This window comes from Parvimonas oralis, assembly GCF_047608425.1.
In the GTDB taxonomy this organism is placed as follows: Bacteria; Bacillota; Clostridia; order Tissierellales; family Peptoniphilaceae; genus Parvimonas.
This window is the reverse complement of the sequence record NZ_JBLKRS010000005.1, coordinates 57,672-115,342: the sequence shown is the minus strand read 5'-3', so window position 1 is coordinate 115,342 and position 57,671 is coordinate 57,672. Positions and strand designations below refer to the sequence as shown.

52 protein-coding genes and 14 tRNA genes (2 of these 66 cut by a window edge) are annotated in these 57,671 nt (G+C 29.0%); 61 read left to right on the top strand and 5 right to left on the bottom strand.

Features of this window, described 5'->3' with window-relative positions; genetic code table 11:
* From tyrS to ACMX2D_RS06350, 8 genes are all read left to right on the top strand, one after another.
* Window positions 1–1,042, top strand: the 3' portion of a protein-coding gene (gene tyrS / locus ACMX2D_RS06385) for a tyrosine--tRNA ligase (protein ID WP_414973190.1). It extends 185 nt beyond the left edge of the window; 1,042 of the gene's 1,227 nt are visible here — the last part of the coding sequence; its start codon lies beyond the left edge, outside the window; its stop codon occupies window positions 1,040–1,042.
* Window positions 1,043–1,051: 9 nt separating this feature from the next.
* Window positions 1,052–1,690, top strand: a complete 639-nt coding sequence (udk, locus tag ACMX2D_RS06380) for a uridine kinase (RefSeq protein ID WP_009449027.1) — start codon at window positions 1,052–1,054, stop codon at window positions 1,688–1,690.
* Window positions 1,674–2,135 (top strand): aminoacyl-tRNA deacylase, encoded by a 462-nt coding sequence (locus tag ACMX2D_RS06375; protein ID WP_414971130.1) that lies wholly within the window; start codon window positions 1,674–1,676, stop codon window positions 2,133–2,135. The genes udk and ACMX2D_RS06375 overlap by 17 nt, the downstream gene beginning before the upstream one ends.
* Window positions 2,135–2,734, top strand: a complete 600-nt coding sequence (locus tag ACMX2D_RS06370) for a molybdenum cofactor guanylyltransferase (protein ID WP_414971131.1) — start codon at window positions 2,135–2,137, stop codon at window positions 2,732–2,734. Before ACMX2D_RS06375 ends, ACMX2D_RS06370 begins: the two co-directional genes overlap by 1 nt.
* Window positions 2,735–2,934: 200 nt before the next feature.
* Window positions 2,935–4,470: a ribonuclease Y gene (gene rny, locus ACMX2D_RS06365; protein WP_414973189.1), complete on the top strand. Its 1,536-nt coding sequence runs from the start codon at window positions 2,935–2,937 to the stop codon at window positions 4,468–4,470.
* Window positions 4,471–4,993: 523 nt separating this feature from the next.
* On the top strand, window positions 4,994–5,488 hold the full coding sequence (locus tag ACMX2D_RS06360; protein ID WP_414973188.1) for a GNAT family N-acetyltransferase: 495 nt from the start codon (window positions 4,994–4,996) through the stop codon (window positions 5,486–5,488).
* Between the two features lie 10 nt (window positions 5,489–5,498).
* A complete protein-coding gene (locus tag ACMX2D_RS06355; protein WP_004831831.1) occupies window positions 5,499–5,987 on the top strand; it encodes a methyltransferase family protein in 489 nt (162 codons plus the stop codon).
* Between the two features lie 30 nt (window positions 5,988–6,017).
* On the top strand, window positions 6,018–6,623 hold the full coding sequence (locus tag ACMX2D_RS06350) for a class I SAM-dependent DNA methyltransferase (RefSeq protein WP_414973187.1): 606 nt from the start codon (window positions 6,018–6,020) through the stop codon (window positions 6,621–6,623).
* A gap of 78 nt (window positions 6,624–6,701) precedes the next feature.
* Here ACMX2D_RS06350 and mscL read toward each other — a convergent pair whose 3' ends face one another.
* Complete coding sequence (mscL, locus tag ACMX2D_RS06345; RefSeq protein ID WP_009449054.1) at window positions 6,702–7,115, bottom strand: large-conductance mechanosensitive channel protein MscL; 414 nt, start codon at window positions 7,113–7,115, stop codon at window positions 6,702–6,704.
* A gap of 116 nt (window positions 7,116–7,231) precedes the next feature.
* Here mscL and ACMX2D_RS06340 point away from each other — a divergent pair, with 116 nt between their 5' ends.
* The 3 genes from ACMX2D_RS06340 to thrS all read left to right on the top strand — a co-directional run bounded on the left by ACMX2D_RS06340 (window position 7,232) and on the right by thrS (window position 11,368).
* Window positions 7,232–7,924 carry a DUF6873 family GME fold protein gene (locus tag ACMX2D_RS06340; RefSeq protein WP_414973186.1) on the top strand — a complete coding sequence of 231 codons (693 nt, stop codon included), beginning with the start codon at window positions 7,232–7,234 and terminating at the stop codon, window positions 7,922–7,924.
* A gap of 2 nt (window positions 7,925–7,926) precedes the next feature.
* On the top strand, window positions 7,927–9,228 hold the full coding sequence (gene hisS, locus ACMX2D_RS06335; RefSeq protein ID WP_414973185.1) for a histidine--tRNA ligase: 1,302 nt from the start codon (window positions 7,927–7,929) through the stop codon (window positions 9,226–9,228).
* Between the two features lie 193 nt (window positions 9,229–9,421).
* On the top strand, window positions 9,422–11,368 hold the full coding sequence (thrS, locus tag ACMX2D_RS06330) for a threonine--tRNA ligase (RefSeq protein ID WP_414973184.1): 1,947 nt from the start codon (window positions 9,422–9,424) through the stop codon (window positions 11,366–11,368).
* A 59-nt stretch (window positions 11,369–11,427) separates the two neighbouring features.
* Here thrS and ACMX2D_RS06325 read toward each other — a convergent pair whose 3' ends face one another.
* On the bottom strand, window positions 11,428–12,231 hold the full coding sequence (locus ACMX2D_RS06325) for a CPBP family intramembrane glutamic endopeptidase (RefSeq protein ID WP_414973183.1): 804 nt from the start codon (window positions 12,229–12,231) through the stop codon (window positions 11,428–11,430).
* 10 nt (window positions 12,232–12,241) lie between these two features.
* On the bottom strand, window positions 12,242–12,937 hold the full coding sequence (locus ACMX2D_RS06320) for a Crp/Fnr family transcriptional regulator (protein WP_414971146.1): 696 nt from the start codon (window positions 12,935–12,937) through the stop codon (window positions 12,242–12,244).
* A gap of 433 nt (window positions 12,938–13,370) precedes the next feature.
* Between ACMX2D_RS06320 and ACMX2D_RS06315 the strand changes: the two genes are divergently transcribed.
* The 26 genes from ACMX2D_RS06315 (at window position 13,371) to ACMX2D_RS06190 (ending at window position 27,562) form a co-directional block, all read left to right on the top strand.
* Window positions 13,371–14,648: a dicarboxylate/amino acid:cation symporter gene (locus ACMX2D_RS06315; protein WP_414973182.1), complete on the top strand. Its 1,278-nt coding sequence runs from the start codon at window positions 13,371–13,373 to the stop codon at window positions 14,646–14,648.
* A 151-nt stretch (window positions 14,649–14,799) separates the two neighbouring features.
* Complete coding sequence (locus ACMX2D_RS06310) at window positions 14,800–15,453, top strand: cupin domain-containing protein (RefSeq protein ID WP_414973181.1); 654 nt, start codon at window positions 14,800–14,802, stop codon at window positions 15,451–15,453.
* A 462-nt stretch (window positions 15,454–15,915) separates the two neighbouring features.
* A complete protein-coding gene (locus ACMX2D_RS06305) occupies window positions 15,916–16,302 on the top strand; it encodes a YbgA family protein (protein ID WP_414973179.1) in 387 nt (128 codons plus the stop codon).
* A 1-nt stretch (window position 16,303) separates the two neighbouring features.
* Window positions 16,304–16,672, top strand: a complete 369-nt coding sequence (locus ACMX2D_RS06300) for a TIGR02328 family protein (protein ID WP_414973178.1) — start codon at window positions 16,304–16,306, stop codon at window positions 16,670–16,672.
* 235 nt (window positions 16,673–16,907) lie between these two features.
* A complete protein-coding gene (locus tag ACMX2D_RS06295) occupies window positions 16,908–18,443 on the top strand; it encodes a YjjI family glycine radical enzyme (protein WP_414973177.1) in 1,536 nt (511 codons plus the stop codon).
* Window positions 18,433–19,278 (top strand): YjjW family glycine radical enzyme activase, encoded by an 846-nt coding sequence (locus tag ACMX2D_RS06290; protein WP_414973176.1) that lies wholly within the window; start codon window positions 18,433–18,435, stop codon window positions 19,276–19,278. The genes ACMX2D_RS06295 and ACMX2D_RS06290 overlap by 11 nt, the downstream gene beginning before the upstream one ends.
* 164 nt (window positions 19,279–19,442) lie before the next feature.
* Window positions 19,443–22,664, top strand: coding sequence for a leucine-rich repeat domain-containing protein (locus tag ACMX2D_RS06285; protein WP_414973175.1), 3,222 nt, complete (start codon window positions 19,443–19,445; stop codon window positions 22,662–22,664).
* Window positions 22,665–22,954: 290 nt separating this feature from the next.
* On the top strand, window positions 22,955–23,407 hold the full coding sequence (gene tsaE / locus ACMX2D_RS06280) for a tRNA (adenosine(37)-N6)-threonylcarbamoyltransferase complex ATPase subunit type 1 TsaE (protein ID WP_414971161.1): 453 nt from the start codon (window positions 22,955–22,957) through the stop codon (window positions 23,405–23,407).
* The gene (gene tsaB, locus ACMX2D_RS06275; RefSeq protein WP_414973174.1) at window positions 23,404–24,087 is read left to right on the top strand and encodes a tRNA (adenosine(37)-N6)-threonylcarbamoyltransferase complex dimerization subunit type 1 TsaB; all 684 of its coding nucleotides are present in this window, start codon (window positions 23,404–23,406) and stop codon (window positions 24,085–24,087) included. The genes tsaE and tsaB overlap by 4 nt, the downstream gene beginning before the upstream one ends.
* Complete coding sequence (gene rimI / locus ACMX2D_RS06270; protein ID WP_414973173.1) at window positions 24,088–24,522, top strand: ribosomal protein S18-alanine N-acetyltransferase; 435 nt, start codon at window positions 24,088–24,090, stop codon at window positions 24,520–24,522.
* The gene (gene tsaD, locus ACMX2D_RS06265) at window positions 24,522–25,532 is read left to right on the top strand and encodes a tRNA (adenosine(37)-N6)-threonylcarbamoyltransferase complex transferase subunit TsaD (protein ID WP_414973172.1); all 1,011 of its coding nucleotides are present in this window, start codon (window positions 24,522–24,524) and stop codon (window positions 25,530–25,532) included. The genes rimI and tsaD overlap by 1 nt, the downstream gene beginning before the upstream one ends.
* 192 nt (window positions 25,533–25,724) lie before the next feature.
* A tRNA-Glu gene (locus ACMX2D_RS06260) sits at window positions 25,725–25,799 on the top strand.
* Window positions 25,800–25,828: 29 nt separating this feature from the next.
* Window positions 25,829–25,904 (top strand) — tRNA-Val (locus tag ACMX2D_RS06255).
* 5 nt (window positions 25,905–25,909) lie between these two features.
* A tRNA-Asp gene (locus ACMX2D_RS06250) sits at window positions 25,910–25,986 on the top strand.
* An 8-nt stretch (window positions 25,987–25,994) separates the two neighbouring features.
* Window positions 25,995–26,070 (top strand) — tRNA-Thr (locus ACMX2D_RS06245).
* 22 nt (window positions 26,071–26,092) lie between these two features.
* A tRNA-Tyr gene (locus ACMX2D_RS06240) sits at window positions 26,093–26,177 on the top strand.
* A gap of 40 nt (window positions 26,178–26,217) precedes the next feature.
* A tRNA-Gly gene (locus tag ACMX2D_RS06235) sits at window positions 26,218–26,291 on the top strand.
* A gap of 4 nt (window positions 26,292–26,295) precedes the next feature.
* Window positions 26,296–26,372, top strand: a tRNA-Arg gene (locus ACMX2D_RS06230).
* Between the two features lie 5 nt (window positions 26,373–26,377).
* Window positions 26,378–26,454 (top strand) — tRNA-Gln (locus ACMX2D_RS06225).
* A 7-nt stretch (window positions 26,455–26,461) separates the two neighbouring features.
* Window positions 26,462–26,537, top strand: a tRNA-Lys gene (locus ACMX2D_RS06220).
* 5 nt (window positions 26,538–26,542) lie between these two features.
* Window positions 26,543–26,631, top strand: a tRNA-Ser gene (locus tag ACMX2D_RS06215).
* A gap of 4 nt (window positions 26,632–26,635) precedes the next feature.
* Window positions 26,636–26,726: transfer RNA gene (locus ACMX2D_RS06210), tRNA-Ser, on the top strand.
* 7 nt (window positions 26,727–26,733) lie between these two features.
* A tRNA-Ile gene (locus tag ACMX2D_RS06205) sits at window positions 26,734–26,810 on the top strand.
* Between the two features lie 70 nt (window positions 26,811–26,880).
* A tRNA-Trp gene (locus ACMX2D_RS06200) sits at window positions 26,881–26,954 on the top strand.
* 208 nt (window positions 26,955–27,162) lie between these two features.
* A tRNA-Phe gene (locus tag ACMX2D_RS06195) sits at window positions 27,163–27,238 on the top strand.
* A gap of 147 nt (window positions 27,239–27,385) precedes the next feature.
* The gene (locus ACMX2D_RS06190) at window positions 27,386–27,562 is read left to right on the top strand and encodes an HTH domain-containing protein (RefSeq protein ID WP_414973171.1); all 177 of its coding nucleotides are present in this window, start codon (window positions 27,386–27,388) and stop codon (window positions 27,560–27,562) included.
* Between the two features lie 41 nt (window positions 27,563–27,603).
* Here ACMX2D_RS06190 and ACMX2D_RS06185 read toward each other — a convergent pair whose 3' ends face one another.
* The gene (locus tag ACMX2D_RS06185; RefSeq protein WP_414971165.1) at window positions 27,604–28,860 is read right to left on the bottom strand and encodes a helix-turn-helix domain-containing protein; all 1,257 of its coding nucleotides are present in this window, start codon (window positions 28,858–28,860) and stop codon (window positions 27,604–27,606) included.
* A gap of 449 nt (window positions 28,861–29,309) precedes the next feature.
* Here ACMX2D_RS06185 and argF point away from each other — a divergent pair, with 449 nt between their 5' ends.
* The 10 genes from argF to brnQ all read left to right on the top strand — a co-directional run bounded on the left by argF (window position 29,310) and on the right by brnQ (window position 40,178).
* Complete coding sequence (gene argF, locus ACMX2D_RS06180; RefSeq protein WP_009448841.1) at window positions 29,310–30,302, top strand: ornithine carbamoyltransferase; 993 nt, start codon at window positions 29,310–29,312, stop codon at window positions 30,300–30,302.
* Between the two features lie 9 nt (window positions 30,303–30,311).
* The gene (gene arcC, locus ACMX2D_RS06175) at window positions 30,312–31,247 is read left to right on the top strand and encodes a carbamate kinase (protein ID WP_414971166.1); all 936 of its coding nucleotides are present in this window, start codon (window positions 30,312–30,314) and stop codon (window positions 31,245–31,247) included.
* A 9-nt stretch (window positions 31,248–31,256) separates the two neighbouring features.
* Entirely contained in the window at window positions 31,257–32,192 is a 936-nt protein-coding gene (locus ACMX2D_RS06170; RefSeq protein WP_009448731.1) for a DMT family transporter, read from the top strand.
* A 145-nt stretch (window positions 32,193–32,337) separates the two neighbouring features.
* A complete protein-coding gene (locus ACMX2D_RS06165) occupies window positions 32,338–33,006 on the top strand; it encodes a nitroreductase family protein (protein WP_414973170.1) in 669 nt (222 codons plus the stop codon).
* A gap of 11 nt (window positions 33,007–33,017) precedes the next feature.
* Window positions 33,018–34,157, top strand: coding sequence for an Mbeg1-like protein (locus ACMX2D_RS06160; RefSeq protein WP_414973169.1), 1,140 nt, complete (start codon window positions 33,018–33,020; stop codon window positions 34,155–34,157).
* Between the two features lie 122 nt (window positions 34,158–34,279).
* The gene (gene rpsL, locus ACMX2D_RS06155) at window positions 34,280–34,690 is read left to right on the top strand and encodes a 30S ribosomal protein S12 (RefSeq protein ID WP_414973168.1); all 411 of its coding nucleotides are present in this window, start codon (window positions 34,280–34,282) and stop codon (window positions 34,688–34,690) included.
* A 132-nt stretch (window positions 34,691–34,822) separates the two neighbouring features.
* On the top strand, window positions 34,823–35,293 hold the full coding sequence (gene rpsG, locus ACMX2D_RS06150; protein ID WP_269752467.1) for a 30S ribosomal protein S7: 471 nt from the start codon (window positions 34,823–34,825) through the stop codon (window positions 35,291–35,293).
* Window positions 35,294–35,332: 39 nt separating this feature from the next.
* Window positions 35,333–37,408: an elongation factor G gene (gene fusA / locus ACMX2D_RS06145; protein ID WP_414973167.1), complete on the top strand. Its 2,076-nt coding sequence runs from the start codon at window positions 35,333–35,335 to the stop codon at window positions 37,406–37,408.
* A 20-nt stretch (window positions 37,409–37,428) separates the two neighbouring features.
* On the top strand, window positions 37,429–38,622 hold the full coding sequence (gene tuf / locus ACMX2D_RS06140; RefSeq protein WP_414971170.1) for an elongation factor Tu: 1,194 nt from the start codon (window positions 37,429–37,431) through the stop codon (window positions 38,620–38,622).
* Window positions 38,623–38,894: 272 nt separating this feature from the next.
* A complete protein-coding gene (gene brnQ, locus ACMX2D_RS06135; protein WP_414973166.1) occupies window positions 38,895–40,178 on the top strand; it encodes a branched-chain amino acid transport system II carrier protein in 1,284 nt (427 codons plus the stop codon).
* A 143-nt stretch (window positions 40,179–40,321) separates the two neighbouring features.
* Here brnQ and gpmA read toward each other — a convergent pair whose 3' ends face one another.
* Window positions 40,322–41,065, bottom strand: coding sequence for a 2,3-diphosphoglycerate-dependent phosphoglycerate mutase (gene gpmA, locus ACMX2D_RS06130; protein WP_414971172.1), 744 nt, complete (start codon window positions 41,063–41,065; stop codon window positions 40,322–40,324).
* 131 nt (window positions 41,066–41,196) lie between these two features.
* Between gpmA and ACMX2D_RS06125 the strand changes: the two genes are divergently transcribed.
* The 14 genes from ACMX2D_RS06125 to ACMX2D_RS06060 all read left to right on the top strand — a co-directional run.
* Window positions 41,197–42,054: an ABC transporter permease gene (locus ACMX2D_RS06125; protein ID WP_414973165.1), complete on the top strand. Its 858-nt coding sequence runs from the start codon at window positions 41,197–41,199 to the stop codon at window positions 42,052–42,054.
* The gene (locus tag ACMX2D_RS06120) at window positions 42,048–42,836 is read left to right on the top strand and encodes an ABC transporter permease (RefSeq protein ID WP_414973164.1); all 789 of its coding nucleotides are present in this window, start codon (window positions 42,048–42,050) and stop codon (window positions 42,834–42,836) included. Before ACMX2D_RS06125 ends, ACMX2D_RS06120 begins: the two co-directional genes overlap by 7 nt.
* Window positions 42,823–43,911 carry an ABC transporter substrate-binding protein gene (locus ACMX2D_RS06115; protein ID WP_414973163.1) on the top strand — a complete coding sequence of 363 codons (1,089 nt, stop codon included), beginning with the start codon at window positions 42,823–42,825 and terminating at the stop codon, window positions 43,909–43,911. The genes ACMX2D_RS06120 and ACMX2D_RS06115 overlap by 14 nt, the downstream gene beginning before the upstream one ends.
* Window positions 43,912–44,126: 215 nt before the next feature.
* Window positions 44,127–45,563 (top strand): APC family permease, encoded by a 1,437-nt coding sequence (locus ACMX2D_RS06110; protein ID WP_009448768.1) that lies wholly within the window; start codon window positions 44,127–44,129, stop codon window positions 45,561–45,563.
* A 107-nt stretch (window positions 45,564–45,670) separates the two neighbouring features.
* Entirely contained in the window at window positions 45,671–46,990 is a 1,320-nt protein-coding gene (locus tag ACMX2D_RS06105) for a M18 family aminopeptidase (protein WP_414973162.1), read from the top strand.
* Entirely contained in the window at window positions 46,990–47,370 is a 381-nt protein-coding gene (locus ACMX2D_RS06100) for a hypothetical protein (RefSeq protein WP_414973161.1), read from the top strand. The genes ACMX2D_RS06105 and ACMX2D_RS06100 overlap by 1 nt, the downstream gene beginning before the upstream one ends.
* A 164-nt stretch (window positions 47,371–47,534) precedes the next feature.
* Window positions 47,535–48,710, top strand: a complete 1,176-nt coding sequence (locus ACMX2D_RS06095) for an iron-containing alcohol dehydrogenase (RefSeq protein ID WP_414971177.1) — start codon at window positions 47,535–47,537, stop codon at window positions 48,708–48,710.
* A gap of 469 nt (window positions 48,711–49,179) precedes the next feature.
* Complete coding sequence (locus ACMX2D_RS06090) at window positions 49,180–50,433, top strand: ABC transporter permease (RefSeq protein WP_414973160.1); 1,254 nt, start codon at window positions 49,180–49,182, stop codon at window positions 50,431–50,433.
* A 137-nt stretch (window positions 50,434–50,570) separates the two neighbouring features.
* A complete protein-coding gene (locus tag ACMX2D_RS06085; RefSeq protein WP_414971180.1) occupies window positions 50,571–51,833 on the top strand; it encodes an ABC transporter permease in 1,263 nt (420 codons plus the stop codon).
* Complete coding sequence (locus tag ACMX2D_RS06080; RefSeq protein ID WP_414971181.1) at window positions 51,826–52,695, top strand: ABC transporter ATP-binding protein; 870 nt, start codon at window positions 51,826–51,828, stop codon at window positions 52,693–52,695. The genes ACMX2D_RS06085 and ACMX2D_RS06080 overlap by 8 nt, the downstream gene beginning before the upstream one ends.
* 9 nt (window positions 52,696–52,704) lie before the next feature.
* On the top strand, window positions 52,705–53,580 hold the full coding sequence (locus ACMX2D_RS06075) for a hypothetical protein (protein WP_414973159.1): 876 nt from the start codon (window positions 52,705–52,707) through the stop codon (window positions 53,578–53,580).
* Between the two features lie 219 nt (window positions 53,581–53,799).
* Complete coding sequence (locus ACMX2D_RS06070) at window positions 53,800–54,813, top strand: LacI family DNA-binding transcriptional regulator (RefSeq protein WP_414973158.1); 1,014 nt, start codon at window positions 53,800–53,802, stop codon at window positions 54,811–54,813.
* 67 nt (window positions 54,814–54,880) lie between these two features.
* The gene (locus ACMX2D_RS06065) at window positions 54,881–56,623 is read left to right on the top strand and encodes an ABC transporter ATP-binding protein (protein WP_414973157.1); all 1,743 of its coding nucleotides are present in this window, start codon (window positions 54,881–54,883) and stop codon (window positions 56,621–56,623) included.
* Window positions 56,613–57,671, top strand: the 5' portion of a protein-coding gene (locus ACMX2D_RS06060; protein ID WP_414973156.1) for an ABC transporter ATP-binding protein. 696 nt of this gene lie beyond the right edge of the window; the window shows 1,059 of its 1,755 coding nt (coding positions 1–1,059); its start codon is at window positions 56,613–56,615; its stop codon lies beyond the right edge, outside the window. The genes ACMX2D_RS06065 and ACMX2D_RS06060 overlap by 11 nt, the downstream gene beginning before the upstream one ends.

Below are 57,671 nucleotides of genomic sequence, written 5' to 3'. Positions count from 1 at the left end.
AAATTATGGTCATATTCCAATTGCACTTTTAGGTGGAGGAACTACAATGATTGGAGATCCTTCAGGAAGAAGTGATATGAGAATGGTAATGACTGAAGAACAAATCAATCATAATGCACAAAGATTTTTTGAACAACTTTCAAGATTTATTGATTTTTCAGATGGAAATGCAATTATAGAAAATAATAAAGATTGGCTTTTAGACTTAAATTTTATAAAATTTATGAAAGAAGTAGGAGTGCATTTTAGTGTAAATAAGATGCTTACTTGTGATGCATATAAGAACAGAATGGAAAAAGGTCTTACATTCTTTGAATTTTCATATATGTTAATGCAAAGTTATGATTTCTTATACCTATATAGAAAACATGGTTGTAAATTGCAATTAGGCGGTTCTGACCAATGGAGCAATATCCTTGGGGGATATGATTTAGTAAGAAAGCTTGAACAAGATAAAGTTTATGCTATGACTTTTAAACTTTTAACAACTGCTGACGGAGTAAAAATGGGTAAATCTCAAAAAGGTGCAGTTTGGTTGGATGAAGAAAAAACATCTCCTTATGAGCTTTTCCAATATATGAGAAATGTAGATGATAGAGATGTTGAAAAATTCTTACTGATGCTAACTTTCCTACCTACAGAAAAATGTAGAGAATTGGGACAATATAAAGATGAAAGAATTAATGAAGCAAAGGAAATTTTAGCTTTTGAAGTAACAAAGATTATTCACGGTGAAGAAAAGGCACAAAAGGCTTTAGAAACTGCCAGAGCATTATTCAGTGGAGAACTTTTAGATGAAAATATGCCTTCAACTGAAATTAAAAAATCAGATTTTGAAAATGAAGAAATAGGAATTTTGGATTTAATTAGAACTTGTGGACTTTCAAAGTCTAATGGAGAAGCCAGAAGACTTATAGAACAAGGCGGAATTTCTTTAAATGGAGAAAAAATTACCGATACAAATTTAAAAGTTTCTTTAAATTTAGAAGAAATTGTTATAAAAAAAGGTAAAAAAATCTACCACAGAGTAATTGCTTTATAGGAGTTTTTGATGAAAAAAGAAGATATTTATGTTGTAGGGATTGCCGGAGGCTCTGCTTCCGGCAAGACCACTATTGTTGAAAAATTAAAAGAACAATTTAAAGATGAAATAGTTATGATTAGTCATGATTTTTATTATTGGTCAAATGATGACAAGACTTTAGAAGAAAGGGCAAAGTTAAACTATGACCATCCAAAGTCTTTTGAAACTTCTAAACTTATTGAGGATATAAAGATTTTAAAATCAGGTAAAGCAGTAGATTTACCGATTTATGACTATACATTGCATACTAGAAGCAAAGAAACTATGAGAGTTTATCCAAAACCTGTAATAATAATTGAAGGGATTTTAATTTTGGAAGACCCAAAACTTAGAGAGCTTATGGATTTAAAGGTTTATGTAGATGCAGATGCAGATGAAAGACTGATTAGAAGAATTTTAAGAGATACAAAAAAGAGAGGAAGAAGTCTTGAAAGCGTTTTAACTCAATATCAAACTACAGTTAAACCAATGCATGAGGAATTTATTGAGCCAAGTAAAAAACACGCGGATATAATAATTCCTCGAGGAGGAGAAAATGCTCCTGCGATAAAGATGCTGGTTCAACATTTAAAGACTTTTTTGGATAAAGATGAAAAAGATAAGTAAGACAAATGTATGTAGAATTTTAGACAGTAAAAAAATAAAATATGAATTTGTAGTTAGAGAAGAAGACAAAGAATTTGAAGATATTGGAATAGACAGAAATATTTGTTTTAAAACACTTGTACTAGAAGGAAGTGATAAAAATCATTATGTCTGTGTTATTCCTATAGATTCTCATTTGGACTTAAAAAAAGCTAGTAAACATTTTAAATTAAAAAGTATTAGAATGATTTTACAAAAAGACTTAGAACCTTTAACAGGTTATGTTCATGGTGGTTGCAGTCCTGTTGGAATGAAGACAAAATTTAAGACGGTTTTTGATGAGACTGCAAAAAATATGGATAAATTTCTTGTAAGTGCCGGTAAGGTTAGAAATTCAATTATAGTAAATCCTATTGAATTTGCAGACTTTTGCGATGCAGATTTTGCTGATTTGGTGGTAGAATAATGATAAATTGTATTATACTTGCAGGTGGAAACTCCAGAAGAATGACTTTTCCGAAAGAATATATAGAGCTTGAAGAAAAGTATTTAGTACACAATTCAATAGAAGTTTTAAAAAATATCTTTGAGGATATAGTTGTCGTTTCAAATAATAAGGAGCATTATAGAGATTTAAAAGTTAGAGTTGTAAGGGATATCTTTTACAAAAAAGGACCTATGGCAGGACTTCATAGTGGGCTTTGCTATTCTAATAGTTATTTTTCTTTTCTGACTGCATGTGATATGCCGAATATGGATGAAAAATTTATTAGATTTTTGATTTCAAAACTTGATGTAAATTTTGACGGTATTGTTTGTCTTTCTGAAGATGGAAAAATTTTACCTATGAATGCAATTTATAAAAATTCTTTGAAAGAAGATTTAAGAAAAGAGTTAATCAAAGATAATCGAAAATTTGTTAGATTTATTGAAGATAACAATTTTAAATTTTTGGAATATAAAGATTGGAAATTTTTTGACGAAAGAAATATGTTTGAAAACCTAAATACTATAAAGGAATTGGAAGAATTTAGAACAAAATTATTAAATAAAAAGAAAGATTAATGGCGGATTATACCGCCATTTTTTGATAGGTATATTATTGTTTTATATATAATTATTACATTTTTTATATAATTTTTTAAATTGACAAAACACTAAAAAAGTTGTAAAATAGTAGATGTGAGAAGTCACATTTAATTTTAAGGAATAATGATTTGATAATTGTAACTTGAAAATTTAATACAAGGAGGTGTGTAAGACTAATGCCAAGGGAATTTATATTATTTCCTGTTTTTTTAATTGTTGGAACTATTATTGGTTATGCTTTTAGAAGATTTTCTTCAGAAAAACTAATAAATGGCGCCGAAAACCACGCTAAAAAAATTGTTGAAGATGCTATTAAAGAAGCTGAAACTAAGAAAAAAGAAAAATTAGTTGAAGCTAAAGAAGAAGCACATAGAATTAAACAAGAAAGCGATAAGGAAAACAGAGAGAGAAGAAACGAAATTCAAAAATTGGAACGTCGTTTAATTACTAAAGAAGAAAATTTAGACAAGAAAAACGAAAATTTAGATAAGAAAAATGAACGTCTAAATAAAGAATTAAAGGCTTTAGAAGTTAAAGAATCTGAAATTGAAAAATTAGTTGAAAAACAAAAAGAAGAACTTGAAAGAGTTGCCAATATATCATCTGAAGAAGCTAAAGAAATTATACTTGAAGAAGTTAGACAAGAAAGTATAAAAGATGCTGCAAATATCATTAGAGAAATTGAACAAAATGCTAGAGATAATGCAGAAAAAAATGCCAGATATATTATTGGAACGGCTATTCAAAGATATGCGGCAGATCATGTTGCAGAATCTACAGTTAGTGTTGTAACTTTACCTAATGATGAAATGAAGGGTAGAATTATAGGTAGGGAAGGAAGAAATATTAGAACATTTGAAAGTTTAACAGGAGTAGATTTAATTATAGACGATACTCCGGAAGCAGTTGTTTTATCTTCTTTTGATCCGGTTAGAAGAGAGATAGCAAGACTTGCTCTTGAAAAATTGATTAATGATGGAAGAATCCACCCTACAAGAATTGAAGAAATGATTGAAAAATCAAGACAGGAAGTTGAAAACAGTATTAGAATTGCAGGAGAAGATGCCTGTGATCAAACTAATATTCACGGATTACATCCTGAACTTGTAAAACTTTTAGGAAGACTAAAGTACAGAACTTCTTATGGACAAAATGTTTTGAAACATTCTATAGAAGTTGCACATATGGCAGGAATGTTAGCTGCTGATATTGGAGCTGATGTTAAAATTGCCAAAAGAGGTGGTCTATTACACGATATAGGCAAGGCTATAGATCACGAAATGGAAGGAAATCACGTTGAATTAGGTGTTCAAATGGCTAAAAAATATAAAGAAAAACGTGAAGTTATCCATTGTATTGAAGCACATCATAATGATGTTGAACCTTCAACTGTTGAAGCACTTTTGGTGCAAGCAGGAGATGCTATTTCAGCCGCAAAACCCGGCGCAAGACGTGAGTCTGTTGAAAATTATATTAAGCGTTTGGAAAATCTTGAAGCAATTGCAAATTCATTTGACGGAATTGAAAAATCTTTTGCAATTCAAGCAGGACGTGAAATAAGAGTATTGGTTAAACCGGAAGTTATTGACGAAGATAAGATGTTATTAACTTCAAAAGAAATTATTAAGAAAATACAAGAAGAACTTGAGTATCCCGGAACAATTAAAGTTAATTTAATTAGGGAAACAAGAGTTGTTGACTACGCTAAATAGTTTTTAAATTTGAAAACAAGAATGTTTATAGAAATATAGACATTCTTTTTTTATGAAAAATTGAAAGTTTTTAGATTTATGTATCTTCGATACATTCACTTTTGTTTTCAACAAAAGTGTGAGATCTCTCCACTCCACTTCGTTTCGGTCGAGATGACGTATAAGGGAGTGTACTCATTTTAGAGCTAGACGTGAATGGTAAATAAACTTCAAAAGATAATAAAAAATTATTTAAAATAAAATATTTCTCGTCATAGTAAAACTATGCCGACACGTCATTTCGAGCGAAATGAATCTAGCCCTAACTTTTGTTGTTTATTCTTAAACAACAAAAAGTAGGTCTGACGGGAACAATTGTATCTTCTGATACAATTGTCCTGGAGATCTCATATATTTGCTTGTTTACAAGCAAATATAAAATGTATCTATGATACATTTAGTTATAAAATTATTGATATTGCTTTGCAATTGTGATATATTTATAGTAATTAATAGTTTTGTCAGCAAATAACCGGAGTAAATTATGATAAAAGAAAATATAAATATTGAGTATGTAAGTGAAAAAAATTCACGGTTTTTAAAAAATATTTTAAGAGATGATATTAGTGAAGATTTTGTAGATTCGTTGGATGTAGTTCTAGAAATAACAAATTATGGAATAGAACATAATTGTAAAGGGCATACTTATGCAATTAAATATGATGAAAAATACATAGGCTTTATACTGTTATGGGAAGCTATTGAATGTAGTGCAGACCCTGAAATAATGAAAAAAGAACCTTTTTATAGGCTTATGGCATTTATTATTGATAAAAGATATAGAGGTTGTGGGATAGGATCTTATGTTTTAGAAAAAGTTATTTCTAAATGTTATGAAGAATATGGAATAAGACCTATTGCATTAGGTGTTCATAAATATAATTACAGAGCTGAAAAGTTTTATGTTAATAGAGGTTTTGTAAAAACTGATTTTATGGAGGGAAATGATTACTATTTTTTTAGATTTCCTAAATTTTAAGGAGTAAATTATGAAAAGAGAAAAATTATCAGTTTTAGGAATTGGACCGATATATGTGGGTATTATATTAGTCATAACAGCGATATTAATATTTTTACAAAATAAGGGTTATTTTAAAAATGGAGAAATACCTTTTTTAAAAATTCCTTTTATGATTATAGGTATAATATGTATATTTATAGGTATTGGACTGTGGATTTCTGCAGTTGTTAATTCAAGAATTTCTAAGAATATAAAGGAACTAAAATTGGTAACTACGGGAGTTTTTTCAATTGTAAGAAATCCGATTTATTCTGCTTTTATGTTTCTTTGTTGGGGAATTTGTTTTATTTTTAATAATTTATATTTTTTAGTTACAATTCCAATTTATTGGATTCTTTTGACTATTTTAGTGAAAAGTACGGAAGAAATATGGCTTAAAGATATTTTTGGAGAGGAATATCTGGAATATTGTAAGAGGACAAATAGATGTATCCCATGGTTTTCTAGGAAATCTTGATTAACTTATTATTTAAATTTAGGGGGTAGTATGAATAATTATTTTGATGAAGTTGCTAAAGTTTGGAACACAGAGGAGAGAAAAAATAGAACTTTTACCATATACGAAAAAATGTTTAAGTATTTAGGAGAAGGTTTGAAAGAGAAAAAGGCTCTTGAAATCGGATCGGGAGATGGACTTCTTGCAACTTTATTATCTAAAGATTTAAAACATATTGATTGTATGGATACCTCTTTAAAGATGAGAGAGGAGTCTTTAAAGAGAATAAATGAGATGAAAATAAAAAATATCAGTATAAATGATGAAAATTTTTTAGAAAATTCAAATGAAAAATATGATGTAATTTACAGTTTAACTGCTTTTCATCATATTGTAGATGTAGATGCGGAGCTTAAGTTGTTAAGAGAACATATAAAAGAAAATGGGAAAATAATTATAATGGATTTGGATACTGTTTCTCCTGATTTTCATAAGGATTTTCCAAATTTTGATGGACATGATGGTTTTTCAAGAGAAGAAATGGAAAATTATTTTAAAAGAGCATCATTTATTCCGAAAAGCTATGAGATTTTATGGAATGGAAGAAGCAAGGAAATTGATTTTAGAATTTTCTTAATGGAAGGAATTTGCAAATAATAAAATTAGCATTATAAAAGCCGAGTTGAATTTACAACTCGGCTTTTGGTTTTAAAAACATAAAATCCTATTTTTGTATTAATGTTTTTCTTTAATATCATTTAAGATATTCTTAATATCAGTTAAAATTTCTTCTTGAGTTGGAGCTGTAGGAGTTTCTTCAACTACTTCTTCTTTCTTTCTTGTTAGCTTATTCATAGCTTTTACCATCATAAAGATACAAAATGCTATAATTAGAAAATCAATTACATTTTGAATAAATGCACCATATTTAAAAGCAACTTCTGCAATTTCTTTAGACTTGTCTCCCGCTTTTAATACAATTTTTAGGTCTGAAAAATTAATTCCACCTGTTAAAATTGAAAGTAAAGGCATTAGAACATCATTTACTAAAGATGTAACGATTTTTCCAAATGCTCCACCTATAATTACCCCAACTGCCAAGTCCATTACATTACCTTTTAAGGCAAATTCTTTAAATTCTTTTAACATAAACTTCCTCCTGTAAATAAAATATGATAAAATATATTATAGTTAAATAATTACATTGTAATCATTCAGTCGGTTATTACCCAAATATAGATATTTTAACCATTTAGGAGATTAATATGTTACAAAAAATTATAGTAAGCAACTGTGCAACATCGATGTTTTTTGAACTTTTAGAAAAAGAAAATTTTGATTATATAAAAAGTTTGAATAATGAAAAATTTAATATAAATTATAATGACCATATTGATTTGAGTGTCCTAAAAATTGATGACGATATTTACATAGAGTCTTCTGTTTTTGACTATTATAGTAAGTATTTGAGTGAATTTAATTTAAAAAAGGTGGATGTTTCTAATTTTAAAAATGGAGAGATGGTTTTAAATATTGCAAAAAATAAGAAATATTTTTTTCATAATGAAAAATTTACCACAAAAGAAATTTTTGAAAAACTTAAACTAAATAGAGAATATTTAAAGATAAATCAGGGATATGCAAATTGTAGTATGATTTGTTTTGAAAATCATATAATAACAAGTGATGAGGGAGTATATAAAACATTAAAAGCTGAGAATATCGATGTTGAACTTGTTACAACCGATGGAATTATTTTAAATGGATATAAAAATGGCTTTATTGGAGGGACTTGTGGTTTTGTTTCCGATGATATTTTATTATTTTATGGTGATGTGACAAAATATCGAGATTATGATATAATTAAACGCGTAGCTGATGAAGAAAATGTGAAAATACTCTACCCTAAAGACGAAACTTTTGTCGATTTGGGTGGAATTATTTCGCTATGGAGGTAATTATGGGATTTATTAAACCGAGCAATGTTGTTGGTACTATGGAACTTTTACCAAATGAACAAATTTTGTTCGACAATGTTAAAAATATAATTGAAGATACTTTTAAAAAACGTGGATTTTTACCGATAGATACACCGGTTTTTGAAAAAAATGAAATTCTTTTAGCTAAAGGTGGGGGAGAGACTACAAAACAAATTTTTAAAATCGACTCCGAAAGCAAGGATATTTCTTTAAGATTTGACCTTACTGTGCCTTTGGCGAGATATGTTGCTCAATATTTTAGCGACTTAAATTTTCCTTTTAGAAGATATCATATAGGTAAAGTTTATCGTGGAGAAAGAAATCAAAAGGGAAGATATAAGGAATTTTATCAATGTGATATTGATGTTATTGGTAATGGAAAACTTGATATCAAAAATGATGCAGAGCTTCCTTATATAATCTATGAAATTTTTTCAAAAATTATTAATGAAAAATTTGCGATTAATTTTAGTAATTTAAAAATTATTAATGGACTTTTTGAAAATCTGGGTGTAGATAATAAAACTGATATGCTTCGAATAATCGACAAGATTGAAAAAATTGGTTTTGAAAAAGTTGTTGAAGAGCTTAAAAATACAGGTCTTGATGATAATAGTTTAGAAAAAATTACAGAGTTTATAAAGATTTCAGGAAGTAATGAGAAAATTATCGAAAAACTAAATTCATTAGGAATTTCTAATGAACTTTTTGAAAAGGGTGTTGAAGAACTTAAAGAAGTTTATGATTGTATGAAACTTTTTGGAATTCCAGAGGATTGTATAAAGATTAATCTGACTATTACAAGAGGTCTTGATTATTATACCGGAACTGTTTATGAAACATTTTTAGAAAATTATAGACAACTTGGAAGTGTTTGTTCAGGTGGAAGATATGATGATTTAGCAAGTAATTATACAAGTCAGATTTTACCTGGAGTTGGTATTTCTATCGGACTTACGAGATTGTTCTATCAACTACTTGATAAAAATTTATTTAAAGAAATTAAAACTAATAGTATTGACGCTTTGATTATTCCGATGGAAAATTGTTATGATTATGCTATAAAACTATTGAATAAATTTGAAAATAGTGGTAAAATAATACAAATATATTTTGAGGACGCAAAGATGAAGAAAAAAATATCTTATGCGGACAAATTAAATATTCCTTATATAATTATAGTCGGAGAAGATGAAAAAGAAAATAATACTTACACTGTCAAAGATTTAAAGACAGGAGAACAAAAGACTGTTGATTTTGAAGGATTGTTAAAGTTAATATAGACATTGAAGTAACGAGTAGGACTTAAGCGCTTTAAGAGAGGATGAAACGTGGCTGGAATTTCATTTAAGAATGCTATTTGCCGAAAACTATTACGGAGTCTTTTATTTAATTAAGAAGTAATTAGGGTGGAACCACGAGTCATCGTCCCTACAGTTTTGTAGGGATGAGGCTCTTTTTTTATAGGAGGATAATATGGAAATGATTAAAGTTACATTCCCTGACGGGTCTATTCATGAATTTGAAAAAGGGGTAAAGATTTTAGATGTTGCAATTAGCATTTCAGAGGGTTTTGCAAGAAATGTTTTAGGTGCTGTTGTTAATGATGATATTATAAAAGGTTTAAGCGAAACATTAAAAGAAGATTGTACAGTTAAATTTGTAAAATTTGAAGATAAAGAAGGAAAAGAAATTTTTTGGCATACATCAAGTCATGTAATGGCTCTTGCTATTCAAAGACTATTTCCTGATACAAAATTTGGAATAGGACCTGCAATAGACAATGGATTTTACTATGACTTGGATTCAGAACATAAATTTACACCGGAAGATTTGGAAAAAATCGAAGCGGAAATGAAGAAAATTGTTAAAGAAGGATATTCTGTTGACAGAAAAGAAGTTGATAGGGACTTTGCTTTAAAATATTTTGCAGAAAAAGGTCAAGATTATAAAATAGACTTAATTGAGGGCTTTGACAAAGATGCAGAACTTTCTTTCTATGAATTAGGAGATTTTACTGACCTTTGTAGAGGACCACATCTTATTGATGTTAAAAAGATAAAAGCAGTTAAACTTTTGAGTATCGCCGGTGCTTATTGGAGAGGTAGCGAAAAAAATAAAATGCTACAAAGAATTTATGGTATCACTTTTGAAAAGAAAAAAGATTTGGATGAATATTTAGAATTCTTAGAAGATGCAAAACAAAGAGATCATAGAAAAATTGGTAAAGAATTGGGAATCTTTATGATTAGCCAAAATGTAGGAGCGGGTCTTCCTTTCTGGTTACCTAAAGGTGCTACAATTAGACGTGTAGTTGAAAGATATATAGTTGATAAAGAAATAGAATGTGGATATGAACATGTCTATACACCTATTCTTGCAAATGTTGACCTATATAAAACTTCAGGTCATTGGGATCACTATCAAGACAGTATGTTCCCACCAATGGACTTAGGAAATGGAGAATTATTAGTTTTAAGACCGATGAACTGTCCTCATCATATGGAAATTTACAATAATGATGTTCACAGTTACAAAGAATTCCCTATAAGAATTGCTGAACTTGGAATGATGCATCGTTACGAAATGAGCGGTACACTTTCAGGATTACAAAGAGTTAGAGAAATGACTTTAAATGATGCTCATATCTTTGTTCGTCCTGATCAAATAAAAGAAGAATTTACAAGAGTTGTAAATTTAATGAAATCAGTTTATGAAGATTTTGACATAAAGAATTTCAGATTCAGATTAAGTTACAGAGATTCTGAAAACAAGGAAAAATACTTTGATGATGATGAAATGTGGAATAATGCCGAAGCAATGCTTAAGAGTGCAATGGATGACTTAGGATATGAATACTTTGAAGCAAAGGGGGAAGCAGCTTTCTATGGTCCAAAACTTGACGTTCAAGTTAAGACTGCTATCGGTTTGGAAGAAACTCTTTCTACAATTCAACTTGACTTCTTATTGCCACAAAGATTTGATTTAACTTATGTTGGAGAAGACGGAAAGAATACTCACAGACCTGTTGTAATTCACAGAGGAATTGTTTCTACAATGGAAAGATTTGTAGCTTACTTGATTGAAGAATACAAAGGTTCATTCCCAACTTGGTTAGCACCTGAACAAGTTAAGATTTTACCAATTTCTGATAAATTTAATGACTATGCTTATGAATTGCAAAAAGAATTTGCTAAAAAAGATATAAGAGTAGTTGTAGATGACAGAGCGGAAAAAATAGGACTAAAAATCAGAGAAGCACAACTTGCAAAAATTCCATATAGTTTAATCGTTGGAGAAAATGAAGTAAACGAAGGAACTGTTTCAGTTAGAAAACGTGGAGAGGGAGATAAGGGTTCAATGAAAGCTGATGCATTCCTTGAAATGATTTTAGAAGAAGTAAATTCTAAAGTTGTAAAATAATTTAGAAATTGAATTTATAAGTAAACAAAAAGCTATTGAAGTAAAACTTCAATAGCTTTTTAACTATATAACATTGCTATTAATGCAACTATATTATTTATAAAATGTCCCAATATACAAGGCATTAAAGATTTTGTTTTTTCGTATATTAAACATCCAATAAAACTTGGTACAAAATACAAAGGAACTAAATATAATCCGTCGTGAATCATACCAAAAATAAATGCTGACACAAATGCAGGTAATAATATTTTTAAAAACTTTCCATTTTTTTGAAAAATTTCGTGTAAAAATGTAAATATACCATATTTAAAAGCAATTTCTTCTCCTATTGGAGCAGCTACCAATAGATTAAAGATTAATAACTTGTTATATTTTAATGATTCGGCTATGCCTTCAGTGTTTCCACTCTTAAAATCTAAGCCAATAATTGAATATACATATGAAATTACAAAATTCCATGAAAGCATAATTATTCCTAGAGCAACACCAAATAAAATTAGTTTTGCAATAGAAAATTCAGTTTTTTTAATAGAAATACTATCTTTTCGATTTTTGTAAATCAATAGAGCCATTACAAAAGTGAAAATAGTAGCAAGAGAACCTAAAATACTAGATAGAAAATTGTTAAATGTTTCGTCATTTTCTATAAGTGATGGATTGTTCTCAAAAAATCTTTTTGCTATTTCTGAATCAAATATAAGATCGTCAATCAGAGTAAATCTAAACAGTGCAGCTACTACTATAAAAAATAAAATCGGAGTTATAAAATAATTTATAACTAAAATTAATGATTTTAAGTTAAATCTTTTCGTTTTAATTTCCGGATTTGATACATTTGTATTTTCTATGTATTCATTCATACTACACCTATTATTCGCTATCTACACCTTTTTCCTTAGAGTATTCCACTAAATTATCATAATTTTCTTTTGAAATTATAATTTTACCGGTTTTTCTGGAAATACAATTTCTGTCAATTAATTCGTTTAAATATCTGTACATTGTTCTTTCATTAATTCCCAAATAGTCTGAAATAACTTTTTTAGTTAAAGAAATTTTAACAGGGAATTCAGCATCAACACATTTTGATAAAAAGAATTCAATTAAGTTTTTCTTTCTTCCATAGTTTTTAGTTAAATCAAATGTGGCGATTGAATGTTTTGCAAAATCTAATAAAAATTGATTGTAAATTTTTAGAAGTTCAATACTTTCAGGTTCCTTTTCAAATCTTTCTACAGGAATTCTTATAAGTCTTGTATCTTTGAAGAATGCTACACTCTTATAGAAGTCGTGCTTGTTATCCATAAACTCAAGCAATCCTAAAATAGAAGTGTTAGTTATGTGATTAAATACTATCAGCTCCCCAACAGGTGTAAAATGAACAACATTCGCACTTCCCCGCACTAATAAATATAAATAATCTAATTTATCATTTTCTTTGATTATTACAGTTTTCTTCTTTACTTTAAGTACAGTGAATTCTGAATATAATCTTTTATCTAATTTTAAATCAAAAGTTTTGTCAATTAAAACTTTTCTCAATAAAGTAACCAATTTACTTTCCATCAATGTCCTCCTTAATATCCTAATACAACAATATTATAATACAAATATAAGAAAAAATAAATAGAGAATAACAAAGATTTAAAAAAAATTTTTAATTTATAATATTTTCTTTTCAAAGGAATTTAAACTAATAAAATAATAGAAATAATTGATAATATATTATTGTTAGAATATAAATTGATAAGAAATAAACATATAATGAAAAATATTAGTAAAAAATATATTTATATAATATTTATTAAATTTTCTTATGAAAACATATTCAAATGTGTTGACAAATATATAAAATATATGTTATCATTGTGTCATAGAGAATTAGTTCAAAATATTATTATTTTTTTATTGAAGATTCTCAAAAAAATTTTTATTATTTAATAACTTTTTTTCTGTAAATATAGAGAAATAAGGTTAAAATTCTTATAAGGAGGCTATTATGGGTAAAAAAAATCTTGTACTTCAAGTGTTCATTGCTTTTATTGCGGGTTTAATACTTGGAGTAGTGTTATGGTTGGCGAAAGTTGATATTTCCGGATATGTAAAAATCGTTTCCCCATTCGGCCAAGTTTTGGTTGCAATGTTAAAAATGATTGTAATTCCGGTAATCTTCTTGTCTTTAATTGATGGGGCCGCTTCAGTTCCTACAAAGGAATTTGGAAAAATCGGGGTAAAGGTAATAGTTTGGTATTTCTTAACTTCACTTTTTGCCGCTATTTTAGGTTCTGTACTTGCAATAGGATTTAATCCCGGATCAGGAGAAGCACAACAAGCTGCTTGGAAAACTCTTATAAATCCACAAAACACTTCTGAAATTGCTAGTAAAGCAAATAGTTCATTAACAGATGTATTTATAAGTATGTTCCAAAATCCATTCCAAGCTTTAGCACAAGGTAATTTCCTAGCTATTATTGTATTTTCTATAGGTTTTGGTCTTGCACTTAAGATGATTTCTGAAAGAGCTGAATATTCAGGAAAAGTTAAGGTTTTACTTGATATAATTGATGTTGCAAAAGAAGCTATTTTCAAAATTGTAGATTGGATTTTAGCATATTCTCCAATTGGGGTATTTGCTCTTACTTCAGTAAACTTTGCAAGTTATGGTTCTTCATTATTTGGACCTTACATCAAACTTACAATAGGTGTTGTACTTGGAATTTTTGCTATGGTATTAATAGTTTATCCTTTAATGATGGCTGTTACATTAAAAGTAAATCCTTTCAAAGTTTTGATGAAAATAAAAGAACCTATGCTTACTGCATTTGTAACAAGAAGTTCTGCTGCAGCACTTCCTGTATCTCTTAGAGTTGCAAAAGAAGATTTAAAAATAAGTGAAAATATTTCTTCATTCGCATTACCTTTAGGTTCTACAATCAACATGGACGGAGTTTGTATCCACTTACCAATGTTTGCAATTTTAGCTGCAAATATGTTTGGTGTTAAAGTTACATTTGTTTCACTTTCAGTTCTAGTTTTAACAACTGTTCTTGCATCAGTAGGAGCAGGTGGAGTTCCGGGCGGAAGTTTAATGTTACTATTTATAATCTTACAAAATATGAAACTTTCTCCAGAACAAATAGCTGTTATAGTTGGTCTTGCATTAGGAATTAACCCAATACTTGATATGTTCGAAACTATGAACAATGTAACAGGTGATATGGTTTGTACTTACAGCGTTGCAAAACTTTCAGGATTGGTTGATGAGGACAAAGAATAATATAATTTATAATTAATCTACGGGGTCAATGATTTTTCATTGACCTTTTTTATGTATTTTAAATTACTATAAATAGAATAGTTATTTACTGTTTCGAAAGGGTATATATTTTGCAAATACATATCGTTTTTAATAATAAAGGAGGTGCGATTTGAAAGAACAAGTTGGAAAAGTATATTCAATAGCCGAAGATAATAAAGCATTAGAAGGATGTACAATATCAAAAGAAGTACATGGAGGAGAAAATTACATAGCATATTTTTCTATGGCAGAAGATACAGATATAAGTGCAGAATTATTCCCTTATTATAAGCTGTTGATTGAAGCAGAGGGAGAGCTTGAAGTATATGGATTTTCTGAAAATATTAAAAAAGTAAAAGTAGGTGAATGTATTGTAACACCAATTGAAGTTCCAGTTGGGATGAGAACTAAATCAGGAGCAATATTCACTGAAATTGCAATAAAAAAGGAGGACTTTATGAATAAGTTAGTAAAAGCGGGAGAGGTTTTTAAATTAGGTGAATTATTACAATACCAAGAAGGTAAAATTGTAAATATGGACGTAGTCCACAATGATAAAATGAAATTTGTATTAATGGCATTTGATGCAGGAACAGGTCTATCAGAACACTCAGCACCAGGAGAAGCAATAGTATTTGCATTAGACGGTGAAGGAATTATAGGTTACGAAGGAACAGACCATGTAATTAAAGCAGGAGAGTGCTTCCATTTTGCAAAAGCCGGAAGACATTATGTAAAAGCCGAAAAGAATTTCAAAATGGCATTGCTTTTAACTTTGGAATAAAAAGAGAAATTTAAGATAATAATTAAATATAGAATAAAACGACCATATTTTGGTCGTTTTTTTGTGAGAAATAATAATTCTATGAGATTTTTACAACAGATTGTACATATATTACAGATTTAGACAATTTTTTCTTCAAACCTACTTTTCGTTGTTTACAAACAATAGTAGAGTTGTTAGGAAAAATTCTATTCTTTAAATCAATGGTAATGGGAATCTCATAAATCTAGTTTCTTAATTATTTTCAATCATTATTTAATAAAGATATATAAAGATAAAGTGTATAAAAGTATCATTGAAATATTAATATTACAACGTTATAATATTTTTCGATATTAATAGATTAATGAGTTTATATAGGGTATAATAAAAATATATGTATTTAACACTTACTTCAATTTGTATAAGTAGAAATTGTATTACATGGTTAATGATTTGAATATTTTTAAAGAGGGTGCGAATATGAGTCCTAAAAATAAAAGAAAAGAATGTGAAGAACTATGGGCGAAAAATAAATATTATGTACTAAGCAAATCTCATAAAACATATTTAGATATAAGAGAGTATTTGAAAGAAAAAGAAGTAGATATTTTAGTTCTAAATGAAAAAATACAAAAAGTAAGAGATATGAAAGAAAGTAAAAAAGATTTTAGAAATGCAATTCTTCATATATGGGGATATTTCAAAAAGCAATCAAGTGAAATTGAAAAACAAGAATTATTTAATATATTAGAAGAATATATGGAAGGCAAAAATACTCAATCATATGTAATTGGATATATAAAAACTTTACTAGCTAGATATCCAAATAAATATTTACAAGAATCAACTTTATTAAAAGGAGAATAATATGAGACTATGGCATGAAAAAATTATTCATCTATTACCTAGAAATCAGCTTCTTGGTCAACATAGAGAATGTTGTGCACTTAGAGGTAATGGATGGGGAAAAAAACACAAAACTGTAGATTATGTATTTTTATATTCTCCGTATTACTTGTTTGTTTATCACTCATTAGTTATGGATGAAATGGTAAAAAGAGGGTTCAAAGTATCCATAGAATGGAAAGATAAGAATTATAGAGGAAAGAAAGCAGAAAGTTATAATAATCTTGAAGAAAAAATTACAGATACCCCAATTTACAAAGAGCATAATAATGAATACTTGATTGAATGTATAGAAAACTTAAGAAAAAAAGGGATAAAATTAAAACTATAAAAGTTCAAATTTTAAAATAAATTAAAACGACCGTAGGGTCGTTTTTTTAAAAAAACAGAGGTTTTTATGATTTAAATGTATTTAACTTGAGTTAATAAAGGTTTTTTGTTTTTTTATTAAATAAATTTCAAAATATTCTCTTAAAAAAGACAATTAACAGTATCATTTTGGAGATTATTCATATATAATATGGGTAAATAGTAAATGACTTTTTGACATAAAATTGGAGGTATTTATGATTTCTAAAATAAAAACATTGGACGAAGCTAGAGAATTATCAATGAATATTATTAAGGCTAAGGATTTAACTTATGAGCAAAAGACTTCTCAACTTGCAAAGCTTGCAGAGAATTTGAATGATTTTCCTGTAAGTTCAGTTAATGAGAGAATTTTTGAAATTTCTGAAAATGGAGGTTTCTGCGATTTGTGGGAAGGTCATGCGCCTTATGCACCGAGATACATTTGCCCTAATTATCAAAAACTTTTAGATGAGGGCTGTAAGTTTTTACGTCTTGAAAAGGCTGAAACTTTACTTGATGCTATTAATAGTTTATTAATTTTTTATCATCATGTTCCTTCTATAACAAGATATCCTGTTTATATTGGGAAAATTGATAAGCTTTTAAATCCATTTATTACAGATAGAGAGGAAGCTAAAAAGTTGATTAAGTGGTTTTTAGTTTCTTTAGATAGAACAATTAATGACAGTTTTTGCCATGCAAATATTGGACCCGAAAAGACTGTTGCAGGAGAAATTATTTTAGAATTACTTCCAACTTTAAATAATGTTACTCCAAATATGACAATTCTTTATAATGAAGATATTACACCGGATGATTTTGGAGAAAAGGCAGTTTATGCATCTCTTTTAACTGCAAATCCTGCTTTTGCTAATGATAAATACTATAGAAAAGATTTTAATGGAGATTATGCGATAGCAAGTTGCTATAATGGACTTCCAATTTCAGGCGGAGCATTTACTTTAAGTAGATTAAGACTTGGCTCTCTTGCTAGAAGTTCAAGTTCAAAACAAGATTTCTTTGATAGAGTTTTACCTGAAGCAATAGATTTAATGTGCAATTTTATGGAAGGAAAAATCAGATTTTTAGTTGAGGAAACTCCTTTCTTTGAGGAAAACTTCTTAGTTAAAGAAGGTTTTATCGAGTTAGATAGATTTGTTGGACTTTTCGGAGTTGTAGGACTTCATGAATGTGTTCAAAAACTTTTAGAGTTTGAAAGTAAAGATTTAGTTTATGGAAAAGACGATTATGCCAACAATTTGGGGCTAGAAGTAATGGATTTTGTAGAAAATAGAGTTAATTCATTTGAAAGTAAGTATTCAACTTTCTGGAACCATAGATTTATGCTTCATTCACAAGTTGGGGCACAAGATGATATGGAAGATAGTGCAGGAGTTAGAATCAGAATAGGTAAGGAAATTCCTATGTATGACCATATTAAACATTCAGCTTTATTCCATAAGTATTTTCCATCAGGAATTGGCGACCATTTTCCATTTGATGAAACTGCTGAAAAGAATCCTGCTGCTGTTTTAGATATTTTTAAGGCTGCATTTAGATTAAATATGAGATATATTTCATGTTATGGAGAAAATGGCGATTTGATTCGTGTAACAGGATATTTAGTAAAGAAATCTGATATGCAAAAATTTATTGATGGAGAAAGTATCAGCTATGATACTGTTCAATATGCAAGAGAGGCTTTTGAAAAATATCATTTATTAGAACGTAAGGTTAGAGATGTCAAATAAAGGAATTATAAATAAAATAATAGATATGTCGGTGGTAGACGGACCTGGAAACAGGACGTCTATTTTCCTACAGGGTTGTAATTTCAACTGTTTTTATTGTCATAATCCCGAAACTATAAGACATTGTATAAATTGTATGGAATGTATTCCATCTTGCCCAACAAATAGTTTGACAAATGTTAATGGAAAAATAGTTTGGAATGATAAGACCTGTATAAATTGTGATGAATGTATAAGGGTTTGTAAACATCTTTCAAGTCCGAAGATATACAATTGGACAGTTGAAGAAACGGTTGAAAGAATAAAAAAGAATATGCCGTTTATTAGAGGAATTACAGTTAGTGGAGGAGAATGTACTCTGCAACATACTTTTTTAACTTCTCTTTTTACAGAGGTTAGAAAGCTTGGTCTTACTTGTTTTGTTGATACAAATGGTGGAATACCTTTAAAGAGACTTCCTGATTTTGTAGAAGTTTCAGATGCTTTTATGCTCGATATAAAGGCTTTTGATAATGAGGAACATCTTTTTATAACTAAAAGTAAGGTTGATGTGGTTTTAGAAAACGCAGATTATCTTGCAAGTATTAATAAACTATTTGAGATAAGGACTGTAACAATTGCCGGAATGGACAATAGAACTACTATTGATAATATTACAAAGATGCTTTCCAAATACATAAAAATGGGACATAAAATTCGATATAAAATTATAAAATACAGAAAATATGGAGTTAGAGAAGAATATAGTATGTTTTCTGCTCCAACGGATGATGAAATGCAAGAATTAAAACAAATAGCACTTCAAAATGGATTTGAAGATGTTATTATCGTTTAGTCAATATTATAAAATATTTTAGAACTATGTGTTATGCATAGTTCTTTTTTTTGTATAGAAAATATTAATGCATAGGTGGTTTAGAATAAGATATATCTATTATACTTTAAAATCATTATATGATAAAATAATATTGTATATTTATTTTCAAATGGAGGATAGTTATGAAAAATAAAAGCATATTAGCTTTAGCACTACTTTGCGGATTTTCTTTTTCACAGGTAAGTTTTGCCGATAGTGAAACTGTGATTTACAACAAAGACGGAATTATAGTTAATTTAATTGGAGATGGCGATGGAATTTTTAAGATTTCTGTTGAAAATAAGACTTCAAAAGATATGGTTGGGGTTAAAGTAAAGACAGAAGATATTAAGGGTCTTAAAATCGTTAAGGGAAAAGAACTTGAGATTGGCAATATAAAAGCCGGAGAAAAGAAAGTTTTAGAAAATGAAAAAATACAATTTGAAGTAGTAGAAGTTATTAAAGATGGCATTAAAAAAGGAAAACTGGCTAAAACTGGTATTGCAGGAGTTTACAAAATCAATGTAACAATTGCGGTAGCGGGAATTGTTGGAGTTATTTGTGTTTTAGTTTCTAAAAAGAGAAATGCAAAAAAACTTTTATCTGTTGCAGTTGGTACAGGAATTTTGATGTCTTCAGTTTTGGCTTATAACTCAAATGCAGAAGGTACTTATAAAAATTCTGCCAATTTATCCGGAAAGATAGAAATAAAAGGAAAGATTTATGACTATGTTGGAGTTTTAATGTGGAATGAGGGTAATTCTAAAGTTGAAGATGACGAACAGGATAAAGTTGTTGAAATTGAGGATGCAAACTTGAAAAAATTCATTTTAGATAAGTTACATTCCTATAATGGTGAAGATAGCTTTGAAGCAGAAATGAATGAATATAATTTTAAACTTACAGACAAGTCATATAGAAAAGATAAAAATTCAAATGAAATCTATAAGAGTGATTTGGAAAAAATTGAATCAATAGGAATTAGAGGAATGGATGCGGCTGAAGAAAATCTTATTGAAGTTAGCAGTATTAAAGGACTTGAATATTGTAAAAATTTAAAGACTCTTACAATTTCTTCCGGCGAAATTCCTGATGATAACGAAGAAATAAGATATTCAAAAGGAGCTATTAAAGATTTAACACCACTTTCAAATCTTAAAAAACTTGAATTGTTAAGACTTTCTCATAATGAAATTTCAGATGTTTCTCCACTAAAAGATTTGACAAGACTTAAATATTTGTATATTTCACATAATAATATTTCAGATATTAGCTCATTGAAAGATTTAACTAATTTAGAAAATTTTGATTTTGCAGTTAATAAAGTATCTGAAATGAGCGTTGTTAAAAACTTTAAGAAACTTAATTTACTAGATATTTATTCAAATAAAATTTCAAATATCAATTACATTAAAGAACTTGAAAAATTAACTTATTTTAGAGCGGATAGCAATAATATTGAAAATATTAGTGCTTTGAAAAATTTAAAATTATTAGAAGACTTAGATTTAGGAAATAATAAGATTAAAGATATTTCTGTTATAGACGGCTTAACAAAATTGACAAAATTGAGTTTAAAGGGTAATAATCTTGACAGTTTTAATTTAACAAATATTACTAAAGTTGAAGATTTGAATCTTGAAAATAATAAAATTTCAGATGTTTCTTTCTTAGAAAAACTTACTAAACTTACAAGCTTGAATTTGAATAAAAACAATGTAGAAAATATTGAAGTCGTAAGTAATTTAAAAGATTTAATTTATTTATATTTGAATAAGAACAATGTAGAAAATATAGACGCTTTAAAATCTTTAAGTAAACTTTCAAATTTAACAATATCAAATAACAATGTTTCAGATATTTCAGCTCTTAAAGACTTAAATGAACTTGCAAGTGTTAAAATTGACGGAAATAAAGTAAGAGATTTTTCACCTATTAACGATAAGAGCAGTATTTTTGAAAAAGTTATTCATAATCAAAATTTAGATTTAGATGATGTAGCTGTTAGTGAAAAAATTTTTGAAATTGAAAATCCTTTTATTGGACTAGACAAGATTGCTAAAGGTGGAAATGTCAATGTTAGCTCAGAAACTGAGGGAGTTACAGTAACTTTAGAAGACGGAAAATTAAAATTTAATTTAACAGATGAAGCACTTAATAAAACTAAAGACGGCGGTTTAGACTTAAAAGTTAAATTTGCTTTTGAAAATGAAATGGACTATGCAAATAATCCTACTGAATTAAATTTGAATTTAAAACTTGTTCATTCAAGCAAAAAAGTTGTTAAAATTGAAGATGCTAAACTTTTAAAGGTTATTAATAAGAATTTAGATAAAAATAGAGCGGATAATCAAGCGGTTACTGTTGAAGAAATGGAAAGTTTAACAGAATTATCAATTTTCTTAAAAGAAGATGGAAGTGCCGACTTTAGTGAAAATGCAAAATATTCCATACTTGGAGTTCCTCAAAGTTTAGCTGGAACAAAAGATTTTAAATTTGCAGTTACAAGAGGAATGAAGAGCATTAAAGGTTTGGAATATGCAAAAAATCTTAGGAAATTGAAAGTAAATGAAAATGAGATTGCAGATATTTCTCCGCTTAAAAATTTAACTAAATTGGAATATTTAGAAATTCAAAGAAATAGAATTGTTGATTTAAAACCTTTAGAAAAATTAACAAATCTTACTTTCTTGAAATTATATAACAATTTAATTGAAGATATAACTCCTCTTTCTAATCTTACAAATCTAACAGGATTAGATTTACATTACAATGTAACTGTTGAAGGAGATGAACTTCATAAAAACATATCTAAGGGAATTACTGATATTTCAGCTTTAAAAAATTTGAAAAATTTAACATTCTTGGACATTTCAGCTAATAGAATAGAAGATGTTTCAATTATTAAGGATTTGAATAAAATTGAACATTTGGATATTTCAGGAAATAGAGTTAAAAATTATGAAGGACTAGGAGATTATATTGCCGAAAGATTGGAAAAAGCATTAAATGAAGGTGTTGGAAGTATACAATTTTCGGGGCAAGGAGTCAACTTTGGTTCTACTGTGGAAGTAAATGGTAAAGAAGTTTCTTTTGATACACCTTTTAAGGGAATTAAAGAACTTGGAAATTCATTGGCACAAGCATTTGGATCGGAAGAAACTATTAATCTATTTAGTGAAATTACTGCAGGTGATGATGGAATTGAAGCAAGTTATGATGTAGAAACAAATAAGATAACTTTAAAGTTTTCTGATGAATTTATTGCTGAATGTAAAGGAAGAACATTCGATATAAATTTAAAAATGACTTTTGATGAATATACTTGGACTTTAAAAAATGTAAAGCTTAAATTTTCAGAATAATATATAACGAAAAGGGAGATTGGATTAATCTCCTTTTTCTATTTTTACTGTTATAAAAATATTTTTTGTGATATAATAATTATAGCTTTATGCCTTATGATAAAGCTATAATTATTTCATCATAATAACCAAAATTTAATTATCAAAAATAGATTAAGATATAATAATTATGGATTTATGACTTATGATAAAGCTGTAATTATTTCATCGTAATTACCAAAAAAAAATAATCAAAAAGGAATTACGATATAATTAAATGTAATTTATATTTTAAATTTAGGAGGGAAAATTTGTTAGAGATTATTTTAAATTCTTTAGATGAATGTGATAATTTTTCTAAAAGATTTTCAAAAACATTAAAAAATGGCGATGTGATTTCTCTGGTTGGAGATCTTGGTGCCGGAAAGACAACTTTTACAAAATTTTTAGGAAAAAATTTGGGGATAGGTGAAGATATTACTTCACCAACTTTTAATTTAGTTAATTTATATTCCGGAAAGTTTGAATTTAATCATATGGATTTATATAGAATTAATACTCCGGAGGAACTTTATCAAATAGATTATGAAAATTATTTTTATCCTGATGGGATTACAGTAATAGAATGGGCGGAAAACGCAGGTTATTTATTACCTAAAAATTTAATTGAACTTGAGATTTTAAAAATTTCTGAAAATTCAAGAAAGATTGTAATTAAGGGAAATAATAAAAGAGAATTGGAAATTATAGAGGAATTAGAATGAAAATTTTAGCGATAGACACTTCAACAACTCATAGCTCCTGTGCAGTAATGGAAGATAATAATATTGTTGGAGATTTTAGTATTAATCAAAGTATGAGCCATAATGAGATTTTACTTGTAATGGTTGATGAAATGCTTAAAAAATTAAATATTGATATAGAAGATATAGATTTATTCGTTGCAGTTACAGGGCCGGGCTCTTTTACAGGAATAAGAATAGGGGTTACTGTCGTAAAGGCTTTGGCAATGGCTTTGAATAAACCGATAGTTGCAGTAAATACATTAGAGGCTCTTTCTTTTGGGGTGTTTTCCGATAAAAAGAAAATTCCTTTAATTGATGCTAGGGGAGAAAGAGTTTACTATGGAGTTTATGAGGGGATAAATAATAAAAATATTGTTGCTCCTGCTATTTTAACTATTGATGAGCTTTTGGAAGAATTTTCGGATAAAGGTGAATTTGTCTTTGTAGGAGATTGTGTTAATTTGTATAAGGAAAGAATTTTTAAAAATAAAAATTTTGCGGTTACTCCTGCATGTTTAAACAGTTGTATTTCAAGAAATGCCTGTGTTATTGGAAAACAAAAATTTGAAAGTGGAGATATTTCAGACTGTTTTAATTTAAGTCCTGAATATGTAAGACTTTCACAAGCTCAAAGAGATTTGGAAAATAAAGGTAAGTAGATGATTTTATATAGATATGCAGAAAATAAAGATGTCTTTGATATTCTTTCTTTAGACGAGGAAAATTTTTCTAATAATTTTGATGAAAAATTTTATTTGGAATATATAAAAAATCAAAGAGTCGTAGTTGCAGAGAAAGAAAATATAATTGTTGGATATGTTTTATTTAACCAAATTTTAGATGAAGCTGAAATTTATAAAATAGTAGTTTCTAAAGAGTTTAGAAAAAAACAGATAGCATTTAAAATTGTTGAATTTTTACTTGATGAATTAAAGAAAAATAATGTTAAGAAGATATTTTTAGAAGTTAGAAAAAGCAATATTCCTGCAATAAGTTTATATAAAAAATGTGGATTTATAGATATTAGAGAGATTATTGACTATTATACTAATCCTAAAGAAGATGGTATTATGATGTTAAAAGAGGTAGTTTAATGGAAGATATAAAAATAATGGCGATAGAAAGCAGTTGCGATGAAACAAGTGTTGCTATTGTAAAAAATGGAAGAGAAATTATTTCTAATATAATTTCTTCTCAAATAGATATGCATAAAAAATTTGGCGGAGTTGTTCCTGAAGTTGCAAGTAGAATGCATTTGGAAGTTATCAATAATATAGTAAAAGAGGCATTAGATGAAGCAAAAATCTCAATGGATGACATAGATGCAATTGCTGTAACTAAAGGGCCCGGTCTTGTTGGTGCTTTACTTGTCGGTATTTCAGAGGCGAAGGCACTTTCCTATGCTTGTAAAAAACCATTGGTTGGAGTTAATCATATGAAAGGACATATTTGTGCAGCATATATAACTCATAAAGAACTGGAGCCACCATTCATTTGTCTTTTAATTTCTGGGGGACATACTTATTTAGTACATGTAAAAGATTATAATAATATGGAAGTGATAGGAAAGACAATTGATGATGCTTGTGGAGAGGCTTATGATAAAGTTGCAAGATGTTTAGGGATGAATTATCCTGGTGGACCTGAAGTTGAAAGACTGGCAAAACTTGGAAATGAAAAAGCTATAGATTTTCCAAGAGTAATGCTTGATAAAAATAGCTATAACTTTAGCTTTAGCGGACTTAAAACTGCTGTATTAAATTATTTAAACAGTAAAAAGCAAAAAAATGAAGAAATATCAAAAGAAGATGTATGTGCCAGTTTTCAAAGAGCAGTTTTTGATGTATTAATATATAAGACTGAAAAACTGATGAAAGAGAAAGATTTGAAAACTCTTGTTGTGTCAGGAGGGGTTTCTGCGAATAATACATTAAGAGGGGAAACAGAAAAAATGTGTGAAAACAATAATTTCAAATCATATTTTCCTGATAAAATACTCTGTACAGATAATGCTGCTATGATTGCATCATCAGGATATTATGAGTATATATCCGGAGTAAGAAGTGATTTGACACTAAATGTTGAACCGAATTTGGAGTTGTAATTTTCCGAAAAAATTTTTTTAAAAAAGTGTTGACAACTAAAAAAATAAAGTGTATAATATTCGAGTAACTGTTTGAGAGATACATTTTTAAAAGATTAGTTAAATTAAAAGTTTTAAAAAAGTATTGACAAATTATGAGTTATAGTATATAATTATTAGGCAGTCAATTTTAAAACATAAATTGATTGATGAGGCCCCATGGTCAAGCGGTTAAGACATCGCCCTTTCACGGCGGTAACCCGGGTTCGAATCCCGGTGGGGTCACCACTTTATTTTAATTGGTGTTGGTTATATTTGGGCGCATAGCTCAGTTGGGAGAGCATCTGCCTTACAAGCAGGGGGTCATAGGTTCGAGCCCTATTGTGCCCACCAAATATGGCCTGGTAGTTCAGTTGGTTAGAATGCTAGCCTGTCACGCTAGAGGTCGTGGGTTCGAGTCCCATCCAGGTCGCCAATAATTATGCTGGTGTAGCTCAATTGGTAGAGCAACTGACTTGTAATCAGTAGGTTAGGGGTTCAAGTCCTCCCACCAGCTCCAATCTACTTTTTGTAGATTATATGGAGGAGTTCCCGAGTGGCCAAAGGGGACGGACTGTAAATCCGTTAGCTGCGCTTTCAGTGGTTCGAATCCACTCTCCTCCACCAATTGAATTTTTTGTTAAGACCATAAAGTTTGAGTTTATATGCGGGTGTAGCTCAGTGGTAGAGCCCCAGCCTTCCAAGCTGGTTGCGAGGGTTCGATTCCCTTCACCCGCTCCATTTTGCACCTATAGCTCAGCTGGATAGAGCAACGGACTTCTAATCCGTGTGCCAGAGGTTCGAATCCTCTTAGGTGCGCCAACCTTTGGGGTATAGCCAAGTCGGTAAGGCACTAGACTTTGACTCTAGCATTCCGCAGGTTCGAGTCCTGCTACCCCAGCCAATTTTATGATTCATTAGCTCAGTCGGTAGAGCACCTGACTTTTAATCAGGGTGTCCGGGGTTCGAATCCCCGATGGATCACCATTCATGGAGAGGTATCGAAGTGGTCATAACGAGGCGGTCTTGAAAACCGTTTGGGTTCACGCCCACGTGGGTTCGAATCCCACCCTCTCCGCCACAATGGAGAAATACTCAAGTGGCTGAAGAGGCTCCCCTGCTAAGGGAGTAGATCCTTTACGGGATGCGAGGGTTCAAATCCCTCTTTCTCCGCCAATAATTTGGGCCTTTAGCTCAGTTGGTTAGAGCGCCCGGCTCATAACCGGTAGGTCCCGGGTTCAAGTCCCTGAAGGCCCACCAAATTATCTGAAGATATTTCTGTTATAGAAATATCTCTTATTTTATAGAGCTAAAAAAGGATTGATACTGTAGGGGTATAGTTCAACGGTAGAATGTCGGTCTCCAAAACCGCTGATGAGGGTTCGATTCCTTCTACCCCTGCCATTTACATAATATTTACAAAAATAAAAAAATAATATGCCCAGATAGCGAAAGTCGGTATAAGAGAGTAACCAAAATATCGAGATGAAATCGAAGATGTTTTGAGTTAATATCTTAGTCTAGTGCGAAGCACGAGAGAATGAGCTATCTAAAAATTGAAATAAAAGAAATTGAAAAAAATGTTAAAAATTCGAAAAATTGAATATTATATGCCCAGATAGCTCAGTCGGTAGAGCAGAGGACTGAAAATCCTCGTGTCGGTGGTTCGATTCCGCCTCTGGGCACCAGATCTGTAATTCGAGAATTCTGTTACGGATTGCTATTATTTTCCTGCTGATGCAGGATTTTTTTTGTCTATTTTTAGATAATTTTTTATTTTAATTTAATTGTTCTGTATTTAGGGTATAAAATCTTATAAATAAGGAGGTATTAAAATGGAATTAAGTGAAAAGATTATTGAATTATTAAAATCTTCAGAAGCTCTTAAAGGTGGAGAAATTGCCGAAAAATTAGGAGTTGAAAAGGCAGATGTGGATAAAGTTTTAAAGAAATTAAAGGCTGAAGAAAAAATAATTTCTCCAAAGAGATGTTATTATTCTGTTGAAAAATAGAAAGAGTCGTTGATTTAATTCAACGACTTTTTAAAATTTAACTAAATTTCTCTATCTTGTAGTTTTAGATTTTTTCTAAATTCTGTAGGCAACATTTTTTGATATTTTAAAAAATTTCGATTAAATGTTTTAACGGTATTATATCCGACTTCAAATGCAATATCTGTAATTTGCATATCTGTTTTTAATAATAGTTTTGTGGATTTGTTAATTCGTACAAAATTTAAAAAACTTTTAAAATTTTTCTCTACATAGTATATAAACAATCTATTCAGTTCAGTTATAGATATTGAGAAGTTTTTACATATACTTTCTATATCAATATCTTCACTTGAATTTTTGACTACATAGTTAAGTATTCTGTAGAATTTTCTGATATTTTCTATTTGACAAATTTGAGATACTTTATTGAAAGTTTGTCTGTACTTATTAGGATTTTGACCTGTTCTTGCTGTAAAAACTTTTGAAAGGTGAGAACGATCGGAAAATCCGGTTATTTCTGCTATTTCTTCTATATCTAAATCTGTATATAGTAACATATCCATAGTTTTTCCGACTCTCATTTCATTTATTAAGGTGTTAAAGGAAAGTCCGGTTGTTTCCTTTACATATCTATTTATGGTTGATTCACTCATGAAAAATAGTTTTGAAATAGTGGAAATTGTAAGTTTTTCGCTTAAATGGGCATGGATATATCTAAAAATATTTATTTTATCAAATTTTTCATCCACTTTTCTTATCTTATTAGTGTCTTCATCCTGCATTCTTCTGTAAGTTATAATCAAGTCAATTATTTTATTTAAGACATAAGCTGAAGATATGGGGTTTTCATTTTTATTATATAATGTTGAATCTTCACCTAATTCATCTCTTAGCATATCAAATATATTTGAAAAATATTCGAATTGCTCATCAGTACATTGAATTACCGGATTATCGTAAAATGAATTTATTAAACTTAAATTTTCCGCATCTACATTGTAAAATGATTTTATTATTTTATTAGCGCTATCAAAATTATATTTTAGAATAAAATATTGTATAGTCTTTGAAACTTCAACAACTTCAGTATATTCCCAAGGTAGAATACAAACTAAAGTCCTGTCTTTTATTTCGTAGATATTATTTTGTATTCTCATTTTTGCAGTACCTTTTTTTATCAATAAAAACCTGGCAGACTGATGAAAAAGACCTTTTGTCGGGGATGAAATTATCTCTCTATCAATACTATACATACTCTCTTCATTTATATATGAATTAGCTCTGTTTTGTATTTCTATTCCTTTTTGTTTAGTCATAAATACTCCTGTTATAAAATATTTTCTATGTACATTATTAGTATAAATCATAATCTAGTTTATGTAAAGTTTAAGAGGTTAAAATATATGTCTTTTTTTAATATAATATAAAATTATTTTCAATATTATAAATATTTAATTTTAAAATAGTTTATATTCAAATAATTAATATTAATCAAGGGACAATTTATAATATATTATTTGTAAAATTGTGTTATATTTTTCATTAAGATAAGACAATAATTATATTTTTATTAAATGATTTTATATTAATTCATTTTTGAAAAATACTAAAAACAACAAATCTATTAAGACTATACTTATAGAATAAATAGAAAGTAATACAAATTTTATTAAATAAAATGTCCGAAATTTTTTAATGAATATAGTATAATAATGGTGTAGGGGTACAGTTACTGTACCAAATATATATTCAAAGGAGAATTGTTATGAGCAAAAACTTAAGAGGAAGAAATTTCCTAACATTATTAGACTTTACAAGTGATGAAATTCGTTACCTTTTAGATCTTTCAAGAAATTTTAAAGATTTAAAGAGAAGTGGAACTCCTCATCGTTATTTAGAAGGGAAAAATATAGTATTATTATTTGAAAAAACTTCAACAAGAACTCGTTGTTCTTTCGAAGTTGCGGGAATGGACTTAGGTATGGGAGTTACTTACTTAGATCCGGGTTCTTCACAAATGGGTAAAAAAGAATCTATTGAAGATACTGCAAGAGTTTTAGGAAGAATGTATGACGGTATTGAATACAGAGGATTCAGCCAAGAATTAGTTGAAACTTTAGGAAAATATGCAGGAGTACCTGTATGGAACGGTTTAACTGACAAATTCCACCCAACTCAAATGTTAGCTGACCTTTTAACAATTGAAGAAAAATTCGGATACTTAAAGGGATTAAACTTTGTATATATGGGAGATGCAAGAAACAATATGGGTAACTCACTTATGATAGCTTGTGCTAAAATGGGTGTAAACTTTACAGCTTGTGCTCCAAAGGAATTATGGCCTGAAGAAGAATTAAGAGAAAAAGCATTAGAAATCGCTAAAGCTACTCATTGTACTGTAAGCTTTGAAGAAGATGTTAAAAAAGGAACTACAAATGCTGATGTAATCTACACAGATATTTGGGTTTCAATGGGTGAACCGGACGAAGTTTGGGCTGAAAGAATTAAATTATTAAAACCATACCAAGTAAACAAAGAAGTTATGGCAAATGCTAAAGAAACTGCTATCTTTATGCACTGCTTACCTTCATTCCATGACCAAAAAACTGTTATCGGAAGACAAATTTTTGAAAAATTTGGTATTCCTGAAATGGAAGTTACTGATGAAGTTATTGAAGGACCTCAATCAGTTGTATTTGATGAAGCTGAAAACAGAATGCATACTATAAAAGCAGTTATGTATTCAACTTTATGGTAAGAGGTACAAATGGGAAAGAGAATAGTTGTAGCTTTGGGGGGTAATGCTTTAGGCAATACCCCTTTAGAGCAATTAGAGAAAGTTAAAATAGCTGCCGATATAATTTCAGATTTAGTTAAAGATGGCAATGATGTTATAATCGGACATGGAAATGGACCTCAAGTAGGAATGATTAATCTGGCTATGGATTATTCAGCAAATGGTAAGGAAAAAACTCCTTTAATGCCTCTTGTTGAATGTGGAGCTATGAGTCAAGGATATATTGGATATCATTTACAACAAGCTTTAGGTCAAGCGTTTAAAGAAAAAGGAATAAATAAAACTGCTGTTTCCGTTGTAACTCAAGTTGAAGTTGCAGAGGATGATAAAGCATTTGAAAATCCAACTAAACCTGTTGGAATGTTCTATACAAAGGAAAAAGCTGAAGAACTTGAAAGAGAAAAGGGCTTTACTTTTGTTGAGGATTCAGGAAGAGGATATAGAAAAGTTGTTCCTTCACCAAAACCATTACACATTGTTGAAATTGACGCTGTTAAGAAAATGGTAGATGCCGGGCTTGTAGTTATAACAGTAGGTGGCGGTGGAATACCTGTTGTTAAGAAAAATGGAAAACTAGTAGGAATTGATGCGGTAATTGATAAAGATAAATCAAGTGCTGAACTTGCATCAGAACTAGATGCTGATTTCCTTTTAATTTTAACTGCAGTTGACAAAGTTTGTATTAATTTCAACACACCTGAACAAAAAGAATTAGATGAAATCACAGTTGAAGAAGCTAAAAAATACATTGAAGAAGGTCAATTCGGAAAGGGAAGTATGCTTCCTAAAGTTGAGGCTTGTTTGGATTTTGTAAATGGTTCAGAAAACAGATGTGCCATCATTACTTTGCTTGAAAAAGCATCAGATGCTGTAAAAGGTCTTACAGGAACTAAAATAGTTAAGTAGGAGGACATTTTGAACAATATTTCACATAGAACAAGCTTTTTGGCAAAAATTGCGCTTTTTATTGTAGCTATTTTATGGGGAACTTCTCTTACGGTAGTTAAAAGTGCAGCGGATGTATTTAAACCTAATTTTATTTTAGGTATTAGATTTACCATAGCCGGAATTATCTTAGCAATTATTTTTCATAAAAAATTGTTTAAAGCAAGAAAAGATGAATTGACAGCCGGAGCTATAATTGGAGTATTTTTATTTGTTGCTTATTCAAGTCAAACACTTGGAGTTACTTTTACAACTCCGGGACGTAGTGGATTTTTATCAGCATCATATTGTGTAATTGTACCGTTTTTATATTGGATAACAAATAAAGTTAGACCTGATAAATTTAATGTGTCTGCTGCAATATTTTGTATAATCGGAATATTCTTTATAGCTATGGCAGGAGAGAGCGGTTCAATTTTTAATTCAAGTTGGACAGCGATTTATGGAGATGCACTTGCACTTTTAAGCGGAATTTTATTTGCTTCACATATAGTAATGGTTACAAAACTTGGAGTAGGTAAAGATCCATTTGTACTTACAATAATGCAATTTTTAGTATCAGGTGTTTTATCTTGGATAACTACTTTTGCTTTAGAAAATAATGCAGGAATGCAAATTACATTAAGACCTATGCTTGAAGTTTTATATCTTTCTATAATGTGTACTGCAGTTGCATTATTATTACAAAACTTAGGGCAAAAATATACAGATCCAAGCAGTGCAGCTATAATTTTAGGTTGTGAGTCGATTTTTGGAGTTGCATTACCTGTTGCACTTGGAATTGAAAGTTTAACTGTTAAATCAGTTATAGGTTTTGTTCTAATTTTTATTGCTATAATAATTTCAGAAACAAAATTATCTTTTATATTTAAAAAGAAAAGCGAAGAAGCTGAAAATAAAATTTAGAAGTCTTAGGACTTCTTTTTTATTGAAATTTAATGAAAACATTTCGAAAGATGGTTAGTTTTATATTGACTTTTATACTTTCGTATGTTACTATAGAAACAAATTCGGGGGGCAGTATGTGCCCTTTTGTTATATAGGGGGAAATATGAATTTTGATAAATTTGTAGAAGAAAGACATTCCGTAAGAGCATATCTTAAAAAAGATATAGAACAAAATTTAATAAATGAAATAAATAGAGATATAGAAGAATACAATAATATTGGAGATTTGCATATTCAATTCATTACAAATGAACCGAATGCCTTTGGAAAGAGTATTTTGGCAGATTTTGGAAAGTTTAGAAATGTTAATAACTATATTGTAATGATTGGGAAAAAATGTGATAATTTAGATGAAAAGATTGGATATTTTGGAGAAAAATTAGTTATAAAAGCTCAAAGTTTAGGGCTTAATACCTGTTGGGTTGGAGGAACATATAGTAAGAAAAATGCTAAATATGATATAAAAGAAGATGAAAAACTTGTATGTGTTATAGCTATAGGATATGGAGAGACAAACGGAAAGACAAGAAAACTTAAAAGTATTTCTTCAGTTGCAAGTAGTGATGTAGAAATGCCTGATTGGTTTTTAAAAGGAGTAAGATTTGCTCTACTTGCACCTACAGCCTTAAATCAACAAAGATATAAAATTATTCTAAAAGATAATAAGGTAGATATAGTTTCAAAAATGGGATTTTATACAAAGGTTGATTTGGGAATTATTAAATACCATTTTGAACTTGGAGCAGGCAAAGAACATTATAGCTTTGAATAATAGGAGGAAATATGTTTAATATTGATGTTTTTTTAATTTTAAACTGTATAATTTATGTTCATAATTTTGAAAAAGATGATGTACAAGAAAAAATAGTAGGTAAAAATATTAATGAGATATTTGATTTTATTAGGAATAAAAAAGATGAATCTGGAAATTACCCAGCAGGAATAGATGAAGAAGAATTTTTAAATATTTTAAATACAGTTGACCATAATAGAAAAATTTATGAAAAAATAAAAATAGTAGATGTTGATAACTCGGTCTATGGAAATGCTTCCGGTAGTTATAGAGTTGTAAATGTGAGTTTTCAGTTTGAAGATAATTTAATTATAGTTTACAAGGGTACTGCAGGAGATTTTGAGTGGAAAGATAATGTAGAAGGAACGTATAATATAACAGATACAAAGCAACAAAGAAGAGCTTTAAGCTATTTTGATGAGATGGTTGAAAAGTTTCCGGATATAAATAAAATTTATGTTTCAGGTCATTCCAAAGGTGGAAATAAGGCTCAATACATTGGAGTTCTACGGGGAGATATGTCCAAACTGAAAAAAGTATATTCTTTTGATGGGCAGGGATTTAATGAAAATTTTCTAAAAAAATATAATAAAGAAATAGAGTTCAATAAAAACAAAATTTTTAATATTTGTAATGAATATGATTATGTTAATATTTTAATGCATTCAGTATCGAATAAGATTTTTATAAAATCTACTACAAATATTGGAAATGAAGATACCAGATATTCTAAAATAGTTCATATATTAGGAGGGGTTCATTCTCCATACTCAATGTTTAAAAAAGAAAATGGAATTTTAACTTTAAATGAAGTTGTCGAACAGAGTGAAATTATGAAAAATTTTGAAAAACTTTTTGAATACTATGATGCAAATATGGATGAAGAAGATAATAAATTCATGTATTATAGAATGTCCTTGTTAATGATGGATTCAGGAAAGGAAGTTTTTGGAGTTGAATGTCCAATTTCACCAAAAGGCTTTTTTAAAAGATTTACAAAACTTACAAGGGAATTTACAAAGAATGAAAGTGACCTTGATGCTTCGGAAATAACAAGCCTATTTAAACCCATATTATCGGATATAGGTTCAATAATAATAAAGGGGAAAATTTCTGAAAATAGCAGATAAAAAAATATTAAAAAACTTAAAAAAATATTGACATTTGTATATATAAATGTTAGAATATTTAGGTACATTTAATAATGTATAGTTATGTGCATTTTTAGAAAAAAATTTAAGGAGGTGAAGAAATGCCAACTATTAACCAGTTAATTAAACAAGGAAGAGAAAAAGCTGTTACTAAATCAAAAGCACCAGCATTAAGTTTTAATTTTAATACACTTAAAAAGAGAAGTACTGCTAGTGAATCACCACAAAAGAGAGGTGTATGTACAGCTGTAAGAACTGTAACTCCTAAGAAACCTAACTCAGCGTTACGTAAGGTTGCAAGGGTTAGATTAACAAACGGAATGGAAGTTGCAGCTTATATTCCAGGTATAGGTCATAACCTTCAAGAACACAGTGTTGTGCTTATTAGAGGGGGAAGAGTAAAGGACCTTCCAGGGGTTAGATACCACATTATCAGAGGTACATTGGATACTGCCGGGGTAGCTAACAGAAAGCAAGGAAGATCTAAATATGGAGCTAAAAGACCTAAATAATTAAACTGATGTGGCAGAAATGTTTTATTAATTAGAGTTTAACTTTATAATACATACATTTGTGTGCTTATCAGCAAAGAAAAATCGCTGAGTACCAGTGATACTACTAAATATGGTAAGGAGGGAAGAAAGGTGCCAAGAAAAGGACATGTTCCAAAGAGAGAGGTAATGCCGGATCCGATTTATGGAGATGTGGTTGTTACTAAACTTATAAACAACATTATGCTTGACGGAAAAAAAGGAACTGCTCAAGCTATCGTTTACGGTGCATTTGAAATCGTAAAAGAAAAGACTGGCGAAGAACCAACTGAAGTTTTCAGAAAGGCTCTTGAAAATATAATGCCTGTTTTAGAAATTAAAGCAAGACGTATAGGTGGTGCAACATACCAAGTACCTATTCAAGTTAGACCGGAAAGAAGACAAACTTTAGGTTTAAGATGGTTAGTAACTTACTCTAGAAATAGAGGAGAAAAAACTATGAAAGAAAGACTTGCTAAAGAAATTTTAGATGCTGTAAATAACACAGGAGCAAGTGTTAAGAAGAGAGAAGACACTCATAAGATGGCTGAAGCTAACAAGGCTTTTGCACATTACGGATTCTAATATAGGATTTTTATTTAAAAGGAAAGGGGAAATGCTATTGTGGTAAGACAATATTCACTTGAAAACACAAGAAATATTGGTATAATGGCGCATATCGATGCTGGTAAGACAACAGTAACAGAAAGAATGCTCTATTATACAGGAAAGATCCACAAAATAGGTGATACTCACGAAGGTGCTGCACAAATGGACTGGATGGAGCAAGAAAAAGAAAGAGGTATCACTATTTGTTCAGCTGCTACAACTTGTGTATGGAATGATACAAGAATTAACATCATTGACACTCCAGGACACGTTGACTTTACTGTAGAAGTTGAAAGATCTTTAAGAGTTCTTGACGGCTCAGTTGCACTTTTTGATGCAAAGAGCGGTGTAGAACCACAATCAGAAACTGTTTGGAGACAAGCAGATAAATATGGCGTACCACGTATTTGCTTTATAAATAAAATGGATGCTACCGGAGCTAATTACTATGACTCTATCGAAACTATTAAAGATAAGTTAAAAGCTAATCCGGTTCCTGTACAAATTCCTATTGGAGCTGAATCAGAATTCGTAGGAGTTATTGACCTAGTTACAATGGGTGCTATTATTTATAAAAACGACTTAGGTACAGATATAGAAGAAATAGATATTCCGGATGCTTACAAGGATAAAGCAGAAGAATATCGTCAAAACTTATTGGAAGCATTAGCTGAAACAGATGAGTTTATTATGGAAAAATATTTAGAAGGAGAAGCTATTTCACCAACTGAATTAAGAGAAGCTATTAGAAGAGCTACTATTAATCTATCAATAAACCCGGTACTTTGTGGTTCAGCTTATAAAAACAAAGGGGTTCAACCTCTATTAAATGCTATCGTGGCTTATATGCCATCTCCATTAGACATTCCTTCAATTGAAGGTGTTGATGATAATGAACAACCTGTAGAAAGACATGCTTCAGATGAAGAACCTTTTTCAGCATTAGCATTTAAAATCGTAGCTGACCCATTTGTTGGAAAGCTTGCATATTTCAGAGTATATTCAGGAACTTTAGAAGCAGGTTCTTATGTATATAACTCAACAAAGGGCAAAAAAGAAAGAATTGGTAGAATTCTTATGATGCATGCTAACAAGAGAGAAGAAGTTGACAGCGTATCAGCTGGAGACATCGCAGCGGCAGTAGGTCTTAAAGATACTACAACTGGAGATACTCTTTGTGATATGAATAGCCATGTAATTCTTGAAAAAATGGAATTCCCTGAACCGGTTATTTCTGTTGCTATCGAACCAAAAACAAAAGCATCTCAAGAAAAAATGAGTATAGCTTTACACAAATTAGCAGAAGAAGATCCTACTTTTAGAACTTATACTGATGAAGAAACTGGTCAAACAATCATTTCAGGAATGGGTGAATTACACTTAGAAATCATCGTTGACAGACTTTTAAGAGAGTTCAAAGTAGAAGCTAATATAGGTAATCCACAAGTTTCTTACAGAGAATCTATTTCTCAAGGTGCAGAAGCTGAAGGAAAATACATCAGACAATCTGGTGGTAGTGGACAATATGGACACTGTAAAATTAAAATTGAACCTCAAGAAGCTGGTAAAGGCTTTGAGTTTGTAAATAATATCGTAGGGGGAGCTATTCCAAAAGAATATATCGGACCTGTTCAAAAAGGTATTGAAGAAGCAACTCAAGCAGGTGTACTTGCAGGATATCCTGTTTTAGATGTTAAAGTTACTTTATATGATGGTTCATACCATGAAGTTGACTCATCTGAAATGGCATTTAAGATTGCTGGTTCAATGGCATTTAGACAAGCAGTATCAAAAGCTGCTCCGGTTCTTTTAGAACCAATGATGAAAGTTGAAATAACAACTCCGGATGAATATTTAGGAGATGTTATGGGAGATGTTTCATCAAGAAGAGGTAGAATCCAAGGGATGAATCCTAAAAATGGTGTTCATGTACTTGATGCATTTATACCTTTAGCTGAAATGTTTGGATATGCAACAGACTTAAGAAGTAATACTCAAGGTCGTGCAACATATTCAATGCAATTCGATCATTATGAAAAAGTGCCTCAAGCAATTGCAGAAAAAGTAATTGGCGAGAGAGCAAAAAAATAGATTAGGAGGACTTTAGTAAAATGGCTAAGCAAAAATTTGAAAGAACTAAACCACACGTTAATATCGGAACTATTGGTCACGTTGATCATGGTAAAACTACTTTAACTGCAGCTATCACTTTAGTATTAAATAAGAGATTTGGTACTGGTGAATTCGTTGATTATGCAAATATTGACAAGGCTCCAGAAGAAAGAGAAAGAGGAATTACAATTTCAACTTCTCACGTTGAATATGAAACAGCTAACAGACACTATGCACACGTTGACTGCCCAGGACACGCCGACTATGTTAAGAACATGATTACAGGTGCTGCTCAAATGGACGGAGCTATCTTAGTAGTAAGTGCTGCTGACGGTCCAATGCCGCAAACAAGAGAACATATCTTACTTGCAAGACAAGTAGGCGTTCCTAGAATTGCTGTATTTTTAAATAAAGAAGACCAAGTTGATGACCCAGAATTAATCGAACTTGTTGAAATGGAAGTTAGAGAATTATTAAGTGAATATGAATATGATGGAGATAACACTCCAATCGTAGTTGGTTCAGCTTTAAAAGCTCTTGAAGATCCAGATGGAGAATGGGGAGATAAAATCGTTAAATTAATGGAAGAAGTTGACGCTTTCATTCCTGAACCAGTTAGAGATGTTGACAATCCATTCTTAATGCCAGTAGAAGACGTATTCTCAATCACAGGTAGAGGAACTGTTGCTACAGGTAGAGTAGAAAAAGGTAAAGTAAAAGTTCAAGATAACGTTGAATTAGTAGGTTTAACTACTGAAAGAAGAACAGTTGTAGTAACTGGTGTTGAAATGTTCAAGAAGATGTTAGATGAAGCTGCTGCCGGAGATAACATCGGTCTATTATTAAGAGGTGTTCAAAGAAACGAAATCCAAAGAGGACAAGTTCTTGCAAAACCAGGTTCAATCAACCCACATACTAAATTTGAATCAGAAGTTTACGTATTAACTAAAGAAGAAGGTGGAAGACATACTCCATTCTTCTCAGGATACAGACCACAATTCTACTTCAGAACAACTGATGTAACTGGTAATATCCAATTAGAAGAAGGAGTAGAAATGGTTATGCCTGGAGATAACGCTAAATTCATAATCGAATTAATTACTCCAATCGCTATTGATGAAGGTTTAAGATTTGCCATCAGAGAAGGCGGAAGAACAGTAGGATCAGGCGTTGTTACTAAGATTTTAGCATAATTAAATTTATGATTTTAAAAGGGAACTTTGTAGTTCCCTTTTTTGTTGTAAAAGGTGTAAATCATATTATTGTAATTCTTTTTATTAATTATTAGCAATTAGTAAACAAAATTTTTTTACAATAAACTTTATTTATTTTTAGTTTTATATACTTCATATTATAAAATAAATTAGAAAAATTAAAGATAATTTTTTTAGTTGCCATACCTTGCATGTTTTTTTATTTTATGTTAATATTACTTACGAAATCGTTTTTTACTTTAGGAGGGATTATGAAAAAAGAAGTAAATATAATATTTGTAATAGGTTTTAGCTTATTTGCAATGTTTTTTGGTGCCGGAAACTTAATATTTCCAACATATTTAGGATATACTTCCGGTTCGTATTGGTTTATAGCTTTTATTTTATATATGGCTGCAGATGGACTTTTGGCAATGATATCACTTTATTGTGTATTTTCTTCTGGTGGTATCACAGAATTTGTAAAACCTTTAGGAAAATATTTGGGGACAATAATTTTAGTTTGCATATCACTATGTATAGGACCTTTAGTTGCAATACCTAGAACAGGTGCAATTACATATAATTTGGGGGTTGCAAACTTTGGATTTAACAGTTTAATTATAACGACTGCAGTATTTTTTACTATTACATATTTTATTTGTATAAAATCTGAAAAAATAGTTGACTTTATTGGAAAATATTTAACACCTGCATTACTTGTATTTTTAATTATTATGATTATCACAGGTATAATTTATCCTGTTGGAAAAATCCAACCCGGAGAAGATTTACAAAAAGTAATGTATGAATCATTTTTAAATGGTTTTCAAACACTAGACGGACTTGGTGCAGGACTTTTTAATGCGGTTATAGTAAATGCTTTAGTTTTCTATAAAATTAGGAAAGAAAGAGAGAAAAAAGTAATATTGTCTTCTTCTATTATAGCTTTTATTTGTTTAAGTATTGTTTATGGAGGACTTTGTTTCTTGGGTGCAAGTTCAAAATTAAATGTTGAAGGTGCAAAAAACGGTACAGTTATCTTACTTAATTTTACTAATGCATTATTCGGACGTACAGGTATTTTAATGCTTTCAGTTATAGTAATTTTAGCTTGTTTAACAACTTCAGTTGCACTTACTGGTGGAGTTTCTGAATATTTTGCAGAAATAATGCCAAAAATACCTTATAAAATTTGGGTTATGATTGTTTGTTTTGCAAGTTTTATATTCTCCTGTCTTGGAGTAGATGCAATAATAAAATTGGCAGTTCCACTTTTATTTACATTGTATCCACCAATAATTATATTAATTTTGACAAGTTTATTGAGAAATAAAATTGCTTGTAATAAAGCTATAAAATACTCCGCAATACTTTCAATAATTATCGGATTTATAACTGTTTTGAATGACTCTTTCGGTATTTTAGGATTTATAAAATTATTACCACTTAGTTCTTTAAGTTTTGGTTATCTAATCCCTGCAATAATTGTTTTTGTTATTGTGGCTATATTTGAAAAGAATAGTAAAAATAATATTGATGCTACAAAGGCATAATAAAATTATATTAAAAGATTAATAAATAAAAAAGCAACAAGTTACATTGTTGCTTTTTACTTTTACAATATTCGAATAAAGATAGTATTGATAAAATTAAAAGGTTGAGGATTTTTCTCTTCAACCTATTTTGTTGGAATATTTTATTTTTTCTTTGCTTGATTTGCAACAGAATTTATCTTTGCATTTATTACATCTTGATTTCCTAAATAGTATTTATCTGTAACTTTAAAATTGTCATCAAATTCATAAACTAAAGGAATTCCTGTTGGAATATTTACAGAAATAATCTCTTCATCTGTTAAATTATCTAAATATTTAACTAATGCTCTTAATGAGTTTCCATGTGCAGTTATTAGAACTCTTTTTCCGTCCAACATATCCTTTTTTATAACTTCTTCATAATAAGGAATAACTCTTTCGATGGTATTTTTTAAACTTTCATTATAAGGTAATTCACTTTTATCGACATTTCTGTAAGGTTCTTGATTATGAGGACATCTTTCGTCATCCTTATCAAGTGCAGGAGGTGGTACATCAAAGGATCTTCTCCAAAGTTTCACCTGTTCTTCTCCATATTTTTCAGCAGTTTCAGCCTTGTTTAATCCTTGTAATGCTCCATAATGTCTTTCATTTAATTTCCAAGTTTTTATAACAGGTAACCACTGTCTGTCCATTCTTTCCAAAACGATATTTAAAGTGTTAATAGCTCTTTTAAGATATGAGCAGTAGCATACATCAAAATCGAATTCATTTTCCTTTAAAGAAAAACCGGCTTCATTTGCTTCGATAACACCCTTATCTGAAAGACCTACATCAGTCCATCCTGTAAACAAATTTAATTTGTTCCATTCACTTTCTCCATGTCTTATTAAAACTAATTTCATTTTTAAAAACTCCTTTAATTTTTCTTATATTAATTATATTATAAAAACTAAAACTTTACAAGAAAAAAACTTGTCTAATAACCTTTTTGATGATAAAATAATAGTTGGATTTATTTATTTTTGGAGGAAATATGTTAAGAAAACATTTATATAGAATTAGAGCAATGCCATATTTGTTATGGACGACTTTGTTTACGATAGTGCCTTTGATTTTTATAATTTATTATTCTTTTAAAGTTAAAGATGAAAATTTTGTTTTTACTTTGGATAATTACAAGAAATTTTTCACACCGACCTATGTGAAAATTATTTTTGTGTCTTTAAAATTATCCTTGATTTCAACTTTTTTATGTCTAATTTTAGGCTTTCCTGCGGGACTTTTTTTAAGCAGAATAAAAAGCGAAAAGCGAAGAAATATCTTTGTTTTACTATTCATTATGCCTTTATGGACTAATTTTTTACTTAGAACTTACTCTTGGATGAGTATTTTTAGAGAACAGGGAATTATAAATCAAATGCTTATAAATATCGGAATTATAGGAAGTCCGATAAAATTTTTAAACAACAACTTTGCAATTATTATAGGAATGATTTACAACTTTTTACCTTTTATGGTACTTCCAATATATACTGCACTTATAAATATCGACAAAGAATATATTGAATGTGCTAAAGATTTGGGAGCAAGAGGAAAAGATTTATTTTTAAGAATTATTTTTCCATTAAGCTTTAAAGGTGTTATTTCAGGTTGTATTATGGTTTTTATGCCTTCCGTTACAACCTTTATAATTTCTGATCTTCTTGGTGGAAGTCAGAATATGTTGGTTGGAAATTTAATTCAAAGAGAATTTTTACAGGCTAGAAACTGGGAAACCGGTTCAAGTATTTCCTTAATTATGATTTCTATAATTTTTGCAAGTCTTATGATTTTTAAATTGTTTATAAATAAATCAGAGAGTGAATTTGTAGAAGGATTTAAAATATGGTAAAAAAACATACGGGGAAAATTTATCTATTTTTATGTTATATATTTTTATATATGCCAATTATATTTATGATGGTGTTTTCCTTTAATGAATCTAGATATAACAATGCTTTTACAGGTTTTAGCTTAAAATGGTATGCAGAGCTTTTTAAGGACGAATCCGTTATGAAAGTTTTTTTTCAAACACTTATCATAACAGGTATTGCGACTGCCTTTGCACTTGTAATCGGAACTCTTGGAGCTTGGTCGATATATAAGTCTGTTAGTCCAAAGCTTAGAAGTTATTTTATAAATGTAACTTATCTTCCACTTATACTTCCTGATATTGTAATCGCTATTGGAATGATAATACTGTATGTGTTTTTCAAATTTAATTTCGGATATTTTACGATAATTTTATCTCATATAATATTTAATGTTCCATTTGTAGTCTTTGCAATTTTACCTAAATTATTGACTTTCGATAAAAGTCTTTATGATGCGGGAATGGATTTGGGGGCAAGACAGTTTCAAGTATTTAAAAGAATTGTCTTACCACAGTTAATACCTAATTTAATTATAGGGGCATTGGTTTGTATAACTATGTCCTTAGACGATTTTACCGTTAGCTATTTTACTTCCGGAAACGGAGTTGCAACACTTTCGGTAAAAATTTATTCAATGACTAAAAGGGGAATTAGTCCAAAAATAAATGCATTGTCAACATTGCTTTTTGCAATAATAATTTTAATTTCAACAATAACATATATATTTAAAAATAAAGGGGAAAAAAATGAAAAAATTTAAGAATTTATTAGTATTACTATTAGTTTTAGTTGCAACTGTATCTCTTACAGCTTGTGGAAAAAATGATAAAAAAGAGGAGAAAAAAGAAGAAAAAACAGAACAAAGTACAGAAAAGAAAGTTTTAAATGTAACAAATACAGATCTTTTTATAGATCCTGAAACAATCAAAGAATTTGAAAAAGAATATAATTGTAAAGTAAATTACACATTTTTTGAAGAAAACGAAGAATATTATACAAAATTAAAAAGTGGTGCCGAAAAATATGATGTAATCGTAGCAAGTGACTATATGGTTGACACTATGATTAAAGAAAATATGTTGGAAAAACTTGATAAAAATAAAATTCCAAATATGGAAAAAGTAAAAAAAGAATATAGAAATTTAGTTTTTGATCCTACTTTTGAATATTCAGTTCCATATACTATTGGAAATATCGGAATTGCTTATGATAAATCAAAACAAGAAAAAGTTGACAGTTGGGCTGACCTATGGAGTGAAAAAAACAAAGGTGAAGTTGTAATGTTGGACGGAAGCAGATTTACAATGGCAATAGCAATGATAAAAGAAGGTATTGATCCTAACTCAACAAAAGAGGAAGATATTCAAAAAGCAAAGAACTCTTTAATAGCACAAAAGAAGATAATTAAAAGTTATGTAGGAGATGATAAAGCAAAGGATAACCTAATTTCCGGAGAATCAAAACTTACTTGTATCTGGGGCGGAGAAGCACTACTTGCAAAAGATGAAAATAAAAATGTAGAATTTGTTTTCCCTAAGGAAGGAGCAATATTTATCTTTGATAACTGGGTAATTCCAAAGGTTTCAGAAAATAAAGATTTGGCAGCTAAATTTATCGACTTTATGTCAAGACCGGAAATTTCCGCAAGAAATTGTAATTTTGTAAAATATGGCTCACCGATAGATGGAGCAAGAGAACTTATGGACGAAAGTTTAAAAAATAGTGATATAGTATTTCCTAAAAAAGAAGTTTTTGAAAAGGGATTCATACTAAAAGATTTAGGCGAATCAAATGAAAAATTACAAGATGCTTGGACAGAAATAAAAGCAAAATAAATATGATAAAATATTATAATCAAAAGACACTGCAAGGTGTCTTTTGTCTTTTGCTGAATTGTGATTTACAGAAACGATAGAGTGAAGTGATAATATTTTTAGATTAAAAACAAAACGTTATCCTGTTCTTAAAACCTTTGACAAGAAGGTATAAATTTGGTATACTGTGTTTGGCTAAGAATTTAGCTAAAAATTTATATTTTAGGAGGATGAAAATGGAAGTTTCCGAAAAGAAAATTAAATGGCAGTCCCTTGTATTTATGTGTTTCTCAACACTTTGGGGATTTGGAAATGTTTTAAACGGTTATATTTACTTTCATGGTACTCAAGTAATATTTTCTTGGATACTAATGTTTGCATTTTATTTTATTCCGTATGCACTTATGGTTGGAGAACTTGGTTCTACATTTAAAGATTTAGGTGGTGGGGTAACATCTTGGATTCAAGAAACTACTAACTCTAAATTAGCTTACTATGCAGGTTGGACTTACTGGGCAGTACATATTACTTATATTGCCGGAAAAGGTTCAGGTGGTCTTAAGGCTTTAAGTTTTATGATTTTCAGAGACGCTAAAGCATATGACAGTATTCCTACTATCTATGTTCAATTAGCTACTTTTGGTGTTTTATTATTATTCTGTTATTTAGCATCAAGGGGTTTAAGTCCTATTAAGAGATTAGCAACACTTGCAGGTTCAAGTATGTTTGTTTTAGGTATTTTATTTATTCTTATGATGTATGCTGCACCTGTTATCAATCCAAATGGTGGATATTTAAAATTAAATTTCGCTTGGAATAACTTATTCCCTAAAGTTGACTTAAACTATTTAAGTAGTTTATCAATCTTAGTATTTGCAGTTGGTGGTATTGAAAAGATTTCACCTTATGTAAATAAAATCGAAGGAGATTCTGCTAAAGAATTCCCTAGAGCTATGATGTTTGCAACTTTAATGGTTGTTATCAGTGCTATCTTCGGAACAGTTGCTATGGGACTTATGTTCGATATCAACGAAATTAATGCAAGTAAAAAAGCATTTGACTCTTATGCAGCAAATGGTGCTTACTGGGCATTCCAAAAATTAGGACAATACTATGGTGTTGGTGATTTACTATTAATCATCTATTCAGCAGCTAATACTGTTGGACAATTCTCAACATTATTAATCAGTATAGATGCTCCTTTAAGAATGTTATTAGAAGACCCTAATGCAAGTCAATATATCCCAACAAGATTGTTAAAGAAGAACGAAAGAGGAGCTTATGTAAATGGTATCGCATTAGTTGCAATCCTTGGTGGAGCAATCATATTAGCTCAATCATTTGTACCGGGAGCTACTACAGTTCTTAGACAACTTACTCGTCTTAACGGTGTAGTAATGCCGATGAGATATATGTGGGTATTCGTAGCTTACTTTGCTCTTAGATATGGTAAAGAAGAACTTGACAGACATTATAGATTTACTAAAAATAGAGGAGTTGGATTATTCTTTGGTGCTTGGTGTTTCTTAGTAACATTAGCTTGTTGTTTATTAGGTATGTACTCAAAAGACCAATTCGAAATGGTATTAAAGATTATAACTCCAGCAGTTTTAGTTGCTTTAGGTTTAATCTTACCGGTTCTTAGAAAAAGAGAAGATAATAAAAAAATGTAGATTATAAAGAAATAAAGGAACTTTGGTTCCTTTATTTTCTTTGAAATATATTTTATGATTTTAAATAAAATAAACAGGGTAAATTTAAAATGATAGGAGGTATTGATATGAATAATATTGAAATTTCAAAAGAATTATTAACTTTTATTGATTCAAGTAAAAGTATGTTTCATACTGTTGATACAATGAAAAAATATTTTGATAAAGCCGGTTATACATTTTTACCGGAAAATGCAAAATGGGAAATAAAAAAAGGTGGAAATTACTATACTACTAGAAATAACTCAAGTATATTAGCTTTCCAAGTTGGAGAAGAACTTAGCGATTACCATTTCCAAATTACAGCCGCACACAGCGACTCTCCAACATATAAAGTTAAAGCTGTTCCTGAAATGGATGCACCGGGAGAACATTTAAAATTAAATGTTGAAGGTTATGGTGGAATGATTGACTCAACTTGGTTTGATAGACCTTTAAGTCTTGCGGGTAGAGTTTTAGTTAGAGAAAATGGAAATATTGTAAATAAATTATTCTATATTGATAAAGATATTTTAATGATACCAAATGTTGCAATTCATTTAAACAGAGAAATAAATAACGGTTATGCTTACAATAAACAAGTTGATTTATTACCTTTATTCTCAGCAGGAGAATTAAAGAAAGGTGACTTTGACAAAATGATTGCAGAAGAATTAGGTGTTAAAGTTGAAGATATAGTTGCAAAAGATTTATTCCTAGTAAATCGTCAAAGACAATGTATCTGGGGATACAAAGATGAATTCGTTTCAACTCCAAAACTTGATGACTTACAATGTGCATTTACTTCAATGAAAGCATTTTTAGATGCTAAAAATCCAAAGGCAATAAATGTTTGTGCTGTTTTTGACAACGAAGAAGTTGGCTCAAACACAAAACAAGGTGCAATGTCAACATTTATGAAAGATGCGCTAAAGAGAATTAATGCTTCTCTTGGATTTGGAACTGATGAATATCATCAAGCAGTTGCAAAATCTTTCCTAGTAAGTTGTGATAATGCTCATGCTGTTCATCCAAATCATCCAGAACTTTATGATCCAACAAATAGAACTTTTATGAATAAAGGTATCGTTATAAAAGAAGCTGCAAATCAAAAATATACAACTGACGCTTTCAGTAGAGCAGTATTTTTAGAAATTTGTAAAAAAGTAGATGTTCCTACACAATACTTTGCAAATAGATCAGACAAAGTTGGTGGTTCAACTCTTGGAAACTTATCAAATATTCAAGTTAGTTTACATGCTCTTGATATTGGGGTTGCACAACTTGGAATGCACTCAAGTTTTGAAACTTGTGGAATTAAAGATACAGGATATATGGTTACTGCATTAAAAGAATTCTTCTCAACAAATATTAAAATTGATTGTGCTGACGGAGTGATTTTTGAATAATGGCAAGAAGAATTACACCAAAAGAAATGTCAGAAGATAAATCAAAGATATCTTTGACAGGATTAACCATAATTATGATGGGAACTTTGTTTATATATTTTTTATGGGCTGTTATAAATAATAAATTTTTAGTTAATTTCAGTATTGATGCATTAGTTGGAGTAGTTGCTCTTGTAATCCTTGTTAGAAATCTAAAAATAAAATATGATACTATAAAAAAATACACGAGTGAAAAACAATTTATGATTTTAGATGTAATAGCTTTTACTCTATGCTTTTTAATAAAAGTTGTAGTAAAAATTCCTTTCGACTTTTCTTTAATCATTTTGTTAATTTCACATTATGCAACAAAGCAAATATTTAATAAAATAGTAAAATAAGGCATGGTGTATTGTTTTTACAGAATAAAAATTAGAGAGGATTGTTTTAAATAATTCTCTCTTTTTGTTTTCTCAAGTTAAAATAAGGGTATTCTTTAACTAGATATAGAGGAGAGGTAAAATTAATTTAGAAGTATTAAAAATAAATTTAAAGGAGGATTTTTATGAAACCATTTATTTACAATATTCCTGTTAAGGTATATTTTGGAGAAGGACAACTTTCCAATCTTGGAAGAGAATTGTCAAAATATGGAAAAAAAGTTTTGTTAACTTACGGAGGAGGTTCCATTAAAAAGATAGGACTTTATGATGAGGTTATAAAAGAAATAAAAGGTGCAGGACTTGAAGTTTTTGAACTTTCAGGGATAGAACCTAATCCTAGAATAGAATCTGTTAGAGAGGGTGCTAGAATATGTAAGGAAGAAAATATTGATGTGGTTCTTGCTGTTGGTGGAGGCTCAACGATTGATGCCTCAAAATTTATTTGTGCCGGAGCAAAAGTTGATTTTGACCCATGGGATTTTCTTGATTTAGAAAAAAGAGCAAAAATAGAAGATGCATTGCCTCTTTTAACTATATTAACACTTTCAGCAACCGGTTCTGAAATGGATAATGATGGAGTTATTTCAAACCTTAAAACAAATGAAAAATTAAGCAATGGTTCAATGTGTATGTTACCAAAAGTTTCATTTCTTGATCCTAAAAATACTTACAGTGTAAGTGAGTATCAAACTGCTTGCGGTTCAGCAGATATTTTAAGTCATATCCTAGAAGTTTATTTTACAACAGAAAATGATTTGTTTATGCTTGATTGTGTTATGGAAGGTCTTATGAAAACAGTTATAAAATATGCTCCGATAGCAATGAAAGACCCTACAAACTATGAAGCTCGTGCTAATTTAATGTGGACATCTTCCTGGGCAATAAACGGTTTTATAAATGGAAGTAAATCAACTGCATGGAGTTGTCACCCAATGGAACATGAACTTTCAGCTTTTTATGATATAACTCATGGACATGGACTTGCAATATTAACTCCACGTTGGATGCAATATTGTTTAAATGATGAAAATATATACAAATATGTTCAATTTGGAGTTAATGTTTTTGGCATAGATAAAAATCTTTCTGATAGAGAAATTGCAGAAAAAGCCATTGAAAAACTTTCAGAATTTTTATTTAATGACTTAAAATTACAAAGCACATTAAAAGATGTAAATATTAATGATGAAAATTTTGCTATTATGGCTAAGAAGGCTTGTAAGGGAAAAGAAAGTATAAAAGGCTTTAGAGAATTAACACCTGAAGATATAGAAAATATTTATAGAATGTGTTTGTAAAATTTTAAAAATAATTAAATAAGAACCCCACCCTTCCTCGATGCTTCGCATCGGGTGGGTACCCGGGAACCTTGTTGTTTCACAATAAAAACTCATCTAACATGCTTAGATGAGTTTTTTTATACAATTTTCACTTATGCTTATGTAGTATAAAAATGCTTTATCTTTTTTTATACTGCTACAAGAATATAGAATTAAAATTGAAAATAGAAATACATTTTTTAATATTTTTTCATAATTAAAAGCTACATAAATAATAAGAACGATATTTTAAAATTAAAATTATACAATCTCAAATTATCTTACTATATGATATAATTTTATTTTATGTCAATATATAATATGAAAAATACTAGTTATTATATTTGACAAAAAATAACAATTATGATATTCTCGTAGTAACGATTTACCTAGAAGAGAAAGTAAATAGATAAATTATCTTTTGACGTTTTTACTTTGGGAGGTATCTATGTGTAGATTATTTTTTAAATATTTTATAAAACAGAAGAAAAATATTATATTACTTATTATGATTATAATTTTGGGATTGGGGACATCATCTTTAAAAAATTTTGAAAATAACAAAACTAATAAAGAAAAAATTGAAAGATGCAAAAGGAATATCGAAGAATATAAAAATGAACTGGAGCATTACAAAAATGAACTTGAAAAGGATAATATCTCAGAAGAAGATAAGGAATTAATAGAAGAATATCAGAAAATTATCCCTAAATATATAGAAGAAAGTAAAGAATACATAAAAAGCATTGAAAATTCAAATTGGCAGTATTTATATGATGACAGTTTTAAACATCTCAAAGATCCCGAAGGAAGATTTGCTTCCATTCAAATAGGTGATAGCTATAATGTAAATGAAACAACTATAGAAATTACATTTGAAACTTTAACATATCTAAAAAAGCATAATATTCCTTCAGCCCCTCCTTTGTTTTTGCAGAGAACAGAATTTGATCAACCGAGATCTTCTGAAGAAAATAAAGCTCTTGACTATTATAGCAAAAAGACTTTAATAGGAACTTCACATAGATTATGGGATTTTTTTACAAATAATTTAGTATTAATCTATACTTTTATAATTGTTGTAACTTTTGGAATTCTATTTTCAAAGCTGGAGGAAAGTCAAAATAAAACTATTAGATTTTTAAAGACATCGGGGGCAAGTAAATTTAGGATTGTATCGTCGGGACTTTTCACAGGTGGAATTTTAACTATTATACTTGGATTGTTGATACCTGCAATATTTTTTGGAATAGAATTTCTAATAAGCGGTTCGTCATCTTTTAAATATCCGATAACAACTTATATTGTTAAAAGTGATTATTTTTCACTTATGAGTTTTGAATATAAGATTGTTCCAATATCTGATGTTTTAACAAAAAGTTTGATTTTGTTCTTGCTCTATGGACTATTTATTTTCCTATTTACAAGTGCAATTTCAACTTTTGTAAAATCAAGTGTAAAATCCGTTATTTTATCCTTTGGGCTTATAGCGACTTTACAGATATTTAATAAATGGTATAATCCATTTTCATATTGGAGAGTTGGAAAAATCGCTGACGGAAGTATAAATATTTTATCTAAAACTATTACTTACAGTTTTGATAAATCTTGTAAAATTTTAGTAATTGGAATTTGTATTTTAACCATTTTATTAATTTGTTTAGCTTTTATTCAAGATAAAATAACTCGAAAATATGTATAATATTTGACAAAAAATAAAAATTGTGATATTCTCGTGGTAACGATTTACCTAGAAGAGAAAGTAAATAGATAAATTGATTTTCTGAAATGTATTTTATATAAAATGTTTTTTTGTTGCGTTTTGCTTTGGAGGTAGCTATGTGTAATTTGTTTTTTAAGTATTTTATTAAACAGAAAAAGAATATTCTATTCCTTATTATAATTATAATTATTGGAACTGTTATATCTTCTATTTCAAAAATTGAAAATAATAAAAATAAGGAAGAACAAATTTTTAGTAGAGAAAGAGTTATAGAGATATTTAAAGAAGAAATTAAAGAGGTAGATAAAGATTTAGAAAGCAGTAATATTTCAGATGAAGAAAAAATAGAATTAAATAATATGAAAAAAAGAAATATTGCCAATATACAGTATTATGAAAAAATAATCCAAGATATTAAAGCTGAAAATTGGCACGCATTATATGAAGATGAATTAAAGCGTTCTTTAGATCCCAACGGAAATTTCGTTTCAAAAGGATTTGTAAAAAAGGGAATAAGTTATACTGTAGATAAGTTGACAGTAGAGATAACATACGAAACATTGAAGTATTTAATAGAAAATGACCTTCCTTCAGCTCATCCATTATATTTAGAGAAAACAGAGTTTGAACAACCTCGAACTTCAGAAGAAAGTAAACTTCTTGACTATTATAGCAAAAAAACATTAATTGGAACTTCACATAGATTATGGGACTTTTTTACAAATAATTTAGTATTAATCTATACTTTTATAATTGTAGTAACTTTTGGTATTTTATTTTCAAAGCTGGAGGAGAGTCAAAATAAAACAATTAGATTTTTAAGGACATCGGGGGCAAGTAAATTTAGGATTGTATCGTCGGGACTTTTTACAGGTGGAATTTTAACGATTTTGTTAGGACTATTGATACCTGCAATATTTTTTGGAATAGAATTTTTAATAAGCGGGTCATCATCTTTTAAATATCCGATTACAACTTATATTGTAAAAAGTGATTATTTTTCACTTATGAGTTTTGGATATAAGATTGTTCCAATATCTGATGTTTTAATAAAAAGTTTGATTTTGTTCTTACTCTATGGACTATTTATATTCTTATTTACAAGTGCAATTTCAACTTTTGTAAAATCCAGTGTAAAATCCGTTATTTTATCTTTTGGGCTGATAGCAACTTTACAGATGTTTAATAAATGGTATAATCCGTTTTCATACTGGAGAGTTGGAAAAATAGCTGACGGAAGTATAAATTTTTTATTTAAAACAATTACTTACAGTTTTGATAAATCTTGTAAAATTTTAGCAATTGGAATTTGTATTTTAACAATTTTATTGATTTGTATAGCTTTTATTCAAGATAGAAGGAGGAATGGATATGCCTAGTTTGTGTATAAAAAATCTTACTAAAAGATATGGAGAGAATGTAGTTTTAAATGATTTATCTTTAGAGCTTGAAAATGCAGAGGTTTGGGCTTTGGTTGCACCTAATGGAACGGGAAAAACTACCCTTTTGGATTGTATTACAAATTTGAATAGCTATCAATCCGGACAGATTACTGTAAATGGTATAGATAATAGGGATAATGCTATTTTTAAAAAATTGTCATATTTACAGGATGCAAGTATTTTATTTCCAAATTTAACAGGACTTGATCATTTGAAATTTATTGCAAATATACAAAAATTGCCAAAGACTAGAATAAAAGAAATTGTAAGTCTAACTAAGATTGAAAAATTTTATAAAAGAGCTGTAAAGACATATTCTTTGGGAATGAAACAGAGGTTACTTTTGGCTATTGCACTTATTAATAATCCTGAAGTTTTATTGCTTGACGAACCTTTTAACGGGCTTGATCCTAGCAGTCAAATAGAGCTTAGAGTTATGTTAAAGGAAATATCAGAAAGGGGAACTCTGGTAATTTTATCTACACATTTTTTAGGAGAAATTAGTCAATTAACTGATAATCTTTTATTCATAAAGGACAAAAAAATTGTCAAAAAAATCGTTGAAGATGAATTTTTAATCTATGCTATTGATACTACTTCTAATGATCAAACTTTAGAAATTTTATCTCCATTTGTAGTAAGTGCTGAAATTGAAAAAGATATGATTATTTGTCAATTTAAAAAGAATTCTTTTGACGATGCAATTAAGGCAATACAGGATAAAGGCATAAAATTAATTAAAATAAGAGAGCATATAAATGCGTCTGAACAGATGTATCAAAGACTGTTTGCTGAGTAGGTGAATGTTATGAATACTTTGATATTAGAATGTAAAAAATTTATAAGAAGTAGAATATTTGTAGTAATTTTAGGAGTTATATTAGTTTTATTAGCTTCTCTATTTTATAAAAATTATTTAAATTATCAACAAGTCGATACAGATAAAAAGCATGAATTACTTATGATAAAAAAAGGAATAGGAGATATTTTATATCCTGCTGATGGAAAGTCACCTTGTATATATTCTGCTGATAAAGATAAAATGGATTTGTTAAAAAAATCTCTTGAAATATCAGAAAAGACTTTAAAGCTAAAGCATAGCGGAGACGATAGAGCTTATATGGAAAGTGCAATTTTGATGTACGAAAAAATCATTGAAATTAAGGAAAATGAAATAAATTTTTCTATGTCAAAAAGTTATGCTAATCACGAAAAAGAAAGGTTATCCGAAATAATTAAAGTAAATGGAACTTTTCAATATGAAGAAGCCCCTTTAGACGGTGTTTTGCTTGAATATAATAATATAAAGTATATTCTAGCTGTAATTTTTTTGGTAACTCTATCTTATTTCTTTATAACAACATATTTAGATTTTTATTATCATAAGGGATTTTTATTTACACTTCCAATGAAAAAGACGAGTTTTATAATTGGAAAGGCTATGATTTCTTTTGCTATTAATATTATATTGATAATAAGTCAGTTTGGGTTAAGTTTAGTTTTTTCTTATCTTTGGAAGTGGAAAAATACTTTTAATTATCCTGTGTTTTCTGATTTGACAGGAGGATTTTTACCTGTAAATAAGGCTATGATTAATTATATAGGAATAGAAATAGGAATATGTTTTATTGCATTGATTATTTCTACTATTTTTTACAGCTTGTATATTAAAATTAAAAAGTAAAATTTTACTGTAAAATGAAAATCATTTTACAGTTTTTTTTTATTGTGAAAATTTAATTTTGAAAAATTTTTTATTATTAGAAAATTATGTATTTTTAGGAAAATTTTGTGAATTTATTTTCCTTAACTGTTTTATTTTATTAAAAACTATGATATAATTATGTTGAAGTTTGTAAACGATTTAATTATAATTATATATTTATTTTAAAGGAGTGATAAAATGTCAGCACCTACAATAAAAGATGTAGCAAAGTTAGCAGGAGTTTCTATCTCAACTGTTTCCAGAGTTATGAATGAATCAAAACCTGTAAGTCCGGAATCCAGAAGAAAGGTTTTAGATGCGATAAAGAAATTGGATTTTAAGCCTAATGAATTGGCAAGAAGTCTTGTAATGAGAAAATCAAATATGATTGGTGTTATTGTGAAAGACATTGGCATTTCATATATGGCACAAATTATTAGAGGAATTGAAGAAATCGGAAGAATGTATAATTACGATATTTTACTTTCAAGTACATACGGAGATATTGAAGTAGAGCATAAGATTATCGAATTTATGTGTACTAAACAGGTTGAAGGGATAATTATGATTAGTGAAAAGATTAATCCTGAAATACTGTTTAAGTTGAAAAGTAAAAATATTCCTTTTGTAAGACTTGATAAATTTTATGAATATACAGATGAGCATACTGTAAGTATAGATTACAAATCAACTTGTAATAAGATGACAAATTATCTTGTAGATGAAGGACATAAAAGTATCGTTTTTATAAGTGAAGATATTACAAGTAGAATCGGTAGAGAAAAACTTGCAGGATTTAATGAAGCTGTTGCAGAAAGAAAAGTAAAATCAGCACTTATAAATGCAAAAGATATTACAGTTCAAACAGGATATGATATGGGAGAAGAAATTTTCAAACTTATCAAGGAAAATAATTCAACTGTAGTTTTTGCGAGTGAAGATGCTTTAGCTATCGGTTTTATTAGTTATTGTTACGATAACGGTCTTAAAGTTCCGCAAGACATTTCAGTTGCAGGGTTTGGAGATGATTTAATTGCTTCAATTTACAGACCTGCTCTTACAACAATAGAAGAACCATATTATGATATGGGTGCAATTTCTATGAGAAAGTTGATTAAGGAACTTAGAAATGAAGAAAAATTAAAAGATGTTACTATCCTACCTTCAAGAATAATTGAAAGAGGATCAGTTGCAACTTTTAAGAAAAAATAAGTAAATAAAATTTAAAAAATGCTCTTCTTTTTGAAGAGCTTTTTTTGAAATGGAAGAAGGTGATTAAATGGGGATTTATTTGGCTGTCCGAGACGGCTTTAAAAAGGCAAAAACCAGATTTTTACTTGGTTGTGTCTTTGATATAATTAGTGGTTTTATTTTAATTTATATAGTAACTTTAACCGGAACAATTGTGGATTTGTTTAAAAGTCCGAATTTTGATGTTACAAAAATTTATAAATATGTAGCTTTAATGATATTTTTGGGAGTGATTAACTTTTTAAGCTTTATGACTTTTTCATATTTGGTCTTTGGCTCGGGGGCAAAACTTAAGATGTACTATAAAGATATAATTTTTAGAAAAATTTTAAAAAAATCTCCCGACTTTTTTCAAAAAAATACTGCAGGAGATGTAATTGGACTTGCAGATAATGAAACTAAATATATATTTGAATATTTCAGTTTTGGAATTCTATTAGTTTGTGATTCTATGTTTATGCCTTTAATATGTGCATCATATTTAGTATTTTTCCTATCTTGGAAGCTGACGATTGCGGTTATGTTTCCTTTTATCTTTACAGCTATTATTACAAATATAGTAAGTAAAAAAGTTGGAAAAGTAAGTGAAGAAATGAATTTAACTTTTGGAAAGTCTAGTCAGGAGATTTTAGAAATAATTGAGGGAATAAAACTTATAAAAAGTTATGTAAATGAAGAAGTAAGACAAAAAAATATTTCTAAAATCATTAAATATTATTTTGATTTAGCTTATATGGAAGCTAATCTATGGATGTTAACATTTCTTTCAAATTCTTTTATAAGAGTAATTTCTATGATTATAGGACTTTTTTACGGAGCATTTTTAGTAAGAGATGGTAGTATTACAATTGGAAAGTTAGTGGTATTTTTTGGACTTGGAGAAACTTTAGCTTGGTCTTTCTGGGGACTTGGAGATTGTATAAATACTTATAAAAGAGCTCTGGTTTCAATAAATAGAATAAATCTTTTACTTGATGATAAGACGGAAATAGAAAATGGAGATAAGATTTTAGAGAACTTTTCCACTATGGAATTTAAAAACTTTTCTTTTATTTATCCCGGAGAAAAAGAAGTTTCACTTAAAGACATCAGTTTTAAGTTAAATAAAGGAGAAACTTTAGGAATAGTTGGAAAAAGTGGAAGTGGAAAGAGTACATTAGTTAAACAGATTTTAAGATTTTATAATTTTGATAAAAATAGGATTTTTATAAATGATATTCCTTATGAAGACTATGATATTACGTCAGTAAGAAATAAATTCGGATATGTAAGTCAAGAAAATATTTTACTTTCTAAAACAGTCAGAGAAAATATTTTGTTTGGAAGTATTGCAGAAAATGACGAAAAAATTATAAATGTTCTAAAAAAGGCAGACTTTTACAAAGATATACAAAATTTAGAAAAAGGACTTGAAACTATTGTTGGAGAACGTGGACTTGGACTTTCCGGAGGACAAAAGCAAAGAATTTCTCTTGCCAGAGCTTTATATCGGGATCCTGAAATTTTAATTTTAGATGATTCTTTTTCTGCAATTGATGCGAATACTGAAAGTAAAATTGTAAATTCTCTTAAGGAAAATAGAAAAAATAGGACAAATATAATTATTTCTCATAGAATTTCTGCAGTTGAACATTCTGATTTGATTTTAGTTATGGACAGTGGAGAAATAATCGACAGAGGTACACATGAAGAACTTATTTCAAGAGATTCTTGGTATAAGGAACAATTTGAGTATCAAAGTTTGGATAAGGAGGAAGAAGATGAAAAATAGTAAATTAAAATTTTTAACTTCCTACCTTTTAGAAGAAAAATTCCTGTTTTTTACAGGCTCAATCTGTACTGTATTTAGAGTTTTTCTTGATGTATATTTACCGACTGTAATTTCTTCAATTATAGATGCAGATTTAGTCAATATGGAAAATTTTTATTCTTTTATTGTTCAAAAAGCACTATTATATCTGGGACTTAATGTATTGCTTTTAGTATTTTTATTCTTTGTAAGAATTTGTTTTAATAAACTATCTTGTAATATTGCATATAAAATTCAATTCAGTTTAATAAGACATATGCAAAACTTTAAAATGCAATATTTTGATAGCTCTTATGCCGGAGATTTGGTTTCAAGATTTACAACAGATACTAATACAATTAAAGAGTTATATCAAACTCTTTTAAATGATCTTTTGGGTTTTGTGTTGAATTTGGCAATGATGCTTACTGTTATGTTTTATATCAGTCCATATCTGTTATTAATTGTTTTAATTTATTTACCACTTATGTATATGGTAACTAAATATTACGGAGAAAAACTTACAGCAGTTACTAAAACAATAAGAAAACATGAGGGAATTACAAGCTCAATTTATAATGAAACGATTAAATCATTACCTGTAATTCAAGTCTATGGAAATGAAGATTTGATGATTGAGTCTTTTGAAAAAGAAAATAAGGAAGTTGAAAAAAATTATATCAAAAGAACTATATTAAATGCTTTATTCTCTTGGAATTTAATTGATTTTACTATGATTTTTACAAATGCTATGATAGTTTTAGTATTTACAATTTTAAAGATTAATGGCTTGGGATTGAGTGTAGGGATTTTGTATATTTTAATTGAATATAATAAAAGAATTTTAAGGCTTTTTATGAATTTCTTATCACAAATAAATAGATATAAGACTGCACTTGTTTCTTGCGACAGAATAATCAAAATTTTTGAAATAGAAGAAGAAAAAACTACGGATAGAGAAATTGACCTTGAAGGAAATATTGAATTTAAAAATGTAGGCTTTGAGTACAAAGAAAATGTTCCTGTTTTA

Coding starts and splice junctions, on each gene's coding strand:
- udk (WP_009449027.1), top strand. CDS start 1,052: ATGAAAAAAGAAGATATTTATGTTGTAGGGATTGCCGGAGGCTCTGCT.
- ACMX2D_RS06375 (WP_414971130.1), top strand. CDS start 1,674: ATGAAAAAGATAAGTAAGACAAATGTATGTAGAATTTTAGACAGTAAA.
- ACMX2D_RS06370 (WP_414971131.1), top strand. CDS start 2,135: ATGATAAATTGTATTATACTTGCAGGTGGAAACTCCAGAAGAATGACT.
- rny (WP_414973189.1), top strand. CDS start 2,935: ATGCCAAGGGAATTTATATTATTTCCTGTTTTTTTAATTGTTGGAACT.
- ACMX2D_RS06360 (WP_414973188.1), top strand. CDS start 4,994: ATGATAAAAGAAAATATAAATATTGAGTATGTAAGTGAAAAAAATTCA.
- ACMX2D_RS06355 (WP_004831831.1), top strand. CDS start 5,499: ATGAAAAGAGAAAAATTATCAGTTTTAGGAATTGGACCGATATATGTG.
- ACMX2D_RS06350 (WP_414973187.1), top strand. CDS start 6,018: ATGAATAATTATTTTGATGAAGTTGCTAAAGTTTGGAACACAGAGGAG.
- mscL (WP_009449054.1), bottom strand. CDS start 7,115: ATGTTAAAAGAATTTAAAGAATTTGCCTTAAAAGGTAATGTAATGGAC.
- ACMX2D_RS06340 (WP_414973186.1), top strand. CDS start 7,232: ATGTTACAAAAAATTATAGTAAGCAACTGTGCAACATCGATGTTTTTT.
- hisS (WP_414973185.1), top strand. CDS start 7,927: ATGGGATTTATTAAACCGAGCAATGTTGTTGGTACTATGGAACTTTTA.
- thrS (WP_414973184.1), top strand. CDS start 9,422: ATGGAAATGATTAAAGTTACATTCCCTGACGGGTCTATTCATGAATTT.
- ACMX2D_RS06325 (WP_414973183.1), bottom strand. CDS start 12,231: ATGAATGAATACATAGAAAATACAAATGTATCAAATCCGGAAATTAAA.
- ACMX2D_RS06320 (WP_414971146.1), bottom strand. CDS start 12,937: ATGGAAAGTAAATTGGTTACTTTATTGAGAAAAGTTTTAATTGACAAA.
- ACMX2D_RS06315 (WP_414973182.1), top strand. CDS start 13,371: ATGGGTAAAAAAAATCTTGTACTTCAAGTGTTCATTGCTTTTATTGCG.
- ACMX2D_RS06305 (WP_414973179.1), top strand. CDS start 15,916: ATGAGTCCTAAAAATAAAAGAAAAGAATGTGAAGAACTATGGGCGAAA.
- ACMX2D_RS06300 (WP_414973178.1), top strand. CDS start 16,304: ATGAGACTATGGCATGAAAAAATTATTCATCTATTACCTAGAAATCAG.
- ACMX2D_RS06295 (WP_414973177.1), top strand. CDS start 16,908: ATGATTTCTAAAATAAAAACATTGGACGAAGCTAGAGAATTATCAATG.
- ACMX2D_RS06290 (WP_414973176.1), top strand. CDS start 18,433: ATGTCAAATAAAGGAATTATAAATAAAATAATAGATATGTCGGTGGTA.
- ACMX2D_RS06285 (WP_414973175.1), top strand. CDS start 19,443: ATGAAAAATAAAAGCATATTAGCTTTAGCACTACTTTGCGGATTTTCT.
- tsaB (WP_414973174.1), top strand. CDS start 23,404: ATGAAAATTTTAGCGATAGACACTTCAACAACTCATAGCTCCTGTGCA.
- rimI (WP_414973173.1), top strand. CDS start 24,088: ATGATTTTATATAGATATGCAGAAAATAAAGATGTCTTTGATATTCTT.
- tsaD (WP_414973172.1), top strand. CDS start 24,522: ATGGAAGATATAAAAATAATGGCGATAGAAAGCAGTTGCGATGAAACA.
- ACMX2D_RS06190 (WP_414973171.1), top strand. CDS start 27,386: ATGGAATTAAGTGAAAAGATTATTGAATTATTAAAATCTTCAGAAGCT.
- ACMX2D_RS06185 (WP_414971165.1), bottom strand. CDS start 28,860: ATGACTAAACAAAAAGGAATAGAAATACAAAACAGAGCTAATTCATAT.
- argF (WP_009448841.1), top strand. CDS start 29,310: ATGAGCAAAAACTTAAGAGGAAGAAATTTCCTAACATTATTAGACTTT.
- arcC (WP_414971166.1), top strand. CDS start 30,312: ATGGGAAAGAGAATAGTTGTAGCTTTGGGGGGTAATGCTTTAGGCAAT.
- ACMX2D_RS06165 (WP_414973170.1), top strand. CDS start 32,338: ATGAATTTTGATAAATTTGTAGAAGAAAGACATTCCGTAAGAGCATAT.
- ACMX2D_RS06160 (WP_414973169.1), top strand. CDS start 33,018: ATGTTTAATATTGATGTTTTTTTAATTTTAAACTGTATAATTTATGTT.
- rpsL (WP_414973168.1), top strand. CDS start 34,280: ATGCCAACTATTAACCAGTTAATTAAACAAGGAAGAGAAAAAGCTGTT.
- tuf (WP_414971170.1), top strand. CDS start 37,429: ATGGCTAAGCAAAAATTTGAAAGAACTAAACCACACGTTAATATCGGA.
- brnQ (WP_414973166.1), top strand. CDS start 38,895: ATGAAAAAAGAAGTAAATATAATATTTGTAATAGGTTTTAGCTTATTT.
- gpmA (WP_414971172.1), bottom strand. CDS start 41,065: ATGAAATTAGTTTTAATAAGACATGGAGAAAGTGAATGGAACAAATTA.
- ACMX2D_RS06125 (WP_414973165.1), top strand. CDS start 41,197: ATGTTAAGAAAACATTTATATAGAATTAGAGCAATGCCATATTTGTTA.
- ACMX2D_RS06120 (WP_414973164.1), top strand. CDS start 42,048: ATGGTAAAAAAACATACGGGGAAAATTTATCTATTTTTATGTTATATA.
- ACMX2D_RS06115 (WP_414973163.1), top strand. CDS start 42,823: ATGAAAAAATTTAAGAATTTATTAGTATTACTATTAGTTTTAGTTGCA.
- ACMX2D_RS06110 (WP_009448768.1), top strand. CDS start 44,127: ATGGAAGTTTCCGAAAAGAAAATTAAATGGCAGTCCCTTGTATTTATG.
- ACMX2D_RS06105 (WP_414973162.1), top strand. CDS start 45,671: ATGAATAATATTGAAATTTCAAAAGAATTATTAACTTTTATTGATTCA.
- ACMX2D_RS06100 (WP_414973161.1), top strand. CDS start 46,990: ATGGCAAGAAGAATTACACCAAAAGAAATGTCAGAAGATAAATCAAAG.
- ACMX2D_RS06095 (WP_414971177.1), top strand. CDS start 47,535: ATGAAACCATTTATTTACAATATTCCTGTTAAGGTATATTTTGGAGAA.
- ACMX2D_RS06090 (WP_414973160.1), top strand. CDS start 49,180: ATGTGTAGATTATTTTTTAAATATTTTATAAAACAGAAGAAAAATATT.
- ACMX2D_RS06085 (WP_414971180.1), top strand. CDS start 50,571: ATGTGTAATTTGTTTTTTAAGTATTTTATTAAACAGAAAAAGAATATT.
- ACMX2D_RS06080 (WP_414971181.1), top strand. CDS start 51,826: ATGCCTAGTTTGTGTATAAAAAATCTTACTAAAAGATATGGAGAGAAT.
- ACMX2D_RS06075 (WP_414973159.1), top strand. CDS start 52,705: ATGAATACTTTGATATTAGAATGTAAAAAATTTATAAGAAGTAGAATA.
- ACMX2D_RS06070 (WP_414973158.1), top strand. CDS start 53,800: ATGTCAGCACCTACAATAAAAGATGTAGCAAAGTTAGCAGGAGTTTCT.
- ACMX2D_RS06065 (WP_414973157.1), top strand. CDS start 54,881: ATGGGGATTTATTTGGCTGTCCGAGACGGCTTTAAAAAGGCAAAAACC.